The organism is Streptococcus sp. 210928-DFI.4.42 (genome assembly GCF_020554365.1).
Lineage (GTDB): Bacteria > Bacillota > Bacilli > Lactobacillales > Streptococcaceae > Streptococcus > Streptococcus parasanguinis_S.
Map to the genome: position 1 here is coordinate 1 of NZ_JAJCHF010000009.1, position 56761 is coordinate 56761.

The 56761-nt window shown below is 38.9% G+C and carries 65 protein-coding genes and 1 riboswitch (1 of these 66 cut by a window edge); of the genes, 64 read left to right on the forward strand and 1 reads right to left on the reverse strand.

Features of this window, described 5'->3' with window-relative positions:
* Nucleotides 1-372: 372 nt before the first annotated feature.
* On the forward strand, nucleotides 373-1137 hold the full coding sequence (locus tag LIZ08_RS04700; protein ID WP_049515143.1) for a (S)-acetoin forming diacetyl reductase: 765 nt from the start codon (nucleotides 373-375) through the stop codon (nucleotides 1135-1137).
* A 49-nt stretch (nucleotides 1138-1186) separates the two neighbouring features.
* Here LIZ08_RS04700 and LIZ08_RS04705 read toward each other — a convergent pair whose 3' ends face one another.
* Complete coding sequence (locus tag LIZ08_RS04705) at nucleotides 1187-1606, reverse strand: SP_0198 family lipoprotein (protein ID WP_227038373.1); 420 nt, start codon at nucleotides 1604-1606, stop codon at nucleotides 1187-1189.
* Between LIZ08_RS04705 and LIZ08_RS04710 the strand changes: the two genes are divergently transcribed.
* The 63 genes from LIZ08_RS04710 to LIZ08_RS05020 all read left to right on the forward strand — a co-directional run.
* The gene (locus tag LIZ08_RS04710; protein ID WP_227038374.1) at nucleotides 1584-1757 is read left to right on the forward strand and encodes a hypothetical protein; all 174 of its coding nucleotides are present in this window, start codon (nucleotides 1584-1586) and stop codon (nucleotides 1755-1757) included. The genes LIZ08_RS04705 and LIZ08_RS04710 overlap by 23 nt on opposite strands.
* Nucleotides 1758-1926: 169 nt before the next feature.
* Complete coding sequence (locus LIZ08_RS04715) at nucleotides 1927-3246, forward strand: haloacid dehalogenase-like hydrolase (protein ID WP_227038375.1); 1320 nt, start codon at nucleotides 1927-1929, stop codon at nucleotides 3244-3246.
* Between the two features lie 9 nt (nucleotides 3247-3255).
* Nucleotides 3256-3690 (forward strand): EutP/PduV family microcompartment system protein, encoded by a 435-nt coding sequence (locus LIZ08_RS04720; RefSeq protein WP_003006866.1) that lies wholly within the window; start codon nucleotides 3256-3258, stop codon nucleotides 3688-3690.
* A gap of 50 nt (nucleotides 3691-3740) precedes the next feature.
* The gene (gene cobD, locus LIZ08_RS04725) at nucleotides 3741-4826 is read left to right on the forward strand and encodes a threonine-phosphate decarboxylase CobD (RefSeq protein WP_227038376.1); all 1086 of its coding nucleotides are present in this window, start codon (nucleotides 3741-3743) and stop codon (nucleotides 4824-4826) included.
* A complete protein-coding gene (locus LIZ08_RS04730) occupies nucleotides 4823-5698 on the forward strand; it encodes a kinase (RefSeq protein WP_227038377.1) in 876 nt (291 codons plus the stop codon). Before cobD ends, LIZ08_RS04730 begins: the two co-directional genes overlap by 4 nt.
* A complete protein-coding gene (gene cobT / locus LIZ08_RS04735) occupies nucleotides 5691-6755 on the forward strand; it encodes a nicotinate-nucleotide--dimethylbenzimidazole phosphoribosyltransferase (RefSeq protein ID WP_227038378.1) in 1065 nt (354 codons plus the stop codon). The genes LIZ08_RS04730 and cobT overlap by 8 nt, the downstream gene beginning before the upstream one ends.
* Before the next feature lie 21 nt (nucleotides 6756-6776).
* The gene (locus LIZ08_RS04740) at nucleotides 6777-7379 is read left to right on the forward strand and encodes a cob(I)yrinic acid a,c-diamide adenosyltransferase (protein ID WP_227038379.1); all 603 of its coding nucleotides are present in this window, start codon (nucleotides 6777-6779) and stop codon (nucleotides 7377-7379) included.
* A gap of 299 nt (nucleotides 7380-7678) precedes the next feature.
* Nucleotides 7679-7824: riboswitch (adenosylcobalamin (AdoCbl) riboswitch) on the reverse strand.
* 276 nt (nucleotides 7825-8100) lie between these two features.
* Complete coding sequence (locus LIZ08_RS04745; protein WP_003006876.1) at nucleotides 8101-9243, forward strand: 1-propanol dehydrogenase PduQ; 1143 nt, start codon at nucleotides 8101-8103, stop codon at nucleotides 9241-9243.
* A gap of 469 nt (nucleotides 9244-9712) precedes the next feature.
* Entirely contained in the window at nucleotides 9713-10057 is a 345-nt protein-coding gene (locus LIZ08_RS04750) for a BMC domain-containing protein (RefSeq protein ID WP_003006878.1), read from the forward strand.
* A gap of 22 nt (nucleotides 10058-10079) precedes the next feature.
* Nucleotides 10080-10658 (forward strand): ANTAR domain-containing response regulator, encoded by a 579-nt coding sequence (locus tag LIZ08_RS04755; RefSeq protein WP_037607841.1) that lies wholly within the window; start codon nucleotides 10080-10082, stop codon nucleotides 10656-10658.
* Complete coding sequence (locus tag LIZ08_RS04760; RefSeq protein WP_227038380.1) at nucleotides 10645-12081, forward strand: sensor histidine kinase; 1437 nt, start codon at nucleotides 10645-10647, stop codon at nucleotides 12079-12081. The genes LIZ08_RS04755 and LIZ08_RS04760 overlap by 14 nt, the downstream gene beginning before the upstream one ends.
* Nucleotides 12082-12189: 108 nt before the next feature.
* Nucleotides 12190-13620, forward strand: a complete 1431-nt coding sequence (eutA, locus tag LIZ08_RS04765; protein WP_049472790.1) for an ethanolamine ammonia-lyase reactivating factor EutA — start codon at nucleotides 12190-12192, stop codon at nucleotides 13618-13620.
* A 26-nt stretch (nucleotides 13621-13646) separates the two neighbouring features.
* Nucleotides 13647-15017, forward strand: a complete 1371-nt coding sequence (locus tag LIZ08_RS04770) for an ethanolamine ammonia-lyase subunit EutB (protein WP_049472791.1) — start codon at nucleotides 13647-13649, stop codon at nucleotides 15015-15017.
* A gap of 16 nt (nucleotides 15018-15033) precedes the next feature.
* On the forward strand, nucleotides 15034-15957 hold the full coding sequence (gene eutC / locus LIZ08_RS04775; RefSeq protein ID WP_227038381.1) for an ethanolamine ammonia-lyase subunit EutC: 924 nt from the start codon (nucleotides 15034-15036) through the stop codon (nucleotides 15955-15957).
* 16 nt (nucleotides 15958-15973) lie between these two features.
* Nucleotides 15974-16627, forward strand: a complete 654-nt coding sequence (gene eutL / locus LIZ08_RS04780; protein ID WP_003006890.1) for an ethanolamine utilization microcompartment protein EutL — start codon at nucleotides 15974-15976, stop codon at nucleotides 16625-16627.
* 14 nt (nucleotides 16628-16641) lie between these two features.
* A complete protein-coding gene (locus tag LIZ08_RS04785; protein WP_227038382.1) occupies nucleotides 16642-17262 on the forward strand; it encodes a BMC domain-containing protein in 621 nt (206 codons plus the stop codon).
* An 11-nt stretch (nucleotides 17263-17273) separates the two neighbouring features.
* Entirely contained in the window at nucleotides 17274-18758 is a 1485-nt protein-coding gene (locus LIZ08_RS04790; protein ID WP_227038383.1) for an acetaldehyde dehydrogenase (acetylating), read from the forward strand.
* Nucleotides 18759-18789: 31 nt separating this feature from the next.
* On the forward strand, nucleotides 18790-19077 hold the full coding sequence (locus tag LIZ08_RS04795; RefSeq protein WP_227038384.1) for a BMC domain-containing protein: 288 nt from the start codon (nucleotides 18790-18792) through the stop codon (nucleotides 19075-19077).
* A gap of 28 nt (nucleotides 19078-19105) precedes the next feature.
* On the forward strand, nucleotides 19106-19387 hold the full coding sequence (locus tag LIZ08_RS04800) for a BMC domain-containing protein (protein WP_006596190.1): 282 nt from the start codon (nucleotides 19106-19108) through the stop codon (nucleotides 19385-19387).
* A gap of 167 nt (nucleotides 19388-19554) precedes the next feature.
* On the forward strand, nucleotides 19555-20196 hold the full coding sequence (locus LIZ08_RS04805; RefSeq protein WP_227038385.1) for a hypothetical protein: 642 nt from the start codon (nucleotides 19555-19557) through the stop codon (nucleotides 20194-20196).
* A gap of 16 nt (nucleotides 20197-20212) precedes the next feature.
* Entirely contained in the window at nucleotides 20213-20839 is a 627-nt protein-coding gene (gene eutD, locus LIZ08_RS04810) for an ethanolamine utilization phosphate acetyltransferase EutD (RefSeq protein ID WP_227038386.1), read from the forward strand.
* Between the two features lie 26 nt (nucleotides 20840-20865).
* The gene (locus LIZ08_RS04815; RefSeq protein WP_227038387.1) at nucleotides 20866-21507 is read left to right on the forward strand and encodes an ethanolamine utilization protein; all 642 of its coding nucleotides are present in this window, start codon (nucleotides 20866-20868) and stop codon (nucleotides 21505-21507) included.
* A gap of 11 nt (nucleotides 21508-21518) precedes the next feature.
* A complete protein-coding gene (locus LIZ08_RS04820; RefSeq protein ID WP_049516021.1) occupies nucleotides 21519-21797 on the forward strand; it encodes a EutN/CcmL family microcompartment protein in 279 nt (92 codons plus the stop codon).
* Nucleotides 21798-21813: 16 nt separating this feature from the next.
* Complete coding sequence (locus LIZ08_RS04825; protein ID WP_227038388.1) at nucleotides 21814-22908, forward strand: ethanolamine utilization protein EutH; 1095 nt, start codon at nucleotides 21814-21816, stop codon at nucleotides 22906-22908.
* Nucleotides 22909-22924: 16 nt separating this feature from the next.
* Entirely contained in the window at nucleotides 22925-23371 is a 447-nt protein-coding gene (locus tag LIZ08_RS04830) for a cupin domain-containing protein (RefSeq protein WP_003006908.1), read from the forward strand.
* A 233-nt stretch (nucleotides 23372-23604) separates the two neighbouring features.
* Nucleotides 23605-24966 carry a cobyrinate a,c-diamide synthase gene (locus LIZ08_RS04835; protein ID WP_227038389.1) on the forward strand — a complete coding sequence of 454 codons (1362 nt, stop codon included), beginning with the start codon at nucleotides 23605-23607 and terminating at the stop codon, nucleotides 24964-24966.
* Nucleotides 24963-25910 carry an adenosylcobinamide-phosphate synthase CbiB gene (gene cbiB, locus LIZ08_RS04840; protein WP_227038390.1) on the forward strand — a complete coding sequence of 316 codons (948 nt, stop codon included), beginning with the start codon at nucleotides 24963-24965 and terminating at the stop codon, nucleotides 25908-25910. Before LIZ08_RS04835 ends, cbiB begins: the two co-directional genes overlap by 4 nt.
* A gap of 13 nt (nucleotides 25911-25923) precedes the next feature.
* Nucleotides 25924-26616 carry a cobalt-precorrin-8 methylmutase gene (locus LIZ08_RS04845; protein ID WP_227038391.1) on the forward strand — a complete coding sequence of 231 codons (693 nt, stop codon included), beginning with the start codon at nucleotides 25924-25926 and terminating at the stop codon, nucleotides 26614-26616.
* A 7-nt stretch (nucleotides 26617-26623) separates the two neighbouring features.
* Nucleotides 26624-27301, forward strand: a complete 678-nt coding sequence (locus LIZ08_RS04850) for a cobalt-precorrin-8 methylmutase (RefSeq protein ID WP_227038392.1) — start codon at nucleotides 26624-26626, stop codon at nucleotides 27299-27301.
* Between the two features lie 22 nt (nucleotides 27302-27323).
* Nucleotides 27324-28448: a cobalt-precorrin-5B (C(1))-methyltransferase CbiD gene (gene cbiD, locus LIZ08_RS04855; RefSeq protein WP_227038393.1), complete on the forward strand. Its 1125-nt coding sequence runs from the start codon at nucleotides 27324-27326 to the stop codon at nucleotides 28446-28448.
* Nucleotides 28439-29065, forward strand: a complete 627-nt coding sequence (locus LIZ08_RS04860; RefSeq protein ID WP_227038394.1) for a cobalt-precorrin-7 (C(5))-methyltransferase — start codon at nucleotides 28439-28441, stop codon at nucleotides 29063-29065. Before cbiD ends, LIZ08_RS04860 begins: the two co-directional genes overlap by 10 nt.
* Complete coding sequence (locus LIZ08_RS04865) at nucleotides 29043-29606, forward strand: decarboxylating cobalt-precorrin-6B (C(15))-methyltransferase (protein ID WP_227038395.1); 564 nt, start codon at nucleotides 29043-29045, stop codon at nucleotides 29604-29606. The genes LIZ08_RS04860 and LIZ08_RS04865 overlap by 23 nt, the downstream gene beginning before the upstream one ends.
* A 4-nt stretch (nucleotides 29607-29610) precedes the next feature.
* Nucleotides 29611-30384 carry a cobalt-precorrin-4 methyltransferase gene (locus LIZ08_RS04870; protein ID WP_227038396.1) on the forward strand — a complete coding sequence of 258 codons (774 nt, stop codon included), beginning with the start codon at nucleotides 29611-29613 and terminating at the stop codon, nucleotides 30382-30384.
* Nucleotides 30374-31432, forward strand: a complete 1059-nt coding sequence (locus LIZ08_RS04875; RefSeq protein ID WP_227038397.1) for a cobalt-precorrin 5A hydrolase — start codon at nucleotides 30374-30376, stop codon at nucleotides 31430-31432. Before LIZ08_RS04870 ends, LIZ08_RS04875 begins: the two co-directional genes overlap by 11 nt.
* A gap of 25 nt (nucleotides 31433-31457) precedes the next feature.
* Complete coding sequence (cobJ, locus tag LIZ08_RS04880) at nucleotides 31458-32183, forward strand: precorrin-3B C(17)-methyltransferase (RefSeq protein ID WP_155169095.1); 726 nt, start codon at nucleotides 31458-31460, stop codon at nucleotides 32181-32183.
* Nucleotides 32180-32941 (forward strand): precorrin-6A reductase, encoded by a 762-nt coding sequence (cobK, locus tag LIZ08_RS04885; protein WP_227038398.1) that lies wholly within the window; start codon nucleotides 32180-32182, stop codon nucleotides 32939-32941. The genes cobJ and cobK overlap by 4 nt, the downstream gene beginning before the upstream one ends.
* Entirely contained in the window at nucleotides 32938-34398 is a 1461-nt protein-coding gene (gene cobA / locus LIZ08_RS04890; protein ID WP_227038399.1) for a uroporphyrinogen-III C-methyltransferase, read from the forward strand. Before cobK ends, cobA begins: the two co-directional genes overlap by 4 nt.
* On the forward strand, nucleotides 34391-35158 hold the full coding sequence (locus LIZ08_RS04895) for a sirohydrochlorin cobaltochelatase (RefSeq protein WP_227038400.1): 768 nt from the start codon (nucleotides 34391-34393) through the stop codon (nucleotides 35156-35158). Before cobA ends, LIZ08_RS04895 begins: the two co-directional genes overlap by 8 nt.
* A 10-nt stretch (nucleotides 35159-35168) precedes the next feature.
* On the forward strand, nucleotides 35169-35873 hold the full coding sequence (locus LIZ08_RS04900; RefSeq protein WP_227038401.1) for a cobalt-factor II C(20)-methyltransferase: 705 nt from the start codon (nucleotides 35169-35171) through the stop codon (nucleotides 35871-35873).
* A gap of 18 nt (nucleotides 35874-35891) precedes the next feature.
* Nucleotides 35892-36620, forward strand: coding sequence for an energy-coupling factor ABC transporter permease (locus tag LIZ08_RS04905; protein ID WP_049472705.1), 729 nt, complete (start codon nucleotides 35892-35894; stop codon nucleotides 36618-36620).
* The gene (locus tag LIZ08_RS04910) at nucleotides 36617-36901 is read left to right on the forward strand and encodes an energy-coupling factor ABC transporter substrate-binding protein (RefSeq protein ID WP_049472704.1); all 285 of its coding nucleotides are present in this window, start codon (nucleotides 36617-36619) and stop codon (nucleotides 36899-36901) included. Before LIZ08_RS04905 ends, LIZ08_RS04910 begins: the two co-directional genes overlap by 4 nt.
* Nucleotides 36902-37040: 139 nt before the next feature.
* Nucleotides 37041-37769, forward strand: a complete 729-nt coding sequence (locus LIZ08_RS04915; RefSeq protein ID WP_049472705.1) for an energy-coupling factor ABC transporter permease — start codon at nucleotides 37041-37043, stop codon at nucleotides 37767-37769.
* Nucleotides 37766-38050, forward strand: coding sequence for an energy-coupling factor ABC transporter substrate-binding protein (locus LIZ08_RS04920; RefSeq protein ID WP_227038402.1), 285 nt, complete (start codon nucleotides 37766-37768; stop codon nucleotides 38048-38050). Before LIZ08_RS04915 ends, LIZ08_RS04920 begins: the two co-directional genes overlap by 4 nt.
* Nucleotides 38051-38083: 33 nt before the next feature.
* Complete coding sequence (locus tag LIZ08_RS04925; protein WP_049472703.1) at nucleotides 38084-38773, forward strand: CbiQ family ECF transporter T component; 690 nt, start codon at nucleotides 38084-38086, stop codon at nucleotides 38771-38773.
* A gap of 3 nt (nucleotides 38774-38776) precedes the next feature.
* A complete protein-coding gene (locus LIZ08_RS04930; RefSeq protein WP_227038403.1) occupies nucleotides 38777-39592 on the forward strand; it encodes an energy-coupling factor ABC transporter ATP-binding protein in 816 nt (271 codons plus the stop codon).
* Complete coding sequence (locus LIZ08_RS04935) at nucleotides 39577-41076, forward strand: cobyric acid synthase (protein WP_227038404.1); 1500 nt, start codon at nucleotides 39577-39579, stop codon at nucleotides 41074-41076. The genes LIZ08_RS04930 and LIZ08_RS04935 overlap by 16 nt, the downstream gene beginning before the upstream one ends.
* Entirely contained in the window at nucleotides 41076-41660 is a 585-nt protein-coding gene (locus tag LIZ08_RS04940; RefSeq protein ID WP_049474854.1) for a cob(I)yrinic acid a,c-diamide adenosyltransferase, read from the forward strand. The genes LIZ08_RS04935 and LIZ08_RS04940 overlap by 1 nt, the downstream gene beginning before the upstream one ends.
* A gap of 2 nt (nucleotides 41661-41662) precedes the next feature.
* Nucleotides 41663-42094 carry a bifunctional precorrin-2 dehydrogenase/sirohydrochlorin ferrochelatase gene (locus tag LIZ08_RS04945; protein ID WP_155169109.1) on the forward strand — a complete coding sequence of 144 codons (432 nt, stop codon included), beginning with the start codon at nucleotides 41663-41665 and terminating at the stop codon, nucleotides 42092-42094.
* 16 nt (nucleotides 42095-42110) lie between these two features.
* Nucleotides 42111-43367, forward strand: a complete 1257-nt coding sequence (gene hemA / locus LIZ08_RS04950; protein WP_227038405.1) for a glutamyl-tRNA reductase — start codon at nucleotides 42111-42113, stop codon at nucleotides 43365-43367.
* Complete coding sequence (gene hemC / locus LIZ08_RS04955; protein ID WP_227038406.1) at nucleotides 43354-44277, forward strand: hydroxymethylbilane synthase; 924 nt, start codon at nucleotides 43354-43356, stop codon at nucleotides 44275-44277. Before hemA ends, hemC begins: the two co-directional genes overlap by 14 nt.
* Entirely contained in the window at nucleotides 44262-44987 is a 726-nt protein-coding gene (locus LIZ08_RS04960) for a uroporphyrinogen-III synthase (protein ID WP_227038407.1), read from the forward strand. Before hemC ends, LIZ08_RS04960 begins: the two co-directional genes overlap by 16 nt.
* Nucleotides 44977-45945, forward strand: coding sequence for a porphobilinogen synthase (gene hemB / locus LIZ08_RS04965; RefSeq protein ID WP_227038408.1), 969 nt, complete (start codon nucleotides 44977-44979; stop codon nucleotides 45943-45945). The genes LIZ08_RS04960 and hemB overlap by 11 nt, the downstream gene beginning before the upstream one ends.
* Nucleotides 45946-45953: 8 nt before the next feature.
* Complete coding sequence (gene hemL / locus LIZ08_RS04970; protein WP_227038409.1) at nucleotides 45954-47234, forward strand: glutamate-1-semialdehyde 2,1-aminomutase; 1281 nt, start codon at nucleotides 45954-45956, stop codon at nucleotides 47232-47234.
* 13 nt (nucleotides 47235-47247) lie between these two features.
* Nucleotides 47248-47832: a bifunctional adenosylcobinamide kinase/adenosylcobinamide-phosphate guanylyltransferase gene (cobU, locus tag LIZ08_RS04975; protein WP_006596226.1), complete on the forward strand. Its 585-nt coding sequence runs from the start codon at nucleotides 47248-47250 to the stop codon at nucleotides 47830-47832.
* Nucleotides 47829-48551: an adenosylcobinamide-GDP ribazoletransferase gene (cobS, locus tag LIZ08_RS04980; RefSeq protein ID WP_042507513.1), complete on the forward strand. Its 723-nt coding sequence runs from the start codon at nucleotides 47829-47831 to the stop codon at nucleotides 48549-48551. Before cobU ends, cobS begins: the two co-directional genes overlap by 4 nt.
* A complete protein-coding gene (locus LIZ08_RS04985) occupies nucleotides 48548-49159 on the forward strand; it encodes a histidine phosphatase family protein (RefSeq protein ID WP_006596228.1) in 612 nt (203 codons plus the stop codon). Before cobS ends, LIZ08_RS04985 begins: the two co-directional genes overlap by 4 nt.
* Nucleotides 49160-49251: 92 nt before the next feature.
* Nucleotides 49252-50787: an ABC transporter substrate-binding protein gene (locus LIZ08_RS04990; RefSeq protein WP_227038410.1), complete on the forward strand. Its 1536-nt coding sequence runs from the start codon at nucleotides 49252-49254 to the stop codon at nucleotides 50785-50787.
* 4 nt (nucleotides 50788-50791) lie between these two features.
* The gene (locus LIZ08_RS04995) at nucleotides 50792-51553 is read left to right on the forward strand and encodes an ABC transporter ATP-binding protein (protein ID WP_006596230.1); all 762 of its coding nucleotides are present in this window, start codon (nucleotides 50792-50794) and stop codon (nucleotides 51551-51553) included.
* Nucleotides 51554-51566: 13 nt separating this feature from the next.
* Complete coding sequence (locus tag LIZ08_RS05000) at nucleotides 51567-52337, forward strand: ABC transporter ATP-binding protein (RefSeq protein ID WP_003006989.1); 771 nt, start codon at nucleotides 51567-51569, stop codon at nucleotides 52335-52337.
* Nucleotides 52334-53320 (forward strand): ABC transporter permease, encoded by a 987-nt coding sequence (locus tag LIZ08_RS05005; protein WP_227038411.1) that lies wholly within the window; start codon nucleotides 52334-52336, stop codon nucleotides 53318-53320. Before LIZ08_RS05000 ends, LIZ08_RS05005 begins: the two co-directional genes overlap by 4 nt.
* 3 nt (nucleotides 53321-53323) lie before the next feature.
* Nucleotides 53324-54133 carry an ABC transporter permease gene (locus LIZ08_RS05010; RefSeq protein ID WP_227038412.1) on the forward strand — a complete coding sequence of 270 codons (810 nt, stop codon included), beginning with the start codon at nucleotides 53324-53326 and terminating at the stop codon, nucleotides 54131-54133.
* A 16-nt stretch (nucleotides 54134-54149) separates the two neighbouring features.
* The gene (nikA, locus tag LIZ08_RS05015) at nucleotides 54150-55763 is read left to right on the forward strand and encodes a nickel ABC transporter substrate-binding protein (RefSeq protein WP_227038413.1); all 1614 of its coding nucleotides are present in this window, start codon (nucleotides 54150-54152) and stop codon (nucleotides 55761-55763) included.
* 143 nt (nucleotides 55764-55906) lie between these two features.
* On the forward strand, nucleotides 55907-56761 hold the 5' portion of the coding sequence (locus LIZ08_RS05020; RefSeq protein WP_023023445.1) for an ABC transporter permease. It continues 84 nt past the right edge of the window; only the first 855 of its 939 coding nucleotides appear in the window; its start codon is at nucleotides 55907-55909; the stop codon falls past the right edge of the window.

Here is a 56761-nt window from a genome sequence, read left to right on the forward strand (position 1 = left end):
TGATGAAATCAGCGTAGTAGAGCCCACTCAACCACTGCGTCTTGCTCGACAATCCCAAAACAATTAAGAGGCTAGGACTTTTGTCCCAATCTCTTTTTATGTAGCTTTTACAGAATAGAATAGTGATCCGTTGTGGGTAAAAGCTATACTCTATCTCATGGTTTAGTTCATTTATCACTAAATAAAAATATCATATAAATAAACTTTTTTTAAAAAATAACAGGCCAGAGTTTGACACTTTTTTCACAAAGGAGTATACTGTTAGCATAGTTTTGGAAGGAACTGATGATAGATTCACCCAAAACTAGTTGTCAACCCTTGCTGTTCTTTTATGAACGTTTGCTGGTATCGTTGATACCAAGGAGGAATCATATGTCTAAAGTAGCTATTGTCACAGGTGCTGGTCAAGGAATCGGTTTTGCAATCGCAAAACGTTTGGTGCAAGATGGCTTCAAGGTCGGAGTATTGGACTACAATGCTGAAACAGCTGAAAAAGCAGTTGCTGAGTTATCAGCAGATCATGCTTTTGCAGTCGTAGCTGATGTGTCTAAACAAGAAGAAGTGGCTGCAGCTTTCCAAAAGGTTGTTGACCATTTTGGAGATTTGAATGTTGTCGTAAACAATGCAGGTGTTGCGCCAACTACACCACTTGATACAATTACTGAAGAACAATTTACACGTACATTTGCTATTAATGTTGGTGGTGTGATTTGGGGTGCACAAGCGGCTCAAGCTCAGTTCAAAGCACTAGGTCATGGCGGAAAAATCATCAATGCAACTTCACAAGCAGGTGTTGTAGGTAACCCTAACTTGACTGTCTATGGTGGTACTAAATTTGCAGTTCGTGGGATCACTCAAACTTTGGCACGTGACTTGGCTGATTCAGGAATCACTGTCAATGCGTATGCACCAGGTATCGTTAAGACTCCAATGATGTTTGACATTGCTCATGAAGTAGGTAAGAACGCGGGCAAAGACGACGAATGGGGTATGCAAACATTCGCTAAAGATATCACTTTGAAACGTCTTTCAGAACCAGAAGATGTAGCAGCAGCGGTCAGCTTCCTTGCTGGACCTGATTCAAACTACATCACAGGACAAACCATTATCGTAGATGGTGGGATGCAGTTCCATTAAGATAATAAATAGAGGTTGGGATCAACATCCTAACCTCTTATTTTTTATGCTATTTCGTTAATACAATGGTATCAGAAGGATCGCGATCGTCATCTTCAATAGTGAGTTGGTTACCTTCTAGTTTATAATATTTGAGATCATCCCCCACAGTGAGAGTATGGTTGTCAGCGTGAACGGTTACAGGTTTGCTTTCTTTCTCGCCATCCTTTTCAACCTCTTCCCATGTGCCCGTCGTACCAGAGAGGATCAGAGTAATCTGGTCATTTTCATCAGTCCCTTTGTATGTACCGTCTAGATTATCAGCTTGGCTAGCCGTTTGTGAACCTTTAGAGCTTGAAGTACTCGAAGAAACCTTTTGGGGACTAGCAGAGCTTGCAGGTGTTTGAGCTGTCTGGTTCGAGCAGGCTGCTAAAAGACCAAGAATTGCCAGTGAGGCAAGAGAAAGTGTGAATTTATTGGACAATGTCATCGGCTTGTCTCCTTTCTTTGATCATCCAAATATAGCAGAGGATAGAGGAGAAAACAATGAAAATGATTTTTCAGAAAAGGGATTGAATTCATCAGATAGCATGAAAAATTCTCTTGATTTAGTTTCTTACAATATGAAAATTTTAAGTTGACAAAAAAATGTAACCGTTTTCGATTGACATTCTATCAGCTAATTAGTATAATGGGTGTGGAATAATATAAAAGGCAATGAGGCCTATGATTGCAATGGCGCAACCGTTTCAAATCATAGGTTCTTTGTTGCCTTTTTTCTAATTAAAAATTTTTTTTGGAGGTTTTCTTATGAAGAAACATCGTCTCTTTTTAGTTTGTGGTCTAGCCTTATTTATGGTTGGTTGTCAGGCTTCTCAGTCGTCTAAAACAACTGAGTCTAGTAAAGCTAGTCAGGAAACAAGCGTGAAGAAAGAAGATCAAGTCCTTGAACGTGGTCAATGGGAGGACAAACTATATAAGAAATTAAGTAATGTCATTAAAGAAAATGGCAAGTCTAGTTCAAAATATAATGAATCAGCAAAACCATATGCTGTCTTTGACTGGGATAACACAACCGTAATCAACGATATCGGTGAAGCGACCTTCACTTATCAGATTGAAAATTTAGAATTTAAGATGACGCCAGAAGAGTTGGATAAGGCGATTCGTACAAATATTCCAGAAGACAACTTCACAGAAGATCACAATAACAAGGAAGGAAACCCTGTTAATATTGATAAGATCGCCAAAGACATTGTTTCTGATTACACTGTGATTTATAATGAGTACAAAGGCTTCAAAGGTTCTAAGAGCCTCGAAGAAGTAAAACAATTAGACGAATATAAAGATTTCAGTGCTAAATTACGTTATCTTTACGAAGCAATTGGTGGAACTTTCAGCTCAGATATTTCTTATCCTTGGGTAACTTACTTGTTTACTGGTATGACATCTAAAGAAGTTCAAGCTGTATCGGAAAAATCAATTGAACGTGCCTTAAAAGAAGATTTAGTTTATGAAACTTGGGTGAGCTCAGAAAGCTTGAAGGGTGAAGCTGGTCAAGTGGAAATCAAATTTAAACGTGGTGTTCGCGCAGTAAAAGAGATGCAAAATCTTTATAAGACTCTACAAGATAACGGCATTGATGTTTATGTTGTCTCTGCTTCCTTCCGTGATGTCATTGTTCCTTTTGCTACTCTGGATAAATTCGGTTATAATATTACTGAAGACCATGTTTATGGAATGGAACTCGTTAAAAATGATTCTGGTGTCATTCAATCAGAATACAATAACGATTACTTCCAAACACAAGGTGAAGGAAAAACAAAAACAATCAAGAAGTTCATTGCAGATAAACACGAGAACCAAGATCCTATTCTAATTGCTGGAGATAGTAATGGGGACTATGCAATGTTGAAAGATTTTGAAGGATTACAGATGGGAATCATCTTTAACCTATTACGGGATCCATCAAAAGGAATTGGCTTACTTTCACAGACTGCAGTAGATACATATGATAGCAAAGATGCCAAATACTTCCTACAAGGTCGTGATGAAAACAAGGGTGTTTTAGTCAAGAGCCGTGAAACAATTAAGTTAGGAACGGATGAGGCACAATTAATTAAAAAATAGGGGAGATTTATGAAGAAAATCATGTTTGTTGGTTCAGTGGGAGTGGGTAAAACAACGCTAACCCAACGATTAAAAGGATTAGATATTGAGTATTTTAAAACGCAGGCTGTTCAATTTCACGATAGTATTATTGATACGCCAGGTGAATTTTTACAACACAGACGCTATTACAATGCGTTAACAGTGACTGCAGCAGAAGCTGAAATCATTGGACTCTTAATCGCAGGAAATTCAACCATGCAAACTTTTCCTCAAGGATTTTCTTCATTATTCAACCAAGATGTGATCGGAATCATTAGCAAAATTGATTTGGTAGACTCTGAGGAGCAATTAGAATTCGCGCGCAAGCAGTTGTTAGATGCGGGTGTGAAACGGATTTTTGAAATTTCTTCAACAGAGAATACTGGAATCGATGCTTTAAAGGACTTTCTTGAGAGTGAGTAAACATGATATAATCTAAAAGGACTACTTTATCTTTCAAGAAGGAGATGTGTATGATTGTTGAACACGGAGGGAATGGACGTCTATTAGCTGAAAAAAATGGGAACTCTTCTGAAAAGTGGATTGATTTTAGTGCCAATATCAATCCGCTTGGAGTTTCTACAAGCCTCCGCCAAGTCTTAGTGGACAGTATTGATAGAATTACGGAATATCCGGATATCACCAACCAATATGAAAAGGATTTGCTGAGGGAGCATCATGGAAATCAAGATCTAGAAATCCTTTTGTCAAATGGTGCCGTGGGGTTATTTTATGAACTAGCTCAGACCTTAAAACCCGAGAGGTTACTGATTTTAAGTCCCACCTTCATGGAATATGAAAAGGCTTTTTATCAAGAGGGGACCGAGATTCTATATCATCGTTTAACAGCTCCTCATTTTGATTGGACGGTGGGAGAGCTTCAAGCAGCTATAGAAGATCTGGAACCAGGTGATGTTGTCTTATTGTGCAATCCCAACAATCCGACTGGAACCCTTGCTCCAGTTGGTTACTTGCTAGAAATCGCGAAAAAATTGCTGGAACGGAATATTCATTTTATTCTAGACGAAGCCTTTATTGACTTTTTAGTAAATGAGGAAGAGTATAGTTTCGTTCCATATCTAAGTGATTTTGAAAATACGATTGTCGTTCGCTCTCTGACGAAGTTTTATGCTATTCCAGGATTACGCTTAGGCTATGCCCTTGGGATTCATCCATGCCTAACAAATATTAATGAACGTCGGGCTCCATGGACCATTAATGCATTGGCTCTTCAAGCTTTGCCTGTGATTTTAAAGGATCGAGATTATCAAGAACAAACTCTAAAATGGCTACAGGAGGAAAAAGACTTCCTGTATCAGTCTTTGGGAGCTTTTTCTGCCTTAACTGTCCTAAAACCAAGTGTCAATTATATCTTTTTTAAATATACGGGTTCCAAGGATTTACGTGAAGAATTATGGCGCTATAACATTTTTATCCGCTCCTGTTCTAACTATCACAATTTAAGTAGCGATTACTACCGCATTGCGATTCGTAGTAGACAAGAGAATAGCTGTTTATTAACTGCTCTGGAAGCGATTCTTGGAGGAAAAGAAGAGTGAAGGGAACAATGATAGCATCTTGCCCAGGATCTTGCGGAGAATTGTTCCAGTGTGTTGTAGATGGTCATGAATTTTTGATGTCTTATGGCATTGAAAAGAAAAGTCAAGTAGTGATTGGCCCTCAAGCAGGTCAAGTAGGAGAAGTGTTGCGGCCTAAAATGCTGCAAGTTTTGAATGAACTAACGGATCAGATAGATTTCGACTTCTCATTTCAAACAGATATTCCCATTGGAAAGGGATATTCTAGTAGTACAGCGGATATGCTCTCGATCTTAGGAGCTTATTCTGCCTATAAGCATAAAGAAGTGTCAGTGTCTCTCCTAACGAGTCTCTGTTCAAAGATTGAACCAAGTGATTCAGTAGGATTTTCAGACTGGACCGTGATGAATCCGCTGAATGGTGAGATTAAATGGCGGACAAAATGGAAACCGAATCTTTATGTGTACATTCTAGAGCCAGATCAAATCGTCGATACAACGAGTTTCATAAGAATGACAGATAGTCCTTTGTATCCTGCTGAGCAGTCAGAGAAATTGCTGACTGATTTCCAAACGGCTTGTGATACGCAAAATGTCAAGCGATTAGGCCAGGTGGCGACTATAAGTGCTTTGTTGAATAACAAACGGCTGCCCAAACCCTATTTAGAAGATATTATAGAAATTACAACAGAATTAGGTTTACTAGGAGTTAATGTTGCTCATAGTGGTAGCATTGTTGGTATTCTGCTGACCCAAGATCAGCTCCTTCACTTGTATAAGTTAGAAGAACGACTGTCCCAACATCCTCTGGCAAGCTATTATTCTATAAGGAATCTAAGCAGAATTATATATGATGGGCTAAAAGTGAAGAAGGTGGAGGAGATCTTTGGATAGGCAAGAAGAATTAAATCACATCCTAAAAAATATTGTCCCAATTGACGCTAAAGCATTAGAAGAGGGAAAAAGCTATTGTGATCGCTTAGCAAAACCTCTTGGTGCATTAGGTAAAATGGAAAAAATGTATGCCAAGCTATATGCGATGTTTCCTAACAAAATCCAGCTATCAAAAAAAATCGTCATGATCTATGTAGCGGATAATGGAATTTGTGAAGAAGGAATTTCCTCAAATCCTATCGAAACAACCTTTATTGTTGCCAATAATATCAGAAATGGTAAAGCAGGGGTTTCTAATATTGCAGAACATGCTGGGGCTGATATTTGTGTCATTGATATTGGTTGTAAGCGTCAAATTTATTCTGATAACCCGGACCATGTGTTACATGGAACTCGCAATATGCTAAAAGAAGCTGCCATGATTCGAGAGCAAGCCATTGAAGCCATTTTAGTTGGGTATAGAAGAACAGTTGAAAAGATCAATCAGGGCTATACCTTATTTGGAACAGGAGAGATGGGGGTTGGAAATACCACAACTTCCGCAGCAGTTATTGCTGCCACTTTGGGAATTCCTGCCCAAAAGGTAACAGGATACGGAGCGGGAGTGACTGAAGATATGAAGGCTCATAAAACAGCTGTCATTCAAGAAGCGGTAACCAATCACGCTCCCTATAGTGATATTATCGATCTCGTCTCTAAAGTTGGTGGCCTAGACATGTTGGGGATGGTTGGCACCTATTTAGCTTGTGCCCAGTACCAACTTCCTTGTGTCATTGATGGGTTGATTTCTTTGACAGGACTCTTAATTGCTTCACAGTTAAAGAAAGAAGTGGTTGACTATTGCTTCCCATCCCATTGTTCTACAGAACCAGGCTATCAAATTGTTTCGGATTATTTAGGCTTATCCCCGATGCTTCAGATGGATATGCGCTTAGGGGAAGGATCAGGTTGTCCTTTAGCTTTCTTTTTAATGGAAAGTTCCGTGTACACGATAGAGCGTATGCCGACTTTTGAGGAGGGAAAACTGGACCGGGATGACTACGTCGACATTAGATAAAGAGTTATAAAGGAGGAAAATATGCAACTATATACAAAGACTGGAGATAAAGGTCTTACAAAATTAGTAGGTGGCCAAAGCGTTGCAAAAGATTCAGATCGTGTCAATGCTTATGGTACCGTAGATGAATTAAACACTTGGGTCGGTTATACAATTAGTAAAATGGATCCAGATGATGAATTGAGAGACGAATTGTATCAGTTACAGAATTATCTGTTTGATTGTGGTTCTGATTTGTCTACTCCTCATGGTGTATACCCATATAAAGTAGATGAAAGCCTCGTTAAATGGATTGAAGAACGAATTGATACTTATGCGGATATCCCACCAGCTCTGGAAAGATTTATTTTACCTGGTGGTGATGAAATTGCTTCAATGATTCATGTGGCAAGAACCATTGCGCGTCGTGCAGAACGACATATTGTCGCGACCATGTGGACAAATGAAATTAATAATCAAGTTTTAATTTTTGTGAATCGTTTATCTGACTATTTCTTTGCTCTTGCAAGAGTGATTAATTATCGAAAACACTGTGAGGATATTCCTTATGAAAGAGGAGCAAAAGTGTTTCACAATATTACAAAAGCAGATGTGGAGCGTTGGGCAAAGAAAAATAATAACTAGAATAAAAGCACTACCTCTAATAAAAAAATAGGGGCAGTGTTTTTTTATCTATGTCATAACTTTTTGATTAGAGGTGATAAGAAAAAAACCTCGTCTTCCCTAAAGGGAAGGACAAGGTTAGAATTCGAAAGCCAGATGTACAACAGTGTACAAATTTCGTGCTAAGCTTCATTGGTTAACAGTAGCTTTCCAAATATTGACTCTGCTTCTTTGCAGATGATGGGAACCCCATCCTTAGAAAATGATACGTACTCATACGTAGAGTCAATAGGGGAAAGCACTATTTTGGTGTATTTCCTAACTGACATCACCACCTTACATCGAGGCGTGAAATCTACTAAAATTTAAGAATAAAGACCTGACTTAAAGCTAAGCTTATCACAGTGGCGGGACCGTGTTGGATTTTCACCAAACTTCCATACTCTTAAAAGTACCAAAATCATTTCTAGTAATTTAATGATAGCACGATCTAGAAGAATCTGCAAGTATTATGATCAAAAAAAAAATATATGTTTTTTCTTTTGCGTTGTAAGCGTTTTTATGTTATACTTTTTGTAAAGTACAAGGACGTACAATTTTAAGCAATGAAGCTATATGAAATATGCCAAAATTTATACTATTTGGTAGTGTTTCATGTGGCTTCTTTTTATGTTGTTTTAAGAGTTTCAAATGATAAAGGGGGTAAAATAAAATAAGAAACTCTGATAAGAAAGGAGAAAGAATGTATAATATTTACTACAAAACTAAAATTTTTGTCGGCAAAGGTGCTTTGGCCCAATTAGAAAACTATCATAACAAAACCATATTGGTTGTTGCTGATCCGTTTTTAAAAGAATCTGGACAGTTAGATAAAATTCTTGATTATTTAGACGCTAGTAACGATATCATAACCTTTACTGATATTGTTCCAGATCCTCCTATTGATGTTATTGTGGCAGGGATTCACGCGACTGAAGGGAAATCAATCGATATTGTCTTATCTGTCGGTGGGGGATCTGCAATTGATGCATCTAAAGCAATGTATTACTTTGCGAAGAAACAAGGGATTTTTACTGATGTGGAATTGATCTCTATCCCAACTACTAGCGGAACAGGTTCTGAAGTGACAAGTTTCGCAGTTATTACTGATGCTGAGAAAGGACAAAAGTATCCGATCGTAGATTGGGATATTCTACCGGATATCGCTATATTAGATTCCAATTTGGTGGAAACACTACCAGCTAATATTACAGCAGATACTGGTATGGATGTATTAACACATGCGATTGAGGCCTATGTTTCAAATAAAGCAACTGATTTTTCTGATGCTTTGGCTGAAAAAGCTATCAAATTAGTATTTGAATACTTGCCTCGTGCATACAAAAATGGACATGATTTAGAAGCACGTGAAAAAATGCATGTAGCCTCTACTTTGGCAGGAATGGCCTTCAACTCAGCTTCATTGGGGATTAATCATAGTATCGCCCATGCAGCTGGAGCTAAATTCCATATTCCTCATGGACGACTTAATAGCATCTTAATGCCACATATTATCCAGTATAATGCGAATGTGGCAACGACCGGTACCCGTGCTGGTAATTTGAATAAAGAAACTGCTGAAAGATATCAACAGATTGCTCGTTTATTAGGGTTGAGTGCTTCTACACCTATTCTAGGTGTAAGACAATTAGTGGATGCTGTTCGAAAACTTCAAAAGAAATTAGATCATCCGACTTCTTTAAGATCTTACGGAGTGGGAGTGGATGATTTTAATGCTCATAAACGTGAGATTGCAGAAGCTGCTTTATTGGATAAGTGTACGATTACAAATCCGAGAGTCCCTACAGTTGAAGAATTATTGAAGGTTTTAGAACAAGCTTTCTAAAAAAGTCATTTTAAATTAACAAAAATAAAGTATAAAGTCTTATTAATATAGTAGAAATGAATCTGCTAGTGAAAATTAAAATAGACATGTGAGTTCAGATTTTTTTATGAATATATGTATAATAAAAGTTCACATGATTAATTGTAATTTTTAAATTTATTTTGTTTAATATAGGCTTACTTTTATAATTTTTTAAAAGCACTAATAAGTTGTCTTGTATTGGTTTTGCATAGTACATAATTAGATATTAATGGTTCTATATTTTATAATCAATTATTTCAAATAGTTAAATTAACATACAAAAAATTAAAAGGATTAAAAAAATTTCCCTCAAATTTAAGATCTTTAATTTGACACTGTTATGTAATAATTTAATTAATAAATTTTATTGAAAGCGAATACTAAATATAGTATAATCAAATTATTTAGAATTATATTTATTGTAAAACCAATCCAGAGGTGATAATAAATGTCAGAAAAACAAAGAATGATTCAGGAATACGTTCCTGGTAAACAAGTCACATTAGCACATTTAATTGCTAGTCCTGATCCTGTTATTTTTGAAAAATTGGGGTTACAGACTGATTTTCGTGATGCTATTGGGATATTGACCATCACTCCAAGTGAGGCTGCAATTATTGCTGTGGATATAGCTACTAAAGCAGCTGGTGTACAGATTGGTTTTGTGGATCGATTTAGCGGATCTGTTGTAATGACAGGGGATGTTGCGTCAGTAGATGCATCACTCCACGCAGTATTAAATGGTTTAGAAGAGATTCTAGGCTTTTCAAGTACAGTTGTAACAAGAACATAATTTCATATGAGGGATGGAGTTTATGAAAGGCAGAATACTAATTTGTGATGATGATCCGATTATTCGCTTAGATATCAAACAAATTTTAGAACAGTCAGATTATGAAGTGGCTGCAGAAGCAAGTGATGGTTTTGAAGCTATTGAACTTTGTCAAAAACACTTTTTCGATCTAGTGATAATGGATATTAAATTACCGTTATTAGATGGTTTATCAGCAGGTAAAAAAATATTAGATGATGAATTAGCATACGGTGTGATAATTCTTTCTGCTTATAATGATGACCATTATATCAAAAAAGCAAGTTTAACTGGTGCTAGTGCTTACTTGGTAAAACCGTTGGATGCAAAGTCTTTAATTCCTACAATAGCAGTTTGTATAGAGAAAGGACGGCAACAGCAATTACTTTCGAAGGAATTAATTAAAATTAGTAAGAAGCTCGATGATCGAATTGTTTTAGAAAAGGCTAAAGGACTTTTGATGACGAGAGATAATCTTACGGAACCAGAGGCTTTTAAACAGATTCGGACAATCAGTATGCAAAAGCGTGTTCCAATGATTGAAATTGCAAAGTTGCTGTTATTGAATAATGAAGTACAATAATCAGATAAAGAAATTTTGCGAGGATAAAACAGATCTTAATGAAGCAGATATTGATTATTTGATTCGACAATCAGAGGCAGTTTTATCAAGCAAAGAGTTTATGGATAAGGACGTCTTCATTGATGTAAAAAATATTTATTCTGATCATGCAATTGTCGTTTTTCATAGAAAGCCTCATACAAAGGAGAGCTTGTATGAAAAAACAGTTGTTGGGCAGTCTGCCTTTTTAGAAAATGAACCTGGGGTTCTTCGTACACTTCAAACAGGTGTTCCTTCTGTGGGTCTTCGAGGACAATCGCAAGAAGGAGTTGCAATTGAACAGACTGTTTTTCCAATTATCAGAGGAAAAAAAGTAATTGCTACTTTAATCGTTGAAAGTGATTTTTCAGATAGTTTCTCATCAAGTTTTTCTCTCCAGCATTCGAAAGGTGACCATTCTTATATTTTTCAAGCACCTTCTGAATCAATCCGGGAAGAAGAGGTATCATTATTAGATTATGTAGAAGATGCAGTATTAGTATTTGATCGAGGAGGATTTTTACTACATTGCAATCAATCAGCGGTTGTCTTATATCGAAGTAAGTTGGGTTACTTAGAAAGTATACAAGGAATGCATTATGATAATCTCTCTTTAGATGGAACAATTTTTTCTGAATTAGTAGAGGATAATTTTTCAAATAGTAATAAAACAGTTAAGTACGGAAAACATTATTTTCAAGTGAAGTGTTATCCCAATGCTCGCAATCATCAAACGATTATTACTATAAAAGATACCAGTGAACTACGGGAAAAAGACAAAGAAATCCAAGAGAGTTTGATTGCTTCTCGAGAAATTAATCACCGAGTTAAAAATCATCTTCAAACCATTATTTCTTTATTGCGATTGCAAGGAGCACAGGTTAAAGAGTTTGGTACAAAAGTTGCTTTTGAAGACTGTATAAACAGAATTTTCTCGATAGCTGCTACCTATGAACTTCTTTCTAATCAAGAAAATGAAAAAATAGATTTGAAGTCTTTGGTTGAAATTGTTTCATCAAATCTTCAACGCTGTTTTGCAGAAAAATCAGAAATTCAATTAAAATTAAAATTATGTGATGATATTTACTTGGATCATAATAGAGCATCGTCACTGGCATTGGTAATAAATGAATTATTACAAAATGCTTATGAGCATGCTTTTTCCAATAAAAAATATCAAAAAAATAAAAAAAATCAATGTATTCGTTTGCAAATGACGAAAAATGATGATATAATACGTATACAAGTAATTGATAATGGTAGCGGTTACAATGTCGAAGCCGTGGGTCAAGAGCATCTTGGCTTAATACTTGTTCAAAGATTTGTAGAGAGTAAATTATCCGGAAGACTAGTCACGACCTCAAACAATGAGGGAACGCAAGTTAAGATAATTTTTAAAGTGTAAATAATTCTAGACTAACAATGAAGTCAGTCGAAAAGCAATGACGCTTAAAGGATGCAAGAAACCGATGTTTCAGTGCATTCTTTAAGCGTCTTTTTTTGGAGGTTTCCTATGTCGGATAAAATTTTGAGTGTTGGGTTAGATCTTGGAACTGCAACTACTCAATTGGTCCTATCTGAACTTACAATTGAAAATATTGCTTCTGTATTTACAATCCCAAGAGTATATATAACGGATAAAAAAGTCCTTTATAAAAGTAAAATTATTTTTACACCAATTTCACATCAGTCTTTGATAGAAGTTGATAAGATAAAAGATTTTGTTATCCAAGAATATCAAAAAGCTGGGATTGAAAAGCAAGATATTCAGATGGGGGCAGTAATTATTACCGGTGAAACAGCTAGAAAAGAAAATGCCAGCCAAGTTTTGCAGGCGTTGAGCGGTTACGCTGGGGACTTTGTAGTTGCTACTGCGGGGCCAGATCTAGAGAGTATTATCGCAGGCAAGGGAGCGTGTGCACACCAATATTCTCAAGAACACCATACTTCCGTTGTAAATATTGATATTGGAGGTGGAACTTCAAACTTCGCTGCATTTCGCGAAGGAGATGTAATTGATACAGGTTGTTTTGATATTGGCGGTCGTTTGATCAAGATTGATCCTAATACACTTAAAATACATTATATTTCACCGAAACTACAAGAAATTATAAAACAAGAAAATTTAAGACTGTTTTTGGATGAAATTGTAAATAGGGATGAATTGAATAAATTAATCCAAATTTTAGTGAGAGTTTTAGAAAAGGCAGTTGGGCTTGAAGTGGATGCTCCATATTACGAGTTTTTACAAACCAACCATGGATTGCGACTCGATTATGAATTGAAATGTGTTTCATTTTCCGGAGGAGTAGCCGATGCTATTTATCAAGATTCTGCTACTAATGATTTTGCCTACGGTGATATTGGTATCATATTGGGACGTGCTATTCGTCAATCAAAGATTTTTGAACAAAAGAGAGTGATTGAATCAGCCGAAACAATTCGAGCAACAGTCGTAGGTGCTGGAAGTCATACAACAGAGGTAAGCGGAAGCACCATCACTTATATTTCTAAAACTTTACCGATTAGAAATATACCTGTTTTGAAATTAGCGAAGGACGACGAGCTAGAGAGTTGTGAAAAATTAACAGAAATCATTCATGATAAATTAGAATGGTTTACCTTAGAAAATGAAGTTCAACAGGTTGCTTTAGCAATTAATGGTGAAAAAAGTCCAAGTTTTGTTAGAGTACAAGAATATGCAAGCGCTATCATAAAAGGAATGGGAGAAAGTATTCGAAAGAACATTCCATTACTTGTAGTTGTTAGAGAAGATATGGCTAAGGTTTTAGGGCAATGTTTGTTTGCTGAATTACCAAAAGATTATCCGTTTGTATGTATTGACTCAGTTGATGTCCAAAATGGTGACTACATCGATATAGGTAATCCAGTGATAGAGGGATCGGTCTTGCCGGTCGTTGTTAAAACGTTAGTTTTTAATTAAGAAATTATTAAAGGAGGAGACTTTAAATGATTTTAAAAACAAAATTATTTGGAAGAGTCTATGAATTCAAATCAGTAAAAGAAGTTCTAGCTAAAGCCAATGAATACAAGTCGGGTGACCAACTTGCTGGGGTGGCGGCTGAATCTTCTGAAGAACGTGTAGCAGCTAAGGTGGTTTTATCACAATTAAAACTATCAGATTTGTTTAACAATCCTGTTGTTCCATACGAAGAGGACGAAGTAACTCGCATTATTATTGATGATGTAAACCTTCGAACTTATGAAAAGATTAAAAATTGGACTGTTTCTGAACTTCGTGAGTGGATTTTAGATAACAACCACCAAAATGTTGATATTCAATGGCTTTCTCGTGGATTGACCTCAGAAATGGTTGCAGCGGTTGCTAAGTTGATGACAAACTTAGACTTGATTGTTGCAGCAAATAAGATTGTCATTACAAAACGCGCTAATACAACCATTGGTATGCCGGGAACATTCTCTTCTCGTTTGCAACCAAACCACACTACAGATGATCCTGATGGAATTATGGCCTCTACAATGGAAGGTTTTGCTTATGGATGTGGGGATGCTCTGTTAGGGTTGAACCCAGTTGATGATTCTGTAGAGAGTACAAAACGAATTCTTCATAAGTTTAATGATTTTATCGAAGAGTATAAGATTCCAACACAACACTGTGTGCTAGCTCACGTTACAACTCAGATTGAAGCAATGAACCAAGGAGCTCCAACTGGATTGGTATTCCAGTCTATCGCAGGTTCTGAAAAAGGGAATGCGGCATTCGGTTTTGATGCAAAAGTTCTGCAGGAAGCTAAAGATACAGCTCATAAAGTTGGTACTGCAGCTGGTCCAAACGTGATGTACTTTGAAACTGGTCAAGGGTCTGAGTTGTCATCAGATGCTCACCATGGTGCTGACCAGGTAACGATGGAAGCACGTTGTTATGGTTTTGCGAAACGTTTTGATCCATTCTTGGTTAACACAGTAGTTGGATTCATCGGTCCGGAATATTTGTATGATTCAAAACAAGTTATTCGTGCTGGTTTGGAAGATCACTTCATGGGCAAACTGACCGGTATTTCCATGGGTTGTGACATTTGCTACACGAACCATATGAAAGCCGATCAAAATGACGCTGAAAATCTATTGGTTCTTCTTGGAGCAGCTAATGTTAACTACATCATGGCAATTCCTCATGGTGATGATATCATGTTGAACTATCAAACTACTGGTTATCATGAAACTGCTACGATGCGTGATCTATTGAACAAACGTCCAATCAAAGAATTTGAAGAGTGGATGGAAAAAATGGGATTGATGAAGGATGGACATCTTACTGAAATCGGTGGAGACGGATCTATCTTTATGAAACAAAATTAGTAAGGAGGTATTGACAGTGAATGAACAAGATTTAAAAGAAATGATTCGTTCTTTGTTAAGCGAAATGGATACGGATACTGTTACAGAGTTAAAAAAGGAAGAGCAAACACAAAGCTCTGAATTTAAGTCTCTTGAAAAGAATGGTGTTCAACCTGATAAAGAAGAAACGACTATTGAAGATGGAATTATTCCAGATATAACAGAAGTGGATATTCAGGAACAGTTTTTAGTTCCAAATGCAATTAACGAAGAAGCTTATCGTAAAATTAAAAAATTCACACCAGCTCGTTTGGGATTATGGAGAGCAGGAAACCGTTATAAGACTGAGACAGTTCTTCGTTTCCGTGCAGACCATGCTGCAGCTCAAGATGCGGTATTCTCAGATGTTTCAGATGATTTTGTTAAAGAAATGGGATTCATTCCTGTTCAAACAAAAGCATCAACGAAAGATGAATACTTAACTCGTCCGGACTATGGTCGTGTATTCCCAGAAGATCAACAGAAAATCATTAAAGAATCTTGTAAACCAAATCCAAAAGTACAAATCGTTGTTGGTGATGGTTTGAGTTCATCAGCGATTGAAGCAAACGTAAGAGATTTCTTACCAGCCTTAAAACAAGGTTTGAAAATGTTTGGTCTGGATTTTAATGAAGTTCTTTTCATCAAACATGCTCGGGTAGCTGCAATGGACCAAATTGCTGAACTTACAGGAGCTGAAGTTATCTGTATGCTAGTTGGAGAACGTCCTGGTTTGGTGACAGCTGAATCGATGAGTGCATATATGGCTTATAAACCAACAGTTGGGATGCCAGAATCACGTCGTACAGTAGTATCAAACATTCATAAAGGTGGAACTCCTGCAGTTGAAGCTGGAGCCTACGTGGCTGAAATTATTAAGAAGATTCTTGATAATAAGAAGTCAGGGGTAGAATTAAAATAGAAATGGGGTTTAGATTTTGAAAAATGATAGACTTGGCGCTAACGTATTAAGTGCATTATTAATTCCTAATGTAGATGCTGGGTTAGCAGCATCATTGGAACTTAAACCACATCATAGAAGTTTGGGAATTGTTACCTCTGACTGTGATGATGTAACCTATGTTGCTTTGGATGAAGCGACAAAAGCAGCTGATGTTGAAGTTGTTTATGCTCGTAGTATGTATGCTGGAGCTGGGAATGCTTCTACTAAGTTAGCTGGTGAAGTTATCGGTATTTTGGCAGGTCCAAATCCGGAAGAAGTTCGTAGTGGTTTAGATGTTGTAGTTTATGAAATTGAAAACGGAGCTAGTTTCTATAGTGCAAATGATGACGACAGCATCCCATATTTTGCTCATTGCATTTCAAGAGCAGGTAGTTATCTTTCAGAAGGTGCAAACGCAGAAGAAGGAACAGCCATTGCTTATTTAATTGCTCCTCCTGCAGAAGCTATGGTAGCTCTGGATGCAGCTTTAAAAGCTGCTGATGTATCGGTTGGTGCATTTTATGGACCACCAAGTGAAACAAACTTTGCAGGTGGATTATTGATTGGCTCTCAATCTGCATGTCGTGCAGCATGTGATGCATTTGCCCAAACTGTTCAAAGTATTGCAGATAATCCAAAGAGTTATTAAGATGAGGTGTGCTTATGGCAGAAAAAGCACTTGGATTAATTGAAGTACGAGGTTTTCTTGGGGCGGTCGTAGTTGCCGATGCTGCACTGAAAGCTGCCAACGTCTCACTATTGAATGTAGAAACTGTTAAGTCAGGGTTAAATACGGTTCAATTGGTTGGAGATGTTAGTGCAGTAAGATCAGCAGTGGAAGCTGCAGTTGAGATTGCACAAGATCAACCATACTATCTTCATAGTCACGTGATTGCACGATTAGACTCGCAAACTGATTCGATCCTCCTTCCAATTCAAAAGGAAGTGAATAAAGATGTGTCCAAAGCTGAAACTTCTTCATCTTTAGAAGAGAGTGTTTTAGAAGTGATTGATTTGATAGATGTACCTGAAGTTAATCCACAACCTTTAATATCAGATAATGAAACAGCTTTTGTTGAAGATGTCATTTCTGATGTTATAGTTGAAGAAGAGGTTCTAACAGAAGGACAACAGAAATATTCTGAGGAAGAATTAAATAAATTCAAAGTTGTTGAATTAAGAAGTATTGCTTATCGGGAAGATAAAATCGATCTATCTAAGAAAGAAATTAAATTTGCGAACAAACAATTACTAATTCAAGCTTTACTGAAATTGAAATCATAGGAGAAAGTTGAATGTATATTGAAGATAAAGATCTTTTATCTATACAAGAAGTTCGCCATTTGATTCAACGAGCTAAAGTTGCACAACAAAAACTAGCATTGATGAGTCAGGAACAAATCGATACGATTGTAAAAGTTGTAGCTAAAGCTTGTTATGATCAAAGAGAACGTTTAGCCAAAATGGCCGCAGAAGAAACTGGATTTGGGAAGTGGCAAGATAAAGTTTTAAAAAATGCCCTTGCCTCAAAAGGTATTCTTGAAGAAATCAAGGATATGCGTACAGTTGGTATTTTGAACGAAGATAAAGAGAACAAAGTTATTGAAGTTGGTGTTCCAGTTGGTGTGGTTGCCGGATTAATCCCTTCAACCAATCCAACTTCAACAGTCATGTATAAAGCGCTTATCGCTTTAAAAGGTGGAAACAGTATTGTTTTCTCTCCACACCCACATGCTGCAAAATGTATCAATGAAACTGTTGATATAATTAAAAAAGCTGCAGTTTCAGCAGGTTGTCCCGAAGGTGCAATCGGAGTTATTCAACGAGTTTCTATTGAAGCGACCAATGAATTGATGAAACACAAAGATACAAACTTGATCTTGGCAACTGGTGGGAATGCAATGGTAAAAGCTGCTTATTCATCAGGAACACCTGCCATTGGGGTAGGTCCTGGTAATGGTCCAGCCTTTATAGAAAAAACTGCAGATATCCCTAAAGCAGTTCGTCAAATTCTCGATTCAAAAACTTTTGATAATGGTGTTATCTGTGCTTCTGAACAATCAATCATTGTAGAAGAAGAAACAAAAGATAAGGTTGTTGAAGAGTTTAAACGTCAAGGTGCTTACTTCGTTCCAAAAGAAGATGCTAAGAAACTTGGTTCCTTCATTATTCTACCTAGTGGAGCAATGAATCCAAAAATGGTAGGTAAAACACCTCAAGTGATCGCTAAACTAGCTGGAATTTCTGTTCCAGATGATGCCCGTGTCTTGATTGCTGACGGTGAAGGAGTTGGAAAACAATATCCTTATTCTATGGAAAAACTAGCTCCTGTCCTTGGTTTCTATACTGTTAAAAATTGGGAAGAAGCATGTGAGTTGAGTATTCGAATTCTTCATCATGAAGGAGCTGGACACACATTAGCTATCCACACCCAAGATGAAAGTATCGTTCGAGAATTTGCCTTAAGAAAACCTGTTTCAAGACTTTTGGTCAATACTCCTGCTGCTTTAGGAGGAGTTGGTGCTACAACAGGTTTGTTCCCAGCCTTTACTTTAGGTTGTGGAGCTGTAGGTGGAAGCGCAACATCTGATAATGTCAGCCCGTTGAATTTGATTAATATTCGCCGTGTCGCTTATGGTACTGAAGAATTGTCAGATTTGAGAAAGGCTGAAAATCAAGAAAATCTTGACTGTCAACGCTGTGAAGTTGATAAGCAAGTAGATGAAGAACAATTAGTTGATCTGCTTGTTCAACGTGTGTTATCAAAATTAACTAAATAACTTATTCATTTCATAATTGGAGGAAATTAAAATGGCAAACGCAAACGCATTAGGAATGGTTGAAACAAAAGGCTTAGTAGCTGCTATCGAAGCAGCAGATGCTATGGTAAAAGCAGCAAACGTTACATTGATTGGTAAACAACAAGTTGGTGCCGGATTGGTAACTGTAATGGTTCGTGGTGACGTAGGTGCGGTTAAAGCTGCAACAGATGCAGGTGCAGCAGCAGCCGAAAATGTAGGTGAATTGATTTCAATTCACGTGATCCCACGTCCACACTCTGAAGTAGAAGTTATTCTACCACATCCATCAGCTGAATAATTAGATTTTATAATAGGAGGAAAAGAATATGTCAAACGCAAACGCATTAGGAATGGTTGAAACAAAAGGTTTAGTAGGTGCTATCGAAGCAGCAGATGCTATGGTAAAAGCAGCAAATGTTACATTGATTGGTAAACAACAAGTTGGTGCTGGATTGGTAACTGTAATGGTTCGTGGTGATGTAGGTGCAGTTAAAGCTGCAACAGATGCAGGTGCAGCAGCAGCCGAAAATGTAGGTGAATTAATTTCAGTGCATGTCATCCCACGTCCACATTCTGAAGTAGAAGTTATCCTACCTCATAAAGAGTAGATTTTAATAATTTCTCAGGCAGGTAATCAGCAATTAATGTTTTGATAGGAATAAGCATTTTGATGTAAAGAATATTCATTCATGTTAATAGCTGTACGAGGTTGGGAAGTTGAATCTCAACCTCGTTGTATCCCTGTGGTTAATTTGTGGTAGAAGGATGTGAATGCATGACAGTTTATACTGAATCACGAATTAGAAAGCTAATAAAAGATGGCAAGATCAGTGAGCAAAATATCTTAAAACTTTCGAATGATGATAAATTGACTCCAGCTGCAAGAGGTTTTTTGCATGATCGCCATATTCAAGTAGCTTATGCTGATTCGCCAAATAAAACTCAAACAGAGATTAGTAAACCATTTCATATGACTGTTTCGTCTCTAGAAGAGTCTGCTGTGTATCCACTACTTTTCAAGCTAACGAAACTATATACGTATTTTCTAAAATGCCAAAAAGAACTCCATCTTGCTTATTTAGATGAAAAAGTTGATCAATTGGGAAATCTACTTCAAATAGTAGAAAAGATGGTCGGCTGTTATATTGAAGAGGATATCTCATTTTATAACCCAAATCTTGGGACAAATGAAGATTTACAGTCCATTCGAGTCATTAAACAGTTGGATCAAGGAAGTGTAAGAGTTGATTTCAAATGTGAGAATTGGAAACTTTCTTGCTATGAGTTATATCTTGAAATTGTAAACATCCGAAAGGAATTGACCTTAGTATCGTCTAACAATCAAGATGTTTATGCAGATAAACTAATCACATTATTGAAATCAATTGAAGTTTTAGTGTGGCTTATTTTAGAATAGAATGTGGAGAATAACAATGTCATTTGAAAATATAATTGATAAAGTTATTGATAGGATTCAAAATGAACTAGACAGCTCCTTTGAAGTGGAAGCTAGTGGTCGACATGTGCATTTAAGTCGAAAAGAATTGGATGCTTTGTTCGGAACTGGTTATGAATTGACTAAGGCGAAAGATTTATCTCAACCTGGTCAGTATGCCTCAAAAGAACGTTTGACTGTAGTGGGTCCAAAAGGAGCTTTTCATAATGTCGTTATTTTGGGACCTGTTAGAAAAGAGTCTCAAGTAGAGGTATCACTTACAGACTGTTTACAATTAGGAGTAAAAGCTCCTATTCGTGAGAGCGGTGATATTGAAGGTACTCCAGGTATTGTATTGGTGAATGGAGATAAATCAGTTTCCTTGGATAAAGGGTTGATTGTAGCAAAACGCCATGTTCATATGACACCTGAAGATGCAGAAAAACTGGGTGTGAAAAATCATGATATTGTTAAAGTGAAGGTAGAAGGTGCAAGACCATTAATCTTTGACGATGTTGTGATTCGTGTCAGTCCTAAATTTGCAACTTATATGCATATTGATTACGATGAAGCCAATGCTTGTGGCTTTAGTAAAGGAATCCGTGGTCGGATTATTAAAGACTAGTATTGGTTGTTGGAGGTGGGTCAAAAATGGAGAATCTAGATAAGATCGTAGATTTGATTACAGACCGTTTAATGGATAAAATACAGGTTGAAACTCATAAGGCCTCAGTATTTGTTATCGGGGCATTTGATACTCCGGATATCTTGGATAGAGAGGGCTATCAAGTTGTAAAAAATTCAAGTAGTGCTGACATCATTCTAGTAGAATCAATTGGTTTTGATGCGATGCTTCGGATAGCTTCTTTGTGTCCACTTACAGAAGATGAGGCAGTGGTGATTAAGAGTCTCTTAAAAGGAAAGAAAGTTTTGGTTCTAAATGAATTATTTGATTTCCATCAATTTAAACAGACCTCTAAAGCACTATTGTTCCAAGATCTTCAAGAACAGTACGAAAAACTGATCAGATATGGTGTTCAATTCTACAAAAAAGAAGAATTGGTATCCATCCTTGAAGAAAGTACTGGTGGAGAAAACAATAAGCCTGCCCATGATGTGCCAAAAAACAGCTCAACACCTAAAACGGTTGAGAAGGTTGGCTTGCTAACTGAAAAAAAATTAATTGAAATGAATCTATCTGATAATGATAGCATTCGTCTTAAAAAAGGAATGATTGTGACAGCGCTTGCGAAAGATTATTTAAAACGTCACAATATTAATATTGAAGAATAAGGAGCAACGAGATGTTTGTTGGGAAAGTGAAAGGAAGTCTGTGGGCTACAAGGAAAGATGAAAAACTTAATGGATTAAAGTTTTTAGTGGTCGAGCGACAACTGAATGACCATCAAACAGATCCTGCTTTAGTGATTGCTGCAGACTGTATTGGTGCTGGTGAAGGTGACCAAGTATTGGTTACTACAGGAAGTTCAGCTCGAGTGAGCTTGAATAGACAGGATATTCCAGTAGATATGGTTATTGTTGGGATCATAGATAAAGTTGAATATCAACTGGATGATTATTGAAAGTAGGGAAGAATTTATGAGTATAAATGAAATTATCATTTACATTATGGTTCTCTTTATGCTTGTTGGTGCAATTGATAGATGTATCGGCGGGAAATTGGGCCTGAGTAAGCAGTTTGAAGAGGGGATTATGGCTATGGGAGCGCTGGCGCTTTCTATGGCAGGGATTATGGTTGTGGCTCCTTTGTTAGCTGATTTGTTAAAACCTATTATTGTACCTCTTTATGGTTTGGTTGGTGCGGATCCTTCGATTTTTGCAACAACATTTATCGCGAATGATATGGGCGGAGCACCTTTAGCCTTGAGCTTAGCCCAAGATAAAGCTGTTGGTGATTTTGCTGCCTACGTTTTAGGTTCTATGATGGGACCAACGATCGTATTCACGATCCCTGTTGCCTTAGGAATTATCGAAAAATCAGATCGTCCTTACTTGGCTCGTGGTATTTTGTACGGTTTGGTAACCGTGCCTGTTGGATGTTTAGTTGGTGGATTACTTGTTCCAGGTTTGTCTTTTGGTACTTTATTAATCAACTTGATCCCTATTGTCATCGTTTCTGCCCTTATTTTCCTAGGTTTGCTTCTTATTCCAAATGGAATGATTAAAGGATTTGAGATCTTTGGTCAAATCATTGTTGTGATCGCAACCTTAGGTTTGGCGTTTGGTGCAGCACAACTCTTGACTGGCAATAAATGGTTGCTTGAACTTTATCCAAAAGGTGCAGAAATTCTTCAAGAAGCATTTGTCGTTGTTGGTTCAATCGCTGTAACCTTGGCTGGTGCTTTTGGTTTAGTAGCAGTCTTTACCAAAGTTGCTAATAAACCACTTTCAGCAATCGGTAAATCATTGGGAATGAACGAAGTTGGAGCTGCTGGTTTGGTTGCTTCTTTGGCAAACAACATTGCCATGTTCCAAATGTTAAAAGATATGGATAACCGTGGTAAAATCTTGAATATTGCCTTTGCTGTATCTGCTTCATTCGTTATTGGGGACCACTTAGGATTTACTGCTGGACAATCTCCTAAGATGATTGTTCCAATGATGATTGGTAAGTTTGTTGGTGGGGTTACTGCCGTATTACTTGCCTACTTCTTGACTAAGAAAGAAGCCTAATTGGAGGTATTGGTAAATGGATTATAATCGTACAGATATTGAATCTTTAGTTCGCAAAATTCTTCTAGAAGAATTGGCAGGTAAAGGTTCTGCTAAACGTGTTAGTAAAGCTGGTGTAGCCTCTATTTCACTACCAAGCTTAGATGTTCGTCCTGAAGATCGTTTGGACACAGGAAATCCTGAACATCAAGTCTATACACGTGATCTTTTGACTCTTGAAGAAAGTCCTCGACTTGGCTTAGGTTTGATGACAATGGATAAGACAACATTCCCTTGGCATTTAGACTATGATGAAGTTGACTATGTGATCGAAGGTCGTTTGGATGTTATCTCTGGTGATGAAGTGATGAGTGCTGGTCCAGGTGAAATCATCTTTATTCCAAAGGGAAGCGATATTCAATTCTCTGTTAAAGATAAAGCACGCTTTATTTATGTGACTTATCCAGCAGATTGGCAAGGATAATGAACTTTTATATACAATAGTTTATAAGGAGCACCATAAGTGTGCTCTTTTTGATTGCGTTTTCAATTTTTCATTGACAAATGCTATAATTTATATTAGAATAAAGACATCTTTAGTGTTTAAGAATGAAGAGAGCACAACGAGGTGCTTAGTCATTTAATAAAGCAACGGAGCTACAAAAAATACACTATTTTTTGTAGCTCTATTTTTTTCAAGAGATAGGGGTTTTTAGGATGAAGCAGTTTATGTTAGCTGGTGTATCTAGTGGTGTTGGAAAAACTACCGTAACACTGGCTGTATTAAGAGCTTTAACAGATATGGGGTACAATGTTCAGCCGTATAAAATTGGTCCTGATTATATTGATACTTCTTACCATAGTCGTATTACGAAGAACTCATCTCGGAATCTAGATAATTTTTTAATTCCTGATACGGATTATCTGAAGTGGTCTTATTATCGTTGGCATCAAAATTCTGATGTCGCAGTGGTAGAAGGGGTGATGGGACTCTATGATGGATTAGGAACAGATAAAGATTGTGCCTCTTCTGCATCTGTTGCCAAACAGCTCAATCTACCTGTCGTTTTAATTATTGATGGGAAATCAACTTCAACTTCAGCGGCAGCAATTGTACATGGCTTTTCTTCATTTGATCCAGCGGTAGATATTGTTGGTGTCATTGTCAATCGAGTGGCTTCGGAAACCCATTATCAGCTGATTAAGGGAGCGATTGAGCGCTACACTGATATAGAAGTCCTGGGGTATTTTCCAAAAAATGTTCAGGTTGAACTACCTTCAAGGCATTTGGGATTGATTCCGGATGTGGAGATGGATGATCTTGAAGAAAAGTTTGCTATTCTTGGAGAGCAGGCTAAAAAAACCATTCAGTTTGAGCGCCTATTGGAGAAAGTTGATAGAGAATCAGTTGAACTTTCTTCTCCATTCAAGCTTGAGAATTCTACCCCATTAACCATTGCTTATGCACTGGATGATGCCTTTCATTTTTATTACGAAGATAATCTGGATTTATTAAGAAGTGCTAATGTCGAGCTCATTCCATTTAGTCCCTTAAAAGATGAACGCTTACCGGAAGCTAATGCCTATTATTTTGGTGGGGGCTATCCGGAGTTGTTTGCAAAAGAATTGTCTGACAATCGTTCCTTTAGAGAATCCGTTCTAGAAGCTCATCAAAAGGGAATCCCCATCTATGCTGAATGCGGAGGATTGATGTATCTTGGGAAAAATCTTGAGATAGAAGATCACGTCTACGAAATGGTTGGTATCTTTGATGGGACTAGTGTGATGACGAACGGGCTAAAACGTTTTGGCTATTGTTTTGCAATTACCAATGAAGATTCTTTATTTGGTCCGTCTGGTACGGAAATTCGAGGTCATGAGTTCCATCATTCCATTTTCAATACTTCTGAAAAAACAGTTTTAGATCTTAGAAAAGAAAGAGATGGAGAAGTGGTTTCGAATTGGACAGGGGGATATCAGAAAGGGAAAACCTTTGCCAGTTACCTCCATGTTCATTTATATCAGAATGAGCAACTCCTAAATAGTTGGATCGATTATATACTGGAGTCTAAAAAATGATAGTTATTGCACTCTTTATTGCTCTTCTAATTGATTGGTTGATTGGAGATCCCTATTCATGGCCACACCCGGTCAAACTAATTGGAAATTTCATTTATGCTTGTTTGCGGATGGAAAACTTAAAAACGAGATATCCATTTCTGTTCGGAATCTTCCTTTGGATAAGCACCGTTTCTTTGACAGTTTCTATCACGTATGGAATCTTGTGGGGGGCTAGTCAGCTTCACCCGATTCTTTATTGGATTTTGTGGACTTATTTAGCTTACACCTGTTTGGCAACTCGCTCTCTTGCTTTTGAAGCTCTGAAAGTATACAAAGCCATTCAGTCTGGTTCCATTGAGAAGGCAAGGTATCAAGTGGGAATGATCGTAGGGAGAGAAACAGATCAGCTTACCATACCTGAAATTTGTAATGCGACCATTGAAACCGTCGCAGAAAATGCAAGTGATGGAGTGATCGGCCCCTTATTGTGCTTATTTATTGGCGGTCCCGTACTAGCAATGGGATACAAAGCTATTAATACGCTAGATTCAATGGTCGGTTATAAAACAGCCAAATACCGTAAGATTGGTTATGTTTCGGCTAAAATAGATGATTTGGTCAATCTCATTCCTGCCCGTTTGACTTGGTTGTTTATGATGGCAAGTGCCAGAATCCTGCAATTGGATTTCGTAAATGCCATAAAAATCGGTTGGAGAGATCGCTATCAACACGCGAGTCCTAATAGCGCTTTCCCTGAATCGGTCGTGGCAGGTGCCCTGGGGATTCAATTAGGTGGAGCTCATATCTATCATGGTGAGTTGATTACAAAACCAACTATTGGTGATCCTACAAGAAGTGTAGAGCCAGATGATATTTTAACATCCATTTCTATGCTCTATATGACAACGACGATTTCAGCTTTCGTTTTGTCAATTATTTATCTCATCGTTGTAATTTATTAAAAGAGGAGTATGTATGTCCTATATTAAAAACCCTTCCTCAATCGAGGAAAAAAGTTTCCAGATCATTCAATCTGTGATCGATCAGGATCATCCAGGTTATGAATTCCATGAAGATATGGAAGAAGCCATTATTAAACGCGCCATTCATACCACGGGTGATTTTGACTATCTCTATACCATGAGGTTTATCAACCATGTCAATGAACGAATTGTTGACGTGATTCAAAAAAAGGGGACTATCATTGTTGATTCCAGCATTTCCTTAAATGGGATCAATAAACGAGTTCTAGATCAAATGGGCGTTTCCTACCGTTGCTTAATTAACGATGAAGATGTCATCCAACTTGCTAAGGAAAAAAATATTACGAGAGCCATGGCAGCTGTTGAAAAAGCAACTGAGATAGAAGGACCTAAAGTATTTGCTTTTGGAGGAGCACCTACAGCTTTGTTCCACCTCCTTGATTTAATCAAAGAGAAAAATGTTAAGGTAGATGCCATTATCGGTGTTCCCGTTGGGTTTATCAATGTCCTAGAATCTAAGGAAGCATTATTAGCGACTGATTTGCCTGTTATGGTAAATGAAGGGCGTAAGGGGGGAAGCACCCTTGTCGTAGCGATTATTAATGCGATTATTTATCAAATGCAAACGATTGTGACCGATGACTATGTCCGTTATTCTACAGCTTTAAATGATAAAAAAGGATAAGGTATTTATGAGTTATATAAAAGTATCAAATCAGATTGAAGAAGCTAGTTTTAAAAAAATTCAAGAAATTATTGATCAAGAACATCCAGATATTGTTTTTGATAATCCCTTTCATGAAGCGGTTTGGAAACGAGTAGTTTTTGCGAGTGCGGACTTTGATTACCTTTACAATATTAAATTTTCAAATGATGCTATCGACCATATTTTAGATGTTATTAAAAATAAAGGAACTATTTTCACCGATACGACCATGGTTCTAGGTGGTTTCAATAAAAGAATCCTTGATGAGCTTGGTGTAGCCTACAGATGCTTGGTTAATGAACCAGCGATCTTTGAAGAAGCCAAGGCAAAAGGGATTACTCGTTCTATGGCTGCAGTAGAACATGCAGCTAATGAATTAGGACCAAAATTATTTGTGTTTGGAAATGCACCAACTTCTATCTTTAAAGTCTTAGATATGGTAGAAGAAGGGACATTAGTCCCTGATGCTGTTATTGGCGTTCCAGTTGGCTTTGTAGGAGCTGCAGAATCAAAACAAAAATTACATGAGAGTTCCATTCCTTCCATCGTTGCATTGGGAAGTAAAGGTGGAAGTACGATTGCAGCAGCAGTAGTGAATGCGATCCTCTACCAATACAAACAAGAAATGGATGATTACCAACGCTTCGTAGTCCCAAATAATTAAGTAGTGAAGGAAATGGAACAATATGGATGAGTACTCATATGTTAATGGCAAGAAATTAAGAAAAGGGTTTACTACAGGTACTTGTGCAACTGCAGCAACTGCAGCGGCTATTAGTATGATTTTAAATCAAGATATCGAAGAAAAAGTTACCGTTTCTACAGCAAATGGAGTCGAAGTAACGATGGATATCAAAAATCCTTCTTTTGGTGAACTGACTGCTAGTGCCGCTGTCGAAAAGGATGGTGGGGATGATGCAGATGCAACGCACGGTCTCCTTATTTATTCGACTGTCACTCTCTTACCTGACTCAACTGAAATTATCATTGATGGTGGGGAAGGAGTTGGTCGAGTAACTCAAAAAGGACTGAAATGTGATGTTGGAATGGCAGCAATCAACCCAACCCCTCGAGCGATGATTGAAAAAACAGCCCGTCAATTGTTGGGGCCAGACTGCGGAGCCGAAATTATCATTTCAGTTCCTGGGGGCGAAGAAACAGCCAAGTTAACCTATAATTCTCGATTGGGAATTGTAGGAGGGATCTCCATTTTAGGGACGACAGGAATTGTTAACCCAATGTCTGAGGATAGTTGGAAAGCTTCGATTACGATTGAGTTAACCATGTTGTATAATCAAGGCTATCGTTCAGTTGTTTTAGCTCCGGGGAATTACGGCGAGGATTTTGCAACCAATGTGCTGGGGATTCCACCTCATCGAATTGTGAACATGAGTAACTTTGTTGGGCATGTCCTTAAAGAAGTCCAGCGGATTGGCTTTACTCGCGTCCTGATGGTTGGACATATGGGTAAATTTGTCAAGGTCGCTGGTGGGATTTTCTCAACTCACAGTAAAGATTCAGATGCGCGAATGGAAATCATTATGGCCAATCTAGCCTTGCTGGGGGCTCCAGTTGAACTTCTTGAAAAAGTGGATCAATGCATTACAACAGATGCAGCTGGAACTCTGATTGAGGAATATCATTATGAGGAAGTTTATCAGGTCTTGGTTGACAAAATGAAGTTCCGTTCGGAACGCTTGCTTAGAAACCGGAAGCCGGAAGTGAGCATTGATGTAGTAACCTTTGGGACAGAAGCTGGGTATCTGGCTTCAACCCAAACATTAGAAGAAATAGCGGAGGAATGGACGTGATCTATGTGATTGGAATTGGGCCAGGCGCCCCTTCCTATGGCCTTTTAGGGAGTGAAGAAATATATGAAAAGGCAGACTATATTTTAGGAAGTGAACGGCATTTGGAAATTCTCCCAGCTGCCTACCAGTCAAAAGGTGTTGTACCTCCGAAAAAGCTTTCAGAATTAGCTCAATTAATAGAGTCTTATCCGGAAGAATCGACCATCCTTTATTTGGCTTCAGGGGACCCCTTGATTTATGGGTTGGGAAAATGGTTATCTGAGAAATTTAAAGGGCGCGTGCTCATTCAGCCAGGAATTTCGTCTTTCCAGTATTTGGCTAGCAAGGTATCTTTGCCTATGAATGAAGCTTACTTGACAAGTAGTCACGCAAAAATTCCTAATTTTGATTTCATCCTTTCTTTACCAAAAGTATTTATGGTAACCGATAAAAAAATTGGTCCCTATGAAATTGCTCAAGAAGTTAAAAAACGAGGCTTGAAAAAAGTCTTAGTCATCGGTGAAAATCTTAGTTATGAAGATGAAAACATCGAAATTTTAGCAGAAGATCAAGTTGTCGATCGACAATATGAAATGAATGTGGTGGTGATTTTAGATGAAGGATTCGGCATTTATTAGGGCAAAGGTCCCAATGACAAAAGAAGAGGTCAGGGCTATCAGTATTGATAAATTGGACCTACACAAGGCAAAGAGAATGCTGGATGTTGGCTCTGGTACAGGCAGTGTAACCATTCAAGCAGCTGTATCTTTTCCAAATTTGGAAGTCGTTGCCATTGAGCAAAATGAAGACGCAGTTGCACTGACACAGGAAAATATTGATTACTTTGGCTGTCAAAATATTACTCTGATAAAAGGAAAAGCCCCTGTTGACCTAGATGGACAGTTTGATGCTATTTTTGTGGGTGGAACCGGTGGCAATATGGCAGAAATCTTTGAGTGGTGTGAAAGTTTGTTGGTACCTGGAGGACGATTTGTTCTAAACTTTATCCTCTTGGAAAATGCGATGGAAGCTATTCAACTTGCTGAAAAATTGGAATGGCAAGATTTAGACGTCGTATCCATCCAAGCGAGCAGATGGTCTGCTTTGGGCAAGGGTCACTATTTTAAACAGCAAAACCCAACGATCATTGTCTCAGCTGTAAAACCAGAAAGGAATTAAACATATGTCAATTGTACATTTTGTCGGTGCAGGACCAGGTGATGTGGAACTCATTACCTTAAAAGGGTATCGCAGACTTTCCGAAGCGGATGTAGTTATTTATGCGGGTTCTCTCGTGAATCCAGATCTTCTTCAATATTGTAAGGAAGGTGCGGAGATTCATGACAGCGCGTCTATGCATTTGATGGAAATTATCGATGTCATGGAAGAAGCAGTGAAAGCTGGAAAAGATGTTGTTCGCTTGCAGACAGGGGATTTCTCTATCTATGGTTCTATTCGTGAGCAAACAGAAGAGATGAAGAAGAGAGGAATTGAATTTGACTGTATTCCTGGAGTGAGCTCTTTCTTAGGTGCAGCTTCAAGTATTGGAACAGAATATACAGTTCCAGAGGTCTCTCAAAGTGTCATTATCACTCGCATGGCTGGACGTACTCCGGTTCCTGAGCGCGAATCCCTCCGAAGCTATGCTCAGCACAGAACCTCTATGGCCATTTTCTTATCTGTACAGGGGATTGAAAAAGTGGTGGCTGAATTGGTTGAGGGTGGCTATCCAATAGAAACACCTGTCGCAGTAATCTATAAGGCAACATGGCCAGATGAACGCAAGGTCTTTGGGACATTGGAGACCATTGCAGCCAAGGTCAAAGAAGCTAAAATTAGAAAAACCGCCTTGATTTTAGTCGGAGATTTCTTGGGTGAAGAGTTTTACTACTCTAAGCTCTATCACAAAGATTTCCACCATGAATTCCGTAAAGGATTGAGTTCGCATGCTAAATGATTCCCCTCGTTACGCCATTGTGGCGGTTACTAACAATGCAAAAGAATTAGGACTAGAGCTCAAGGAAAAACTTGGGATTGATTGTCCAGTCTATACCACTGTGAAAATTGCTGACTCTCGAACGGTACCGATTGAAGGACGTGTCATTGAGGGGCTCAGGAAAGTTTTCCAAGAAGTTGATGTCTTAATTTGTATCATGGCGATTGGTGCGGTTGTCAGAGGCATTGCTCCCGTTATTAAAGACAAAACAACAGATCCTGCTGTGATCGTTATGGATGAAAAAGCCAATCATGTGATTAGTTTATTGAGTGGTCACTTAGGTGGGGCCAATCAAGTGACACTTAAAATCGCTGAATTATTAGATTCAAATCCAGTGATCACGACTGCGACAGATACACAAAATGTTGTAGCCTTGGATAATATTGCTAAAGAAGTAAATGGGTGGCGGGAAGAATTGCGTCACTTAGTGAAAGTATTTAATTCTTATTTAGCCAATAAGGACTGTGTCTATTTTTATCAAGAAAAGCCTTGGGTTTCTGACCTGAGAGGGCTAACAATCATTGAAGAAAATCAGATTCAGGAAGTCCTTGCGAATAAGAGCCCATTTATTTGGTTGACCTCTCAAGCAGTTGAGGTTGACGAAGAAGTGGTAGCCCTGATTCATCCAAAACCCTATGTTTTAGGAGTTGGGGCAAAGAAGGATCTTCCACCTTCCACTTTTATGGAATCTTTTCATGCCTTTTGTGAACAGGAGGGAATCTCCGGTTCAGAAATTGCAAAAATTGCTAGTATTGATGTCAAAAAAAATGAACAGGCGATACTAGCATTAGCCCAAGACCTAGATTGTCCGTTTGTCACTTATTCTAAGGAAGAATTACAAGTTGTGGCTGATAAATATCCGCAATCGGAATTTGTTAAGAAGACTGTTGGGGTCGGAAGTGTGGCGCTTGCTAGCGCTGATCTTGCAAGTAAAGGAAATGTGCTGACCAAACGGTTTGCACAAAACGGTGCGACATTCGCACTTGGTAAATTAGTTAACAATTATTAAATATTAGATTTAAGGAGAAATACATATGTTATACGTTATTGGACTTGGCCCAGGTAAAGAAGAATTGATGTCTCAAGAAGCATTGGAAGCTATTAAAGATTGTGAAATTATTGTAGGGTATTCTACCTACATGCGTTTGATCAAAGATCTTGTAAAAGATAAAGAAATGGTTGCGACTGGCATGCGTCATGAGATTGAACGCTGTCAAAAAGCCATTGACCTAGCTCATGAAACTGGAAAAAATGTCGGTGTTGTTTCTAGTGGTGACGCAGGTGTTTACGGAATGGCTGGTTTGATTCTTGAATTGTTGGAAGAAAACGATACTCTTGAAGTAAAAGTTGTACCTGGAATTACAGCAAGCTTGGGAGCCGCTGCAGTGATGGGAGCACCTTTGATGAATGACTTCTGTCATATTTCACTTAGTGACTTGATGACTCCTTGGGAAATGATTGAAAAACGTCTTCATGCAGCAGCACAAGGGGACTTTGTAGTTTGTCTTTACAATCCAAGAAGTAAAGGTCGTCCAGAGCACTTGTCAAGAGCACTCGAAATTATGTCTGAATACAAATCCAAAGATACGATTGTCGGAATCGGTAAGGATATCGGACGTAAGGACGAAGAAATTATTTTGACGACGATTGAAGACTTAGATGAAACTCTTGTAGATATGACAACGATTGTAATTGTCGGAAACAAAGAAACTTATGTGAAAAATGGACGCATGATCACACCTCGAGGATACACACTATGATGAAACTGCTTTTCGGTGGAACTGCTGAAAGTACGGAAGTCCTTGAATTTCTTTCACAAAAAAATATTCCTGTCACGACATCTGTTGTTTCGGATTATGGACGTCATTTAGCTTCTAAATTTGGACAAGATGTCGTTCAAGGAAGAATGACTGCTCAAGATATGGTTGATTTCATCAAACAAAATGAAGTTGACGAAATTATTGATGCTTCCCATCCATTTGCTGACATTGTTTCTCAGGAAGCAATGAAAGCAGCAAATCTGGCTGGCATCCCTTATGTGCGCTTCGAAAGACAACCTACCAATGATTTATCTGGAGCAACGGTTGTTCATTCGACAGAAGAAGCTATTGAATACATCAAAGAGAAGCAGTACAAAACGGTCTACTTAGGGACAGGAAGTAAAACTTTGCCTTTATTCGTACATGGTTTGCCTGACTCTCGCATTGTAGTTCGAGTTCTTCCGACTTCAGAAGTCCTTAAGGGCTGTGAAGAGTTAGGACTTGTTCCGGATCAAATTGATGCCATCAAAGCCCCTTTCTCTAAAGAATGCAATAAAGAATTATTAGCACGTTCGAAAGCGGAAGTGTTTGTTTCTAAAGAAAGTGGAAATATTGGCGGTATTCGAGAAAAGATTGAAGGGTGCCAAGAACTAGGAATGGATTGTGTGATTATTTCACGGCCAATCGTTCATTATCCTAAAGTGGTTTCAACTATTGAAGAATTAGAAGCCTATTTGAAGAAAGAGGTGACAGAATGAGTGGCTTTGTTAGCCTAGTAGGTGCGGGTCCGGGTGATGAGGAATTAATCTCTGTAAAAGGAGCTCGTAGACTAGAGGAGGCAGATGTTCTGATCTATGATCGTTTAGTGAATCCCATGCTTCTAACTTACACAAATGCAAATTGTGAAAAGATCTATGTAGGAAAAATTCCTAATCAACCTTGTGTTTCTCAAGAAAAAATTGAAAAAGTCCTGGTTGAAAAAGCCAAAGAAGGGAAAAAAGTTGTTCGTCTAAAAAGTGGCGACCCCTATATCTTTGGTAGAGGAGGAGAAGAAGCACAAACTCTCATCCAGGAAGGAATTCCATTTGAAGTAGTTCCTGGGATCACCTCTGCGATTGCTGGCCTTGCTTATGCCGGCATTCCCATGACTTTTAGAAATATCGCAACTAGCTTTCATGTCTTCACTGGGCATTTACAAGATGCCAGTGAAGCACTAAATTGGGACGCTATTTCCCATCTAAAGGGAACCCTAGTCTTTCTAATGGGAATGAAAAACTTACAGACTATCTGTGAAGAATTGATGGTTCGTGGTTACGATAAGGAAACTCCGGTTGCGATTATCGAATGGGCTACTCATCCTCAACAACGCTCGATCGATGGAAAATTAGAGACCATTGTTGAACTGGCTGAAAAACACCAGATGAAAGCTCCAAGTTTGATTGTGATTGGGGACGTCGTTGCTTTCCGTGAGGAATTAAACTACCATGAAAAACTTCCTTTATTTGGTCGAACTATTTTGGTTCAAGAAACGCCAAATGCTAAACTTCCCAAACTGTTGAAGGATGCTGGGGCGACAGTTTACGCTTTTCAGTCTCCAAGTAAATTGCTTGCAAAAGAATTGTCACTACCTGAACTCTCTAGCATTGACGGGGCATTGATCACTGATCCTAGCTCTTGGAAATTCTTTGTTGCTTATTTGCAAGATAAAGAGTTAGATATTCGTAGTTTCAGTCATCTGAAGATTGTAGCAAGTGGACATCATACCATCAAGACTATTAAAGAAGCAGGTATTCGTTTGTATGATCAGATCAACGATTTTGCAGAAGAGAATTTTGTGAAAAGAATGGCTGATCAAGAAGGAAACTGGATCGTCCTCACTTCAGATATTAAGGAAAAAGCAGTAGCAGAAGTTTTTGACTTCCCGATCTACTCAACTCATTCAGTAGATTTTGAAAGTGAATCGTTTGCCTATCATTCAGAGGATATTCAGCTTGTTTGTTTACCAAATTCTGCTGCGGCCTACCACTTTGTTTTGATGGCCGAAAAATCTCAAGAGAATTGGAGAGAGAAACCCATTATCATTATGGGAGACAATACTAGATCTGTCTTGGAAAAAGCAGGCTATCATCACTTGATTGAATCAGAAGAGAAGACCTTAAAATCTGTTTGTAAAGCTTGCCAAACTTTTTTTAGAAGGGAAAGTGAAAATGAGTAAAGCGATTATAGTTGTTAGTTTCGGGACGACCTATCCTGAAACACGTAAGAAAACCATTCAAGCCTGTGAAGAGGCCATCCAAAAACGATTCCCTGATTTTCAAGTGCATCGTGCCTTCACTTCGAATGTTGTCATTAAGAGAATTAAGGAAAATGAAGGAATCACAGTTCCAACAGTTAATCAACTTTTGGAACAATTGAAAAAGGATGGTGTAAAGGAAGTATACATTCAACCGCTTCATGTTATTCTAGGAAGTGAGTATGAAAAAGTCCTTCATCAAGCCAACCAATTGAAACATGAGTTTGACATTTTAAAAATTGGGAAACCGTTACTCTTTAGTGAAGAGGATTATGAACGGGTTGGAGATATTCTTGTTGAAGAATACGGTCAATATGATGCGCACGAAGCAACCATTTTGATGGGACATGGTAGTCAGCATTATGCCTTTACAGCTTATGCTGCATTAGACCACATGCTGATGGACACACCGGTTTATATCGGGTGTGTGGAATCTTATCCACCAGTAGAGGACCTTGAAAAACGGCTGGAAGCTAAGGGCATTAAAAAAGTACATCTTGCTCCATTTATGTTGGTTGCAGGAGATCATGCAACAAATGATTTGTGTTCGGATGAAGAAGGCTCATGGAAACACTTTTTCACAGAAAAAGGCTATCAAGTGGAAACACACTTGATTGGACTTGGGGAATACCCAAGTGTTCAAGAACTTTATGTTCAACACTTAGAACAAATCATCCAATAGGAGGACCATCATGGCAACATTTTACGGAATTGGGATTGGTCCAGGTGATAGTGAGCTCGTTACCGTTAAAGCAAAGAATATCCTGAATAAATTAGATATCTTGTATACGCCAGAAGCCAAACGTGGTGCTAAAAGTGTGGCTTTGACGATTGCGAGTCCCTATGTCAGTGATCACTTAGAAATTAAACAACGTCATTTTCCGATGGTTCGTTCGCTAGAAAAGAAAGAACCTCAGTGGGAACAAATTGCTGCTGAAGTGGTGGAAGATGTGAAGGCTGGGAAAAATGTTGGTTTTATCACGCTTGGAGATCCAATGGTCTACAGTACCTATAGTTACCTGTTGAGATTAATTGGAGATAGCATCGATGCCCAAACAATTCCTGGAATTACCTCATTTGGTAGTATGGCTTCTGTCTTAGGCCAACCTTTAACCATGGATGAGGAGTCCTTTGCAGTGGTACCTGCTACAGCAGAGGCTGATAAGATTGACCAAGCCTTGGCAATTCATGATACTGTCGTCATTATGAAGGTAGCTAGACACTTGGATGTCGTTCTTCCTTTATTGGAAAAACACAACTTGATTGAAAAAACATTTTTAGTGAGTCATGCTTCTACTGAGAAGCAAAAGATTCTGTACGGAGTATCAGAATTAACTGTTGATGACAAATTAGATTATTTTACAACCCTATTGGTTAAGAAACATCCATTAGGGTAAAGAAAAAGGAGTGCAATTATGAAAAAAAGTAAAAAAATGCTAGCAATTGCTTTATTAGTATTGCTATTCATCTTTAGACCTCAACCTGTTTCAGCTATGCACATTATGGAAGGCTATCTCCCATTGGTATGGTGTATCGTTTGGTTCTTACTATTTTTACCATTCTTCATCTTCGGTTTGATCAAGATTAAGAAGATTGTTTCAAAAGATCCAAATTCAAAAACTATGTTGGCCTTGTCAGGTGCCTTCATCTTTATCTTATCTTCATTGAAAATCCCTTCCGTAACTGGATCTAGCTCTCACCCAACTGGTGTAGGTTTGGGAACTGCTATGTTTGGGCCATCTGTTATTAGTGTCTTAGGAACCATTTGTTTGTTGTTCCAAGCTCTTCTTTTAGCCCACGGTGGTTTGACAACACTTGGTGCCAATGCCTTTTCAATGGCTGTAGTTGGTCCATTTGTTGGATTTGCAGTTTACAAATTCAGCCGTTCTTTGAAACTATCTAAACCAGTCTCACTCTTCTTGTGTGCGATGATTGCTGACTTGGCAACTTATGCAACAACTTCCCTTCAACTTGGCCTGGTTTTCCCAGATCCAACTACAGGAGTATTCGGATCTACCATTAAGTTCTTGGGAGTCTTTCTCATTACACAAATTCCAATTGCGATTGTAGAAGGACTACTTACAGTAATCTTCTATAACTTGATTTCAGAAAATGCTAGTGAAAGAGAGGGTCTATTCCTATGAAAAAGCATAAGAATCTTTTGTTGTTAGCAGCTATTGTTGTGATTATTGTCGGTGCTTTCTTATTTGCTCCTAAAGGAGTAGAATATAGTGGTACGGATGATGCCGCAGAAAATGCTATTTCGACTATTCAAAAGGACTATAAACCTTGGTTTTCACCATTGTTTGAACCACCAGGATCAGAAGTAGAGAGCTTACTCTTTACCCTACAAGGTAGTATCGGTGCAGGAATTATCTTCTATGTCATCGGCTACCAGAGAGGGAAGAAGCATCAAGATAAATAAAGCTGGTGTAGGAGGAAATCCTATTTAATATATGATGTCTGGTTTTCCTCCTCTATTTCTCTATTACTGTTCTAGATTTTATTTTACAACCCTATTGGTTAAGAAACATCCATTAGGGTAAAGAAAAAGGAGTGCAATTATGAAAAAAAGTAAAAAAATGCTAGCAATTGCTTTATTAGTATTGCTATTCATCTTTAGACCTCAACCTGTTTCAGCTATGCACATTATGGAAGGCTATCTCCCATTGGTATGGTGTATCGTTTGGTTCTTACTATTTTTACCATTCTTCATCTTCGGTTTGATCAAGATTAAGAAGATTGTTTCAAAAGATCCAAATTCAAAAACTATGTTGGCCTTGTCAGGTGCCTTCATCTTTATCTTATCTTCATTGAAAATCCCTTCCGTAACTGGATCCAGCTCTCACCCAACTGGTGTAGGTTTGGGAACTGCTATGTTTGGGCCATCAGTTATTAGTGTGTTAGGAACCATTTGTTTGTTGTTCCAAGCTCTTCTTTTAGCTCACGGTGGTTTGACAACACTTGGTGCTAATGCCTTCTCAATGGCTGTAGTTGGTCCATTTGTTGGATTTGCAGTTTACAAATTCAGCCGTTCTTTGAAACTATCTAAACCAGTCTCACTCTTCTTGTGTGCGATGATTGCTGACTTGGCAACTTATGCAACAACTTCCCTTCAACTTGGCCTGGTTTTCCCAGATCCAACTACAGGAGTATTCGGATCTACCATTAAGTTCTTGGGAGTCTTTCTCATTACACAAATTCCAATTGCGATTGTAGAAGGACTACTTACAGTAATCTTCTATAACTTGATTTCAGAAAATGCTAGTGAAAGAGAGGGTCTATTCCTATGAAAAAACATAAGAATCTTTTGTTATTAGCAGCTATTGTTGTGATTATTATCGGTGCTTTCTTATTTGCCCCTAAAGGAGTAGAATATAGTGGTACAGATGATGCGGCTGAAAATGCAATTTCAACCATTCAGAAAGACTACAAACCATGGTTTTCACCATTGTTTGAACCACCAGGATCAGAAGTAGAGAGCTTACTCTTTACCCTACAAGGTAGCATCGGTGCAGGGATCATCTTCTATGTCATTGGCTACCAAAGAGGGAAGAAGCATCAAGATAAATAAATATTTCATTTAGCATTTGTATGGGAGGAAACTATGTTTGTAATTGATCGCTACGCTTATAATAATCGATGGACTGATGTTCCAGAATTAAATAAATTCATTCTATTTATTATATTAATGGTAATTTCATTTTCTGGTTTTCTTCCCTTACAAATACTGTTAATTGTTATTATGATTCCCTTAACTTGTTATATTGCTAAACTTCCAGTTTTAAAATACTTGAGTTGGTTTCGTTATCCTTCTATTTTCATTTTATTAAGTATGGCTACTTTTGTTATTAGTTACGGTGAAAATAGTCATCAATTTTTAATGGCGATACCAGTTGGAAGTCATGGCTATTTAGGAGTTTTTCATTCTTCTGCCAAACAAGTTGGACCAATTGTTATGAGAATTTATTGTTCTTTAATTTCAACCTATTTTATGGCTTTAACCATTCCTTTTAACCAAATGATGAAACTCTGTAAAAGACTTCATTTGCCGGATATCCTAATGGAATTAATCGTACTGATGTATCGTTTTATCTTTTTAGTATTAATCGAATTTTTAACCATTCGAGATACCTTAGATTTGAAGTTTTCATTTGTTAATAAGAAAAAATCCTATCTAGGCTGGGGAAGATTAGCCAATACCTTGTTTGTTAAATTATTAGCGGATAACCAGCGCTTAAATGATGTCTTAACCTTGAAATTTGCGCAAGCTAAAGAACTCGATGAGGAGGAATAAAATATGTTGAAATTAGAGAATATTACAGTTTTATTTGATGATTTAAAAGCCTTAGACCATGTGAATATGGAGTTCATGGAAGGTAAAATTACTGGGATCATTGGTACCAATGGTTCAGGAAAATCTACTTTGATGAAGGTGATGACCAAACTGCTTAAACCCCAAGAAGGGAGTGTTTATTTAGATCAGCAGCTCATTCAAGACAAAAAGAAGGATTTATTTGCCTATCGACAAGAAGTCAATATGGTGTTTCAAAATCCGGAACAACAACTATTTTATACCATTGCAAAAGATGACATCGGCATGGCTTTAGAGAATTTGGGGTATCCGGAAGAAGAGTGCGAAAAACGAGTCCAAGAAGCCATTGAACTGATGGACATCGAAGAGTTGCAGGATCGGCCGGTGCAATATTTGAGTTACGGCCAAAAGAAAAAAGTAGCCATTGCGGGAATGTTAGCGCTCAAACCACGTTTTCTATTATTAGACGAGCCGACCGCAGGCCTGGATCCTAAAGGGCGGGACCAAATGGCCATGATTATGAAAAAATTAGTTTCCAATGGAACCAGCATTATTGTTACCAGCCACGACATGGATCTCATGTATGACTGTTGTGACTATGCCTACCTCATTAAAAAAGGCCAGATTATGACCCAAGGGACAAAATATGAAGTGTTCCAGGAAGAAAAGTTGTTGTTGGATGCTGGACTTTCTGTCCCATGGGTTGTCAAACTTCATCAGGCAATCCAGACGCCCCTCGTTGAAAATGAAGAGATTCTATTTGAGCAGTTGAAAGAAGGATATCTATGGCAAAATCGTTAATGATTCAGGGAACAGCTTCAGATGCTGGCAAAAGTTTAATTGCCGCGGGTTTGTGTCGTATTTTAAAACAAGATGGTTACACGGTTGTTCCCTTTAAATCTCAAAATATGGCCTTGAACTCCTTTATCACCAAAAAAGGATTTGAGATGGGGCGAGCACAGGTGGTGCAAGCAGAAGCAGCTGGCATTGATCCAGATGTCCGTATGAATCCTGTCCTACTGAAACCAACTTCGGATCGTAAATCCCAAGTTGTTTTTATGGGCAAAGTCCTTAAAGATATGGATGCGGTGGATTATCATGAATTTAAGCAGGAGTTACTGCCTAAAATCAAAGAAGTCTATCAAGAACTAGACCAGGAATACGATGCAATTATCCTAGAAGGTGCGGGTAGTCCAGCGGAAATTAACTTAAACGAACGGGATATCGTCAATATGGGAATGGCGCGTTTGGTCGATGCGCCTGTCATTTTAGTAGCGGATATTGACAAAGGAGGAGTTTTTGCCTCTATTTATGGGACAATTGAACTAATGCCACAAGAAGATCGTAAGCGCATCAAAGGGGTTTTGATCAACAAATTTAGGGGGGATGTAGCCCTGCTTCAATCAGGTATTGATATGATTGAAGAGCTCACTCAAGTACCGGTATTGGGAGTTGTCCCATATGCAGACATTGACATTGATAGCGAAGATAGTGTAGCTTTAGGCAATAAGGGACGCACCTTTAATCAGGAAAAAGATCTTGATGTGGCCATTATTACCTTGAAACGGATCTCTAACTTCACCGATTTTCATAGTTTGGAAATTCAACCGGACGTTTCGGTCCGTTATGTCATGCCAGGTGATGAGATTGGGAATCCGGATCTTCTGATTTTGCCTGGAAGTAAGAATACGATTGAAGATATGCAAGTCTTACAAAATGCTGGGATTGTCGAGAAAATCCAGCAGTGTGCTGATCGAGGTATTCGCATTTTTGGCATTTGTGGAGGTTTCCAGTTATTAGGCAAGACGATTTCTGATCCTAATCATGTCGAGTCTGAATTGGATGAAATTGAAGGGCTAGGGCTGCTGGATATCGCAACGCAGATGCAGGGAACAAAACGGACAACTCAAGTACAGGCAGAACACGAAGGTCAAATTCTGGAAGGTTACGAAATCCATATGGGGGAAACAGAGATATCAGATAGCTTGACACCATTTTCTCGTATTATTCTTCAAAATGGTGAGGAAACAAGCAGATATGATGGAGCTGTTTCACCAGACAAACGAATTCAAGGGACCTATCTCCATGGTGTCTTTGATAATTCTCAATGGACTCGCGATTATTTGAATCAAATTCGAATTGAAAAAGGCTTGGAACCCGTAACGGATCAAGTTATGGATCTGAAAGAATTTAAAGATCTACAATATGATAAACTCGCAGCAGTCATTCGTGATTCTGTCGATATGAAGAAGATTTACCAGATTATGAACGGAGAAGAGCTTTAATGAGAATTTACACAAAGTATGGGGATAAAGGTTTTACCCGTCTATATGGCGGTGATCGTGTGTCTAAAACACATATTCGTGTGGAAGCATACGGGACCATGGATGAATTGTGCTCTCAAGTTGGCTACCTAGTATCTGAAATGAAGGAATACAAGGAATTGGATGATATCAGAGAGGAATGTGAAGAGATTCAACAACACTTATTTGATTGTGGAAGCGACCTTGCCACTCCTAGAGAATTAAGACCTTATAAGCAAAAAGAATCCGATATTACCTTCCTAGAAGAAAAAATGGATGCTTATATGCACATTCCTGAAAAAATTGATCGTTTCATTATTCCTGGTGGACATCGAATTGCGAGTCTCTTTCATGTAGCTCGTACTATGACACGACGGTTAGAGAGAAGAATGGTCGCTGTGATTGAAGCAGATGAAACAGTTAACGAAGTTGGACTGATTTATATTAATCGCTTGTCAGATTACTTTTTCGTGGCGGCCCGTTTGGTCAACCATCGTTTAGATGTCAAAGATACAGTCTATAAACGAAGCGCTAAGATTTTTAGAGAAAGAAAAGAGGAGAAATAGCCATGTATCCTGTCATGATGAATATCCAAAATAAACCAGTAGTGGTGATTGGTGGAGGAAAAGTGGCAGCTCGTAAAATTAAGACCTTGTTGTCTGAAGGAGCGAAGGTTACAGTCATTAGTCCTGAACTCAATGAAGAAATTCCTAAATCACAGGTTGAATGGGTTCAAAGAAGCTATCAAACAGGTGATTTGGAGGGAGCTAAACTAGTTTTTGCCTGCACTGATAACCAGGATATCAATAAAAAAGTGATGGAAGAGGCTCACCCTAGTCAGTTCGTGAATAATACAGGGGATAAGAAAAATTCCGACTTTTATAATGTTGCAATTGCATCAAATAATGAATTATCCGTCATGATTTCTACCAATGGTTTATCTCCATCGCGCTCAAAAGAAGTTAGAAAAAAGATAGAACAACTTTTAGATCAATTATAAGAACGAGGCGGATAGAATGTATTTATTATATGTTGGTGTCACACATCGTGTAGCACCCTTATCAGTTTTAGAGCGAGTACATTTTTCTGATGAGGAAAAAATTGCTGCGCTCAAAAAATTAAAAGCAGAAAAAAGTATTCTGGAGGATGTCATCCTTTCAACCTGTAACCGGACAGAGTTGTACTTAGTTGTTGATCAGTTACATACTGGTCGGTATTATTCCAAGCACTTTCTAGCGGATTGGTTTCAGATAGATATTGAAGAATTGGAGCCTTATCTTACGTTTAAAGAGGGCAATGAGGCCTTAGAACATTTATTCCGGGTATCTATTGGTTTAGATTCCAAGATAGTTGGTGAAACCCAAGTTCTTGGGCAATTAAAGCAGGCTTTTTTGACTGCGCAAGAAACTGGAACTACTGGGATTGTTCTGAACCAAGCTTTTCGGCAAGCAGTGACCTTTGCAAAAAGAATGCATGATGTCTATCGAATAAATGCCCGCCCCATGTCTATTGGGTTGACTTCTTTACAAATGTTGGATAGGGAAGACCTTGATTATGAAAACACAAAGATCGTTGTCATTGGCTTAGGAGAAATTGGCCAATTGGTAACTAAGTATGTCTTACAACGTCCTTTTCAGTCTATCCGCTTGGTTAACCGTACCCTTTCAAAGGCCAATCCTTATTTAACGGAAGATCGTATTCAGGCCTATTCATGGGATGATTTAGCTGAGGCTGTAAAGGATGCGGATATTATTTTCACAGCCATTAAGTCAGAAGGCTATATCCTCTATCCTGATATGGTAAAAGCAGGAGCTATCGTTTTTGACTTGTGTTTGCCACGAACTTGTCATCCAAATTCGTCTATTACCATTCACAATATTGAAAATATCACTAGTGAATTGCAAGCTTTCTTTGAAGAAAGAAATGAGATTGCAAAGAATATCGAATCAGAGATCTCCAGTGAATTAGTGAGCTTTGAAGAATGGAAACAGCAACTGGGCATTATACCTCTGATTCAAGAGATTCGGGAAAAAGCCATTCAGGCTCAAGAATCGGCTATGGAGAGTTTGTTGCGCAAACTACCAGATCTCACCGAACGGGAAAAGAAACAAATTTCCAAGCATATGAAGAGCATCATTAATCAGATCCTGAAGGAACCTTTATTGCAATTAAAAGAAATGTCTGTCGGAGAAAATTCAGAATATGATATTGCCTTGATTGCAAAAATCTTCGATCTTCATAGTGGAAAGGGAGTAAACCATGAGAAGCATTAAAGTTGGAACAAGAAAAAGCCAGTTGGCCATGACCCAGACCAAAATGGTGGTACAACGTTTAAAAGAATGCCATCCTGAGGTTGACTTTGAATTGGTCCCTTATAAAACTCAGGGAGATCGTTTAGTACATGTATCTCTTCAAACCATTGGGGGAAAAGGCGTTTTTGTAAAGGAAATTGAACAGGCTCTCTTGAATAAAGACATTGATATAGCGATCCATAGTTTAAAAGATGTTCCTTCTATTCTTGTGGATGGCTGTACCATTGGAGCCATACCGGAGAGAGAAGATGTCAGAGACTGTATGATTTTTAGAGAAGAAGGGATGACCTTGGCCACTCTTCCTCAAGGAGCTGTTGTAGGGACCAGTAGTATTCGTCGCCAGGTGCAACTACAAAGTTTAAGAAGTGATCTTCAATTTAAACCCTTACGTGGAAATATTGATTCGCGCATCCGTAAGTTACAAGAAGGCGAATGTGATGCCATCGTGCTAGCTGCTGCTGGCTTAAAACGGATCGGGTATTTGGATCAGTCACCTTCTTTGAATTTAGAATTTTTAGATCCTCAGACATTTATTCCTGCAGTTTCGCAAGGGGCATTAGCCGTTGAATGTCGGGAAGATGACGAGGAAGTCCTGGAAATATTGGCTTCTATCCATGATAAAGAAGTAGAAAACTGCATCCAATTGGAAAGAAGTTTCTTAAGCTTGATGAATGCGGATTGTACCTTCCCAGTTGGAGCTCATGCTCAATTCAAGGATGGTCACTATCATTTAGAAGCTATGCTAGCAGATGCCAAAGACCGTTGCCTGTATGTAGCTCTTACGTCTGAGGATGGGGACGATCTTCCCAAACGAGCGTTGGAGCAATTAATGGAAAAAGGAGCCTTAACAGACAAATGGTGGGAAGCTTAATTATTTTTACAAGGGAACAGGAACCTTCTGTCGAATTACAAACCCTACTAGACCAGAACCAAGTCAGATGGTTGCATGCACCATTGATTTGCACACAAGGCAATCCCCTTCCACTCATTTTTGAAGAAAAACTGGCCAAAGCTGATTGGGTCTTTTTTACGAGTGCCAATACTGTACAGTTATTTCTTCCCTATTTGAGACCTGATCTAAAGATTGCGTCGATTGGAAGCCAGACCAGTAAGTTATTAAGAGAGCATCAACTCGATGTGACCTTTGAGTCCAGTAGCCAGTATGGAGTGGATTTTATCAAGGAATGGGCTAGTCAATATGGGGACCAGCAAAACATCCTCTTCCCACACAGTGATCTTGCTAATCCAACCTATCCAAAAATGTTACAAGAATTGGGGCATGATGTTTATGCTTGGCCCCTCTATCAAACTGTTGCCAATCAAGAGGGACTCGCTAAAATAAGAGAGCTTCTATCCTTAAAAGAACCATGTGTATGGACCTTTGCTAGTCCATCAGCCTGGGATGTTTTTTATCAAGAGGGGCTTTCTTTGCCAGAGCATCATCAAATTGGTGTCATTGGAGAGACTACAGCAAAAGCTGTTTTAGATTGTGGTGTTTCCGTAAACTATATTCCTTCAAGTCCATCAATGGTGAAATTGGTTGAGCTGATCATAAAGGAGATTAAAGAACATGAATTTTAAAAGACATCGTAGACTAAGAAAAAATCCTCTCATGAGAGATTTAGTAAGAGAAACGACTTTAAGTGTCAATGACTTTATTCAACCACTCTTTGTAAAGGAGAATCTAGAGCAAAAAGAAGAAGTGGCTTCCATGCCAGGAGTCTATCAATTTGCCTTAGCAGATCTTCTGGAAGAAGTCGAATCCTGTGTGCAACTCGGGATTAAGTCTTTTATAATCTTTGGAATTCCAGCTCTTAAAGATGAAGTTGGTTCAGAAGCTTCTAATCCGGATGGAATTGTTCAAAAAGCGCTTCGCTTGATCAAGCAACACTATCCAGATCTCATTCTTGTAGCAGATACCTGTCTCTGTGAATTTACGAATCATGGCCATTGTGGCATTCTAGATGGTGAAACGGTTGTGAACGATCTTTCTTTGGAACGCTTAGTCCAAGTAGCGATTAGTCAAGCTGAAGCGGGAGCAGATATCATTGCACCGTCCAATGCCATGGATGGATATGTTGCAGCGATTCGAGAAGGCTTAGACAAGTCTGGCTTTGACATGGTACCGATTATGTCTTATTCGGTTAAATTTGCTTCTAGTTTTTATGGACCATTTCGTGATGCTGGTGAAAGTGCTCCGGCATTTGGTGATAGAAAAACCTATCAGATGGATCCAGCAAACCGTTTAGAAGCTCTGCGGGAGGCTCAAAGTGATGAAGAAGAAGGAGCAGATTTCCTAATGGTAAAACCATCTCTTGCCTTCTTAGATGTCTTAAGAGATTTACGAAATCAAAGCGATCTTCCACTTGTGGCATACAATGTCAGTGGGGAATACAGTATGGTGAAGGCTGCTGCTGCCCAAGGGTGGATTGATGAGAGAGCAGTGGTCCTGGAAAGTCTCATCGGAATGAAACGAGCAGGAGCGGATTTAATCATATCTTATTTTGCCAAGGATGTAGCAGGATATTTGAAAGGCTAGGATGAAAGATGAAACGAACACAATCAAATGATTACTTCAAGGAAGCAGAATCCATTTTCCCAGGTGGCGTCAATAGCCCTGTACGAGCTTTTAAGGCTGTAGGAGGCAATCCTCTCTTCATTGACCATGCTCAAGGAGCTTATCTCTATGATGTAGATGGGAATCAATTTGTGGATTACGTGCTCTCTTGGGGACCAATGATTTTAGGACATGCTCCTAAAGATGTTCTTGAAAAAGTACAAGATGCCCTATGGGAAGGTACTAGTTATGGTGCACCGAGTCCACGCGAAATCAAACTAGGCAAACTGATTAAAGAACGTCTTCCTTTTGTAGAGAGAATTCGAATGGTCAATTCTGGGACAGAGGCAACCATGAGTGCCATCCGTTTAGCGCGTGGGATTACTAAAAGACCAAAGGTAGTGAAATTTATTGGTTGCTACCATGGACATAGTGATTCTTTCTTGGTACAAGCTGGCTCTGGTGTAGCAAGTTTTGGGATTGCAGATTCTGCAGGTGTGATACCTGAGGTGGCGCGTGAAACCATTGCCCTTCCTTATAACGATTTAGAAGCCTTACAGACCTGCTTTGAAGAACACGGTCAAGAAATTGCCTGTGTTATCGTAGAAGCTGTTGCCGGCAATATGGGCTTGATTCCAGGCCACAAAGAATTTATCGAGGAGATTCGCCGTCTGACGACTGAAGCCGGTTCACTTTTCATCATGGATGAAGTCATGACTGGTTTTCGGGCTCATTACCAAGGAGCAGTGGGCTTGTATCAAGTCGATCCAGATTTGATCTGTCTAGGAAAAGTCATCGGTGGTGGTTTCCCAGTTGCTGCTTTTGGTGGGAAAGCTCAATACATGAATCAAATTGCTCCTTTAGGAGATATTTACCAAGCTGGAACGCTATCCGGGAATCCAATTGCTATGGCAGCGGGCTATGAAAACTTACGCCTATTGACCAAGGAAGTCTTTGATCAAACGGTTGAAAAGACAGACTATCTCTGTCAGGGGATCCGTCAGTTGGCAGAAAAACATGGAGTGGCCCTTCAAGTAGTTTCTGTTGGAACCATGTTTGGATTTTTCTTCTCAGAAAAACCAGTATTGAATTTTGAGGATTCTAAACAAGCGGACCATCAACTTTTTGCCAAGGCACATGGGCTACTTTTGCAAGAAGGGGTTTATATTGCTCCATCTCAATATGAAAGCAACTTCTTATCAAGTGCTCATTCTTATGAGGATCTAGACCGCACCTTAGCTGCTTTTGATAAAGCCTTTAGCCAGTTATAATGAGGGGAAAAATATGGGGAAGATTGTTTTAGTCACAGGTGGTGCTCGTAGTGGTAAATCCTCCTTTGCTGAATCAAAACTCATCCAGAAGGAAGGGGTTTGTTACATCGCAACAGGTCTCATTATGAAAGAAGATCCAGAGTGGCAGGAACGGGTCAAGCTCCATCAACAAAGACGTCCACAAAGCTGGGATACGCTTGAACAATACCGGGACTTAGCTAAATGGATTGAACAAGACCATCATAGCGATTACTTATTAGACTGTGCCACTATGTTAACCACCAATCGACTGTTTGATCTGGTCAATGACTGGTACCCAGAGAAAGGTTTCTTATCAGACGAGCAGTTTTTAAGCAAGGCAGAACAAGCACGTATTTTGGATGCCCTCGTATCCGAGTGGGCTTTGCTGTTAGCTGCTATGAAGAAGCGCCAAGCTACTTTTTGGATTGTCACTAATGAAGTGGGGCTTGGCATCGTTCCGGACACTCGTCTTGGACGATACTTTAGAGATCTTCAAGGTCGGGTCAATCAATTAATTGCAAAGGAGGCAAGTGAAGTCTACTTAGTTATTTGTGGGCTAGCACAGCAGTTAAAATGATTTCAGCACTCATTATCTATACACAATTTTTTAGTCGGATTGTGATTCCCAAAGCGGTTGATCTCTCCTATGTTCGAAAAGGAGTTCCAATTTTAACGCTTTTTGGTCTCCTACTAGGTCTCATTTCCTCCTTATTTTTTGTTTTAACTTCTTTGGTGCTTCCTGAGAACATTGCTTGGGTTTTGACCTTGTTCTTTGATGTGCTTCTCACCGGAGGCTTTCATTTGGACGGCCTTGCTGATACAGCAGACGGATTGTTCTCTTCACGTTCTAAGGACCGAATGTTGGAAATTATGAAAGACAGCCGTATTGGAAGCAATGGTGTCTTGGCTTTGATTTTCTATTACGGCCTTATGATCGCGATGGGACCTTATCTTCCTCAACCTAAGTGGCTTATTGTAGCTTCTTTATCGATGATTGGGAAGGTTGGTTTAACCATGCAGCTTTACAAGATGCGCTATGCACGTGAATCAGGTGGCTCTGGAAATTTCTTTTCTGGTACAAAAACTAGTTCGATCCTTTTAGCTCAGATTGTCCCACTGGCTGTCCTTATTGGAGGTTTTTGGTTAAAAGGGCTCCTTGCTTATAGTTTGGTCATTCTAGGGACTCTTGCCTTTCGCTGGTTCGTTTACCAAAAGATTGACGGGGAGACAGGAGATACCTTAGGAGCATCAGTAGAAGTAGCACAGATATTATTTTTGTTAGGAATGATCATATGACAGTAAAAAAGTGGTACCTGATTCGTCATGGGGAAACAGACTTTAATAAAAAACGTTTTTTCTACGGAAAAGCGGATGTTTCTATCAATGAAACAGGAAAAGAGCAAGCAAGTAATATTCATCAGTTGCTGAAAGGAAGAGACATTTCTCGGATCTATACCAGTCAGCTCAAAAGAACTCAAGAAACAGCTACCATCATTTTTCCAGATCAGATCCCCAAAGCATATAAAGCATTGAATGAAAGAGATTTCGGACTATGGGAGGGAAGAACGGCCAATGAAATTCAAGCTGCCTTTCCCTTAGTTTGGGAAGAATGGTTGGAAAGTCCCTTTGACGTAACTCCATCTAAGGCAGAACCCTTTCAAAAATTTAAAGATCGGGTCCAATCCATTGTCGAAGAGATTCGTGAAACAGATGATGATGAAATTGCGATAGTTGGGCATCTAGGTGTTTTGCGCTTGATTTATCAATTTTTAGTAGATCCGGAAGCTGACTTTTGGTCGATTGATATCCCTCAAGGTACTGTTTTACTCCTAGAAGACAAGGATCCTTGGGAAGAAATGTTACTTACAGAAGGCGGCGAGAAGGATCATGCAAGCGAAAGCTGATGAAGATGGAAACTGGGTCAAGAAGGTAAGAGAAATTTTCTTTTGTTCTTACTTTCTTGAAGAAAAAATAAATTAATAGAATGAGGATACAAATGAAAAAATGGAAATTTATGATCGGAGCGACTCTCATGAGTCTATCCCTTTTAGGTTGTGCAAAAACTAATCAACCATCATCACCAGAAGTAACTAAGAATGCTCAAACGGTGACGATTGGTTATACCCAGTTTCCAATCAATATCGATCCGGCAGACGAGTATAATGGTTGGTTCACCATTCGTTATGGGGTGGGAGAAACTTTATTTAAAATGAATGATCAATTAGAACCAGAACCATGGCTAGCTGAAAAAATGGAACAAACCTCACAATTGGAGTGGAAAATTACCCTTCGCAATGATGTTACTTTCCAAAATGGAGAAAAAATGACGGGTGCGAAGGTTGAATCCTCTTTGAAACGATTGATTGAAAAGAGTAAGCGTGCAGCTGCTGATCTTGGAATAGAGAGTATCCATTCTGAAGGTCAAACCGTAACTATCAAAACAAAATCAGAACAGCCTATTATGAAAAATCTATTGGCTGAACCATACTCAGTCATTGTAGATGTGGATGGAAAATCTGCATCAGATAAAGCTCCAGTAGGAACAGGACCATTTTTAATCAAGACCTATACGCCAGAAACAGGCGCTACATTAGAGGCCTATTCAAATTATTGGGGTGGTAAAGCCAAGGTTGCACAGGTCAAGATTAAATATTTCTCTGATCCAACAGCGATTTCTGCTGCCCTACAATCCAAAGAAGTTGATGCTGTTTATGGGCTCCCATATGCTAATTTAGCAAGCTTTAAAAAAGACAACCATTATAAAATATCTGAAAAAGAAGGTGGCCGTTACTTAAGCTATGTCTACAACTTTGAAGATCCTTATATAGCTGATGATCAGTTCCGTCAAGCTTTGGATACTTTGGTCGACAAGAAAACTTATACAGAATCCCTCTTTAAAGGAGCTGCTGTTCCAGCCACAGGACCTCTCCCTTCTAGCTCTGATTTTGCTTTGGATAAAAGTGTTCATGAGTTCAATGTAGAAAAAGCGAAGAAACTGTTAGATGAGGCTGGCTACAAGGATACCGATGGAGATGGCTACCGTGAAAAAGATGGAAAGAAAGTCACGATTGAATTGCTCTCCTTTACTCGTTTACCAGAAATGCCGTTAGCCATTGAAGCTTCTCAACAACAATTAAAAGAGGTTGGAATTGAAGCGAAGATTCGTAAGGTGGAAGTGAGTGCCGTCGCAACGGAGAAAGATTATGCCTTCACACCTTATGCTGTAGTAGCTGCTCCGATTGGCGATCCATATGCTTACTTTAACTCAGCTGTCAAAACTGGGGGAGTAGGAAATATCGGTCATTATAGCAATGCGGAAGCTGATCAGAAGATCGAAGCGCTAGCAACTGAGACCGATCAGAAAAAACGGATCCAATTAAGCAAGGACATTCAAGCCCTTGTGGATAAGGATTATGGTTATACAATCATTGGATTTTATAAAGTTGCCATCGTCATGGACAAATCCATCTCTCATTTGGAATCCCATCCAACAGATTATTACCATGTAACAAATAAACTCTCGAAGGAGTAAAGCTATGTTGCAACTGACGAATGTCACGGTTTCTTCCCCGTCCAAGATTATTTTAGATCAACTTTCTCTAACCGTTTCGGCAGGTGAAGCAGTCGGAATCGTCGGAGAAAGTGGCAGTGGCAAAACAACGATTTTAAAACTGCTTTTGGGTCTTCCCTTGAATGACTTAGTCATTACCCAAGGCAGTATTTCTTATAGGGATCAGGCCATCAGCCCACAAAAGAAGCGGGTTTCTTATCCCTTTGTAGGGACAGAATTGGCCTGGGTGACGCAGCAGTCTAGTCTAGGTTTTAACAACAACCGTAAAATCAAAGACCATTACGAGGATCTCGTCAAGAGTCATCGCTCTCAAGTAGAAAAGATGAGATCTTTAGAGGAATGCCTCCAGATGGTTGGCTTAGATCCAGCACAGGTACCATCAAAGTATCCTTTTGAACTCAGTGGAGGTATGATGCAACGAGTGGCCATTGCTTTGGCCTTAGCCACTCATCCTAAATTGCTCTTGGCAGATGAGCCGACCAGTGCCCTGGATGTTCTCTCCAAGGAATCGTTTATTCAAACCTTGATTCAATTGCTAAGGACCGAAGAATCCAGCCTCTTATTTGTCACTCATGATATGAGTGTCGCTAAAAAGTTGGCAGATAGGATCTTGGTTATGAAGGAGGGGAGGATTGTGGAAGAAGGAAGACGCGACCAAATTTTCCAAAATCCGCAACATCCCTACACCCAGAAATTACTAAGGGCTATTCCCAAACTAAAATTGTAGCAGGAGTCACCAAATGACCTATTTACTCGAATGTAAAGATCTCACTCATCATTATCAAGATCCACTTCATCATCAGGCTGGTGTTTTTGATGTGTCCTTTACTCTAAATAAGGGTCATCGGCTTGGTTTGGTCGGAGAATCTGGTTCGGGTAAAAGTACCATTGCCAAAATTCTGAGTCGACTCCTGGATGTGCAAGAGGGAAGGATTCAGTTTCTGGGGCAATCGCTGACAAGTTTTACTGACCTTGAGTTTTACAAAAAGGTCCAGTACATCTCTCAACAGCCTCAAGAAGCCTTTCATCCCAAAAGGACCTTACAAGCAAGTTTAGAAGAGGTTTGCCAGAATTTTAAGATTTGTAAGACTAAGAAGGAGATGGAAGAGAAGATTCACCAACTCCTGGAAAGGGTTGGCTTGGATCCTGTCCTGGCCCAGCAATTTCCCCACCAATTAAGTGGTGGAGAATGTCAACGGATGGCCATTGCCAGGGCTCTCTTGGTCCAACCTGACTTATTAATTTGTGATGAGATCACCAGTGCCTTAGACGTGACCGTCCAAGAGGGAGTGATGGAACTCTTAGAAGAGATTCAGAATAGCTCCCAAACATCTTTTCTCTTTATTTCACACGATATTGCGCTGGTCAGCCAATTTTGTGATGAAATCATGGTACTAAAAGATGGAAAAATTCAAGAGAATGGGGTGATGTCAGACGTTTTGCGAAATCCTCAGTCGGACTACACCAAACTGTTGATGAAACCTTATCAGGAAGAAGGAAGGGAGCCATGACAAGATATTTCATCAAATTACTATTTCAAATGGTTTTGATCCTGCTCTGTGTTAGTTTTCTTTCTTTCTTGTTAGTGTATCTGGATAAAGGGGACCCTGCAGAAAGTATCTTAAATGCGCAAGGAATTCCTTATACCAAAGAACTACTAGAGATAAAACGAGCTGAGATAGGCTTAAACGATAGTTTTATTTTGCAATATCTGAGATGGTTAGGAAACATCCTCCAGGGAAATTTTGGGATCAGCTATCGTACAGGAGCCCCAGTTTGGGATCAATTGGTCTTTTACTTTCCAAATACGATCTATCTAGGGATCCACATCTTGCTGGCAACCCTTGCCATATCCCTTCCTCTCTCGATTTATGCAGCCTATCATATCGGTAGTCGACTGGATCGATTGATAATGACGCTCTGCGCATTTTTAAATGCCATTCCTAGTTTTGTCATTGGAATTCTCTTGATGCTTGTCTTTTCAGTCAAGCTTGGCTGGTTTCCTATTCAGTCAACTGCAAATGAATGGGGCTTAATTTTACCGATTTCTACCATGGCGCTGACCATGTCTACACGCTATATTCCTCAATTGAGAACGGCTATCATTGATGAGCTGCAGTCGCCAGCAGTAGAAGGTGCAAGAGGACATGGCATACCGGAAGGTCGCATTCTTTTTAAGGATGTCTTGTATAATACCCTTCCCTTTTTGTTGACATTGGTGAGTTTGTCACTGGGTTCTCTGTTAGGAGGTGTTGCCATTATAGAGTATTTATTCTCTTGGCCAGGCATCGGAAAAATGCTGATTGCAGTTGTGGTCAATCGGGATTATCCTCTGGTCCAAGGAGCTGTTCTGGTGATTACACTTGGGGTATTGCTTGTCAATTTCACCACCCAAGCCTTGATCACCTGGTTAAATCCTAAGGCCCGTCTATCGCAACCAACCCACTTCCTTCTTTTTAAGAAAGAGGCTAGTCCTAAAGGAAATGGAGGCTAAGCGATGAAAAAAGTTAGTAACCGCAACCTCTATCTCTTGGCTGGATGCCTTCTCTTGGTCCTATTGATTTCTTGTCTCTCTCCCTTCTTTTTAGGAGACAGCATTACCAAGGTCCATTTAGGAAATGCCCTCCAAGCACCCAATAGTCAAGAATGGTTTGGTACAGATGCCGTGGGCCGCTCTGTATTTGCTCGAACCCTAAGTGGTGGGGTACAAACCATTGTGCCTGCAGTTGGGATCCTTCTCTTTGTCACCCTAGTTGGTTCTTTTATTGGAGTGACCAGTGCCTTGATCGGTGGGAAGTTGGATCGTGCTATTTTCTTGTTTATTACGGCTTTTCAGTCCTTTCCATCTATCGTCTTAGTGATTGCTATTGTGAGCCTGTTAGGAGTAGGTTTGCAACAAACGGTCATAGCGATTGGCTTAACGGCTTGGACCAAATATGCCTACATCACTCGGTCGCTGACCCTGCGTTTAAAACATGAATTCTATGTTCAATCAGCAAAAATGTACGGAAATAACTTTTGGAACACCATCAAAAATTACTATGTTCCTAGTTTATTTCCGCAAATTGTCACTACCATGACTTTTAATGTTTCGACGATCATCATGGAGATTGCTGGCCTTAGTTTTGTTGGACTAGGCGCGCAGGCTCCGTCTCCAGAGTGGGGAGCCATGATGAACGATGGTCGGACCTATATCCAGGAAGCTCCCTGGATCGTCGCTTTTCCTTGTATCTTCTTAATTGTGATCATTTTATTGTTCACAAAATTTGGAGATGCTCTACAAACTTATGTGAATCAAAAATATTAATCATGAGGTTTATCTAATGAAAAAATTTTGGAAATTAGCTGTTACTAGTTTAGCAGTTTTGTGTTTAGCTGCCTGCCAGCAAAATGGTAAGTCTTCAGACAGCAGCGCTGAGAAAGATAAGATTACCCTCGCCTGGGGAGAAGACTTTGGAGATGTCAATCCTCACGTATATAATCCAGATCAATTTATTATTCAAGATTTGGTGTATGAAGGTCTTGTCCGTTACGGAGACAATGGGAAAATTGAGCCTGCCTTAGCAGAGAGCTGGAAGGTTAGTGAAGATGGGAAAACCTATACCTTTAACTTGAGAAAAGCCAAATTCTCAGATGGCTCTGATTTCAACGCAGCTAATGTGAAGCGGAATTTCGATACGATCTTCTCAAAAGAAAACAAAGGAAACCATGAATGGTTTAACTTCACCAATGTTTTGGATAGTTACAAAGTTGTTGATGATCATACCTTTGAAATTACCCTTAAAGAACCATACAGTGCTACACTTTACGATCTTTCTATGATTCGTCCAATTCGTTTCTTAGCAGATGCCAGCTTCCCAGATGGTGATGATACAACTAAGAATAAAATCAAATCCTCTATTGGTACTGGTCAATGGGTGGTCAAAGATAAAAAATCTAACGAATACATCACTTTTGCACGTAATGAAAACTACTGGGGTGAAAAACCAAAACTGAAAGAAGTAACCATCAAGATAATTCCAGATGCCCAAACACGTGCTTTAGAATTTGAATCTGGTAAAGTCGATTTGCTTTATGGAAATGGTGTTATTGGTTTAAATACCTTCGCTCAATACAAGAAAGATAAGAAATATACAACGGATGTTTCGCAACCAATGTCTACTCGCTTGTTGCTCTTGAATGCCAAACAAGAAGTCTTCCAAGATAAGAATGTTCGTAAAGCTATTAACCATGCCATTAACAAAAAAGAAATTGCAGAGAAATTGTTCATGGGGGCAGAAACTCCTGCCGATACCATCTTCTCTAAATCAACTCCTCACTCAGATGCTGGCTTAAAACCATATACATTTGACGAAAAAGAAGCAGAAAAAATGTTGGATGCTGCTGGTTGGAAGAAGGGATCTGATGGAATCCGTGCCAAAGATGGCAAGAAGATGGAATTGAATTTCCCTTACATTTCTACAAAAGCAACTGATAAAGATCTTGCAGAGTATTTCCAAGGCGAATTGAAGAAAATTGGTGTCGAAGTGAAATTGACGGCCATGGAAGAAGACGATTATTGGGCAAATGCGAAAACAGGAAACTTTGATATGATGCTTACCTTCTCTTGGGGAGCTCCATGGGACCCTCACGCATGGATGACAGCATTGACAGCTGAGTCTGCTCATGGTCACCCAGAAAATGTTTCTCTTGAAGCCCTTCCAATTAAGAAAGAATTGGATGAAACCATCAAACAAACCTTGACAGAAGCTGACGAAGATAAAGTAGATGCTGGCTATAAGAAAGCTTTGACCTTGCTCCATGAAGAAGCAGTTTATATCCCATTGACTTATCAGTCAGTGATCTCTGTTTATCGTACAGGTGAGTTGAAAAATGTTCGTTTTGCTCCAGAAGAAAATGCCCTTCCAGTTCGCTATATCGAAAAAGTGAATAAATAAGGACAAGGTCTTGAATGAAGTAGACAATGTGGCCTCCATCAAAGTGACAATCCTTTTATTTTGATATGAGATTCCGCTTTAGAGGATCAATGTTGATCTTTTAAAGCGGATCACATTGTTTTAGGAACTAAGTTTTATATGATATGAAAGCTATTTTTAAAAAAATTATTAGTTTTATAAGTGGTTTACTTGTTATCTCTATTATCACCTTTATCCTCACAAAATTTACGTCGCAGGATCCAGCAGAGAATTATCTGCGAATTCGGCATTTGCCAATCACTCCAGCGGCCCTTGAAAATGCAAGAACCTATTTGGGTTTGGATAAATCCTGGATTGAACAGTATCTATCCTGGTTCGTAAAAGTTCTTCACCTGGACTTTGGAACCTCTTATTTACTGAAGGAATCCGTTGTTAGTTTAATTGCTAGTCGTTTCCTATCCACTTTTTATTTAGGACTGACTTCCTTTATTCTTATCATTGTCGTTTCTATTCCCATTGGGGTTATCAGTGGCTTGAAGACCAATTCCTTCTTTGACAAATGCATGCGTTTCATTGGCTTTAGCTCGGTATCCATGCCTGCCTTTTGGCTCGGTTACATGTTGATTTTTATTTTTTCTGTAAAATTAGGCTGGTTGCCTGTATCTGGTAAAAATGAACCTCTCAGTATCGTCTTACCGAGTATCACCTTAAGCTTTTCACTGATTGGCCAATACATTGCCTTAGTGCGAAAAGCCGTATCGACCCAGTTGGAGAGTCCACATGTTGAAAATGCACGCATGAGAGGGGTTAAGCTACGCTATCTTTTACCCCATCATATTCTACGAAATGCCTTACCTGCGATTGCCACTGGATTAAGTCTGACATTTGTTTATTTAATGACAGGATCCTTGATTGTTGAGGAAGTGTTCTCCTGGAATGGATTAGGAAGTTTGTTTGTAGAGGCGATTCGTTCGATTGATACACCTTTAATTCAAGGATGTATGATGTTATTTGGCTTA

Coding starts and splice junctions, on each gene's coding strand:
- LIZ08_RS04700 (WP_049515143.1), top strand. CDS start 373: ATGTCTAAAGTAGCTATTGTCACAGGTGCTGGTCAAGGAATCGGTTTT.
- LIZ08_RS04705 (WP_227038373.1), bottom strand. CDS start 1,606: ATGACATTGTCCAATAAATTCACACTTTCTCTTGCCTCACTGGCAATT.
- LIZ08_RS04715 (WP_227038375.1), top strand. CDS start 1,927: ATGAAGAAACATCGTCTCTTTTTAGTTTGTGGTCTAGCCTTATTTATG.
- LIZ08_RS04720 (WP_003006866.1), top strand. CDS start 3,256: ATGAAGAAAATCATGTTTGTTGGTTCAGTGGGAGTGGGTAAAACAACG.
- cobD (WP_227038376.1), top strand. CDS start 3,741: ATGATTGTTGAACACGGAGGGAATGGACGTCTATTAGCTGAAAAAAAT.
- LIZ08_RS04740 (WP_227038379.1), top strand. CDS start 6,777: ATGCAACTATATACAAAGACTGGAGATAAAGGTCTTACAAAATTAGTA.
- LIZ08_RS04745 (WP_003006876.1), top strand. CDS start 8,101: ATGTATAATATTTACTACAAAACTAAAATTTTTGTCGGCAAAGGTGCT.
- LIZ08_RS04750 (WP_003006878.1), top strand. CDS start 9,713: ATGTCAGAAAAACAAAGAATGATTCAGGAATACGTTCCTGGTAAACAA.
- LIZ08_RS04755 (WP_037607841.1), top strand. CDS start 10,080: ATGAAAGGCAGAATACTAATTTGTGATGATGATCCGATTATTCGCTTA.
- LIZ08_RS04760 (WP_227038380.1), top strand. CDS start 10,645: ATGAAGTACAATAATCAGATAAAGAAATTTTGCGAGGATAAAACAGAT.
- eutA (WP_049472790.1), top strand. CDS start 12,190: ATGTCGGATAAAATTTTGAGTGTTGGGTTAGATCTTGGAACTGCAACT.
- LIZ08_RS04770 (WP_049472791.1), top strand. CDS start 13,647: ATGATTTTAAAAACAAAATTATTTGGAAGAGTCTATGAATTCAAATCA.
- LIZ08_RS04785 (WP_227038382.1), top strand. CDS start 16,642: ATGGCAGAAAAAGCACTTGGATTAATTGAAGTACGAGGTTTTCTTGGG.
- LIZ08_RS04790 (WP_227038383.1), top strand. CDS start 17,274: ATGTATATTGAAGATAAAGATCTTTTATCTATACAAGAAGTTCGCCAT.
- LIZ08_RS04795 (WP_227038384.1), top strand. CDS start 18,790: ATGGCAAACGCAAACGCATTAGGAATGGTTGAAACAAAAGGCTTAGTA.
- LIZ08_RS04800 (WP_006596190.1), top strand. CDS start 19,106: ATGTCAAACGCAAACGCATTAGGAATGGTTGAAACAAAAGGTTTAGTA.
- LIZ08_RS04805 (WP_227038385.1), top strand. CDS start 19,555: ATGACAGTTTATACTGAATCACGAATTAGAAAGCTAATAAAAGATGGC.
- eutD (WP_227038386.1), top strand. CDS start 20,213: ATGTCATTTGAAAATATAATTGATAAAGTTATTGATAGGATTCAAAAT.
- LIZ08_RS04815 (WP_227038387.1), top strand. CDS start 20,866: ATGGAGAATCTAGATAAGATCGTAGATTTGATTACAGACCGTTTAATG.
- LIZ08_RS04820 (WP_049516021.1), top strand. CDS start 21,519: ATGTTTGTTGGGAAAGTGAAAGGAAGTCTGTGGGCTACAAGGAAAGAT.
- LIZ08_RS04825 (WP_227038388.1), top strand. CDS start 21,814: ATGAGTATAAATGAAATTATCATTTACATTATGGTTCTCTTTATGCTT.
- LIZ08_RS04830 (WP_003006908.1), top strand. CDS start 22,925: ATGGATTATAATCGTACAGATATTGAATCTTTAGTTCGCAAAATTCTT.
- LIZ08_RS04835 (WP_227038389.1), top strand. CDS start 23,605: ATGAAGCAGTTTATGTTAGCTGGTGTATCTAGTGGTGTTGGAAAAACT.
- cbiB (WP_227038390.1), top strand. CDS start 24,963: ATGATAGTTATTGCACTCTTTATTGCTCTTCTAATTGATTGGTTGATT.
- LIZ08_RS04845 (WP_227038391.1), top strand. CDS start 25,924: ATGTCCTATATTAAAAACCCTTCCTCAATCGAGGAAAAAAGTTTCCAG.
- LIZ08_RS04850 (WP_227038392.1), top strand. CDS start 26,624: ATGAGTTATATAAAAGTATCAAATCAGATTGAAGAAGCTAGTTTTAAA.
- cbiD (WP_227038393.1), top strand. CDS start 27,324: ATGGATGAGTACTCATATGTTAATGGCAAGAAATTAAGAAAAGGGTTT.
- LIZ08_RS04860 (WP_227038394.1), top strand. CDS start 28,439: ATGGACGTGATCTATGTGATTGGAATTGGGCCAGGCGCCCCTTCCTAT.
- LIZ08_RS04865 (WP_227038395.1), top strand. CDS start 29,043: ATGAAGGATTCGGCATTTATTAGGGCAAAGGTCCCAATGACAAAAGAA.
- LIZ08_RS04870 (WP_227038396.1), top strand. CDS start 29,611: ATGTCAATTGTACATTTTGTCGGTGCAGGACCAGGTGATGTGGAACTC.
- LIZ08_RS04875 (WP_227038397.1), top strand. CDS start 30,374: ATGCTAAATGATTCCCCTCGTTACGCCATTGTGGCGGTTACTAACAAT.
- cobJ (WP_155169095.1), top strand. CDS start 31,458: ATGTTATACGTTATTGGACTTGGCCCAGGTAAAGAAGAATTGATGTCT.
- cobK (WP_227038398.1), top strand. CDS start 32,180: ATGATGAAACTGCTTTTCGGTGGAACTGCTGAAAGTACGGAAGTCCTT.
- cobA (WP_227038399.1), top strand. CDS start 32,938: ATGAGTGGCTTTGTTAGCCTAGTAGGTGCGGGTCCGGGTGATGAGGAA.
- LIZ08_RS04895 (WP_227038400.1), top strand. CDS start 34,391: ATGAGTAAAGCGATTATAGTTGTTAGTTTCGGGACGACCTATCCTGAA.
- LIZ08_RS04900 (WP_227038401.1), top strand. CDS start 35,169: ATGGCAACATTTTACGGAATTGGGATTGGTCCAGGTGATAGTGAGCTC.
- LIZ08_RS04905 (WP_049472705.1), top strand. CDS start 35,892: ATGAAAAAAAGTAAAAAAATGCTAGCAATTGCTTTATTAGTATTGCTA.
- LIZ08_RS04910 (WP_049472704.1), top strand. CDS start 36,617: ATGAAAAAGCATAAGAATCTTTTGTTGTTAGCAGCTATTGTTGTGATT.
- LIZ08_RS04915 (WP_049472705.1), top strand. CDS start 37,041: ATGAAAAAAAGTAAAAAAATGCTAGCAATTGCTTTATTAGTATTGCTA.
- LIZ08_RS04920 (WP_227038402.1), top strand. CDS start 37,766: ATGAAAAAACATAAGAATCTTTTGTTATTAGCAGCTATTGTTGTGATT.
- LIZ08_RS04925 (WP_049472703.1), top strand. CDS start 38,084: ATGTTTGTAATTGATCGCTACGCTTATAATAATCGATGGACTGATGTT.
- LIZ08_RS04930 (WP_227038403.1), top strand. CDS start 38,777: ATGTTGAAATTAGAGAATATTACAGTTTTATTTGATGATTTAAAAGCC.
- LIZ08_RS04935 (WP_227038404.1), top strand. CDS start 39,577: ATGGCAAAATCGTTAATGATTCAGGGAACAGCTTCAGATGCTGGCAAA.
- LIZ08_RS04940 (WP_049474854.1), top strand. CDS start 41,076: ATGAGAATTTACACAAAGTATGGGGATAAAGGTTTTACCCGTCTATAT.
- LIZ08_RS04945 (WP_155169109.1), top strand. CDS start 41,663: ATGTATCCTGTCATGATGAATATCCAAAATAAACCAGTAGTGGTGATT.
- hemA (WP_227038405.1), top strand. CDS start 42,111: ATGTATTTATTATATGTTGGTGTCACACATCGTGTAGCACCCTTATCA.
- hemC (WP_227038406.1), top strand. CDS start 43,354: ATGAGAAGCATTAAAGTTGGAACAAGAAAAAGCCAGTTGGCCATGACC.
- LIZ08_RS04960 (WP_227038407.1), top strand. CDS start 44,262: ATGGTGGGAAGCTTAATTATTTTTACAAGGGAACAGGAACCTTCTGTC.
- hemB (WP_227038408.1), top strand. CDS start 44,977: ATGAATTTTAAAAGACATCGTAGACTAAGAAAAAATCCTCTCATGAGA.
- hemL (WP_227038409.1), top strand. CDS start 45,954: ATGAAACGAACACAATCAAATGATTACTTCAAGGAAGCAGAATCCATT.
- cobU (WP_006596226.1), top strand. CDS start 47,248: ATGGGGAAGATTGTTTTAGTCACAGGTGGTGCTCGTAGTGGTAAATCC.
- cobS (WP_042507513.1), top strand. CDS start 47,829: ATGATTTCAGCACTCATTATCTATACACAATTTTTTAGTCGGATTGTG.
- LIZ08_RS04985 (WP_006596228.1), top strand. CDS start 48,548: ATGACAGTAAAAAAGTGGTACCTGATTCGTCATGGGGAAACAGACTTT.
- LIZ08_RS04990 (WP_227038410.1), top strand. CDS start 49,252: ATGAAAAAATGGAAATTTATGATCGGAGCGACTCTCATGAGTCTATCC.
- LIZ08_RS04995 (WP_006596230.1), top strand. CDS start 50,792: ATGTTGCAACTGACGAATGTCACGGTTTCTTCCCCGTCCAAGATTATT.
- LIZ08_RS05000 (WP_003006989.1), top strand. CDS start 51,567: ATGACCTATTTACTCGAATGTAAAGATCTCACTCATCATTATCAAGAT.
- LIZ08_RS05005 (WP_227038411.1), top strand. CDS start 52,334: ATGACAAGATATTTCATCAAATTACTATTTCAAATGGTTTTGATCCTG.
- LIZ08_RS05010 (WP_227038412.1), top strand. CDS start 53,324: ATGAAAAAAGTTAGTAACCGCAACCTCTATCTCTTGGCTGGATGCCTT.
- nikA (WP_227038413.1), top strand. CDS start 54,150: ATGAAAAAATTTTGGAAATTAGCTGTTACTAGTTTAGCAGTTTTGTGT.